A 57,523-nucleotide genomic window follows, 5' to 3' on the forward strand; every position below is an offset into this window, starting at 1 on the left:
CGATGCGCAGCAGCCGGCTTTCGTAGAGCTGGGAGGAGCGGGTGGTCCAGCCGAACTTGTCGTAGCGGTAGCGCCAGACGTGGCCGAGGACGAACACCGCGAGGACGACGTAGGGCAGGACGACCCACAGCAGGATGTCGCCGGTGCCTGCCTCCGCCGCCAGGGGGAGGGGCTGCGCGGGCTCGGTCATCGGGGACCTCCTACGACGGGGTCGGGCAGGAACACGGGGGATGCGTAAGGATCGAGGCCGACCTGTTCCTCGGGCGGCCCCTCGGCGGCCAGGCGCAGGACGGCTTCGCGGTCGTCGCCGGCGAGGGCGGGCAGGGTGGCGGAGACGGAGTCCAGCACCTGGGCCCAGGGCGATCCGTCGTCGTTCAGGGCAAGGCGCAGCAGTCCCAGGCCGGCGCGGTGTTCGGTGAGCAGGCGTGCTCCGGCGGCGGGGTCGGTGGCGGCGAATTCGAGGACGACGGCGAGGTGATCGGGCAGTTCGTCGTCGCCCAGGCGCCATCCGGCCGCGGTGTAGGTCTGCTTCAGCCGCAGCAGGCCGATGCCGCGCTTCCTGGTGTCGCCGTGCGCGTAGTACGTCAGGTAGAGGCAACAACGCTTGCGGTGGTCGAAGGTGGCCACATAGGCGGCGGCCAGGTCCGCAGGGGCGGTCTGCTCGGCGTGGGCGGTGAAGCGCAGCAGGGGGCGGGCGACCGGGTCCGGCAGGGTGGCGGCGACCCGGGCGGCCAGGGCCAGGCGCTGCTCGAACTCCTCGTCCGGGTAGGCGAGCAACAGGGACTGGGCCTGCCAGGCGTCGGAGAGCCAGGGCTCCGGCCGGGCCGTGCGTGAGTTCTTCCACTTCATGGCTTCGGCTCGACCTCCCCGCCGCTGTCCGTGTCGGCGCCGCCGCCGGACGGTTTGTCCGGGAACAGGCCTGGTGGAGAGCTCTTTCCGTCCCAGTTGAGGAGGTTGACCCGGGTGGCCTTGTCACCGGGCGCGGCCGACGTGTCGGCGGTCTGCCGGTCACGCAGGGCGTGGAAGTTCTCCACCGCGATCGGGGCGGCACCGCCGGACGTCTCGCCGAAGGGGCCCGAGCCTCCCATGCCGGGGCCGCCCTCGTAGTCGAGGCTGCACTCGGTGGCCAGCTCTTCGAGTTTGTGCGCCTGTTCGGCGTGGGCGGGCGGGATGACGTAGCGCTCGTCGTACTTGGCCAGGGCCAGGAGCCGGTACATGTCGTACACCTGCTCCCCCGTCATCCCGACCTCCTCGGGGATGGCATCGTTCGGCTCACGGCCGAGGTTGATGTCGCGCATGTACGAGCGCATGGCAGCCAGGCGGCGCAGGACCGCGTCCACCGGCTGCGGATCGCCCGCGGTGAACAGCTGCGCGAGGTAGCCGACGGGGATGCGCAGGGACTCGACGGCCGCGAAGAGGTTCTGATGATCCTCGCCGTCGCGGCCGGCGTCACGGACGGCGTCGACCACCGGCGACAGCGGCGGGATGTACCAGACCATCGGCATCGTCCGGTACTCCGGGTGCAGCGGCAGGGCCACCTTGTAGGTGTTGATCAGTGCATGGATCGGGGAGCGCCGGGCGGCCTCGATCCAGTCGCGGGGGATGCCTGCCCTTTCGGCTTCGGCGATGACCTGCGGGTCGTCGGGGTCGAGGAAGACCTGCCGCTGGGCCTCGTACAGGCCGGTGTCGTCGGGGGTGGAGGCGGCCTCGAGGACCTTGTCGGCGTCGTAGAGGATCAGCCCGATATAGCGCAGTCGGCCGACGCAGGTCTCGGAGCAGACGGTGGGCAGGCCGACCTCGACGCGGGGGAAGCAGAAGGTGCACTTCTCGGCCTTGCCGGTGCGGTGGTTGAAGTACACCTTCTTGTACGGGCAGCCCGTGACGCACATCCGCCAGCCGCGGCACCTGTCCTGATCGACCAGGACGATGCCGTCCTCCTCCCGCTTGTAGATCGCGCCGGAGGGACAGGAGGCCGCGCAGGACGGGTTGAGGCAGTGCTCGCAGATCCGCGGCAGGTAGAACATGAAGGTCTGCTCGAACTCGAACCGGATCTTCTCGGAGACCTCGTTCAGCAGCACGTCCCGTTCACTGGTCGCCGCCGATCCGCCGAGGTCGTCGTCCCAGTTCGCCGACCAGGAGACCTTCATGTCCTTGCCGCTGATCAGCGACTTGGGACGGGCGACGGGTGTGTGCTCCTGCAGCGGAGCGTTGGTCAGGGTCTCGTAGTCATAGGTCCAGGGCTCGTAGTAGTCGTCGAGGGACGGCAGCACGGGGTTGGAGAAGATCTGGATCAGCTTCTTGAACCGGCCGCCCGCCTTCAGCGCGAGGCGGCCCTTCTTGTTGAGTTCCCAGCCGCCCTTCCAGGTGTCCTGGTCCTCGTAACGGCGGGGGTAGCCCTGGCCGGGGCGGGTCTCGACGTTGTTGAACCACACGTACTCCACGCCGCTGCGGTTGGTCCACGCCTGCTTGCAGGTGACCGAGCAGGTGTGGCAGCCGATGCACTTGTCGAGGTTCATCACCATCGCCATCTGGGCCATCACGCGTCCGATGGCGGCTTCGCCGCGGGGCATCAGTACGTCACCTCCTGGTTCGTGCGGCGCCGGATGACCGTGACCTCGTCGCGCTGGTTGCCGGTGGGGCCGAGGTAGTTGAAGGCGTAGGAGAGTTGGGCGTAGCCGCCGATGAGGTGGCTGGGTTTGATCAGCAGACGGGTGAGGGAGTTGTGGATGCCGCCGCGTCGTCCGGTCGTCTCGGTGCGGGGCACGTCGATCAGGCGGTCCTGGGCGTGGTGCATGTAGACGGTGCCCTCGGGCATGCGGTGCGAGACGACGGCGCGGGCGGCGACCACGCCGTTGCGGTTGACCGCCTCGATCCAGTCGTTGTCCTGCACTCCGACCTTCGCCGCGTCCTGCGTGCTCATCCAGATCGTCGGACCGCCCCGGGACAGCGAGAGCATGAACAGGTTGTCCTGGTACTCGGAGTGGATGGACCACTTGTTGTGCGGGGTCAGATAGCGCACGGTGACGCCGAGTTCTCCCGTCTCGCCGATCCGGGGCTCGTCGAACAGGGCGTTCATGTTCAACGGAGGCCGGTAGACAGGCAGTTGCTCACCGAGCGCGGTCATCCAGTCGTGGTCGAGATAGAAGTGCTGGCGTCCGGTGAGCGTGTGCCAGGGCTTGAGGCGCTCGACATTGACGGTGAACGGCGAGTAGCGGCGGCCGCCGGTCTCCGAACCGGACCACTCCGGAGAGGTGATGACCGGGACGGGGGCGGCCTGGGTGTCGGCGAAGGTGATCTGCTTGCCCTCGTGTTCGGCGGCCAGGTCCGCGAGCCGGGTGCCGGTGCGGGCTTCGAGAGTGCGGAACCCCTGGGTGGCGAGGTGGCCGTTGGTGGTGCCGGACAGGGCGAGGATCGCCTCGCAGGCGTGTGTGTCGCGGGCGATCGAGGGCCGTCCGTCGGCCGCGCCACCGCGTACGCTGCCGTTCTTCTGCCGCAGGTACTCCAGCTCGCGGTCGACCTTGAAGGTGACGCCCTTGGTGGTGGCGCCCAGGGTGTCGAGCAGTGGGCCGAGGCCGGCCATCTTGTCGGCGACGGCCGCGTAGTCGCGCTCCACCGTCACCAGCTTCGGCATCGTGCGCCCGGGGACGGGCTCGCACTCTCCCGCCTTCCAGTCGAGCACCCTGCCGTGCGGGTTGGCCATCTCGTCCGGAGTGTCGTGCTGCAGCGCGGCGGCGACCACGTCCTTGCGGACGCCCAGGTGACCGGCGGCCTGGCGACTGAATTCCCTGGCGAGGGAGTGGAAGGCGTCCCAGTCGGTGCGCGTCTGCCAGGGTGGGGCGATCGCCGGGTTGAAGGCGTGCACGAAGGGGTGCATGTCGGTGCTGGACAGGTCGTGCTTCTCGTACCAGGTGGCGGCGGGCAGGACGACGTCGGAGAAGACGGTCGTGCTGGTCATGCGGAAGTCCAGGGTCAGCAGCAGGTCGAGCTTGCCCTCGGGGGCCTCTTCCCGCCACACCACGTCCCGCGGACGGGCGGCCGGCGGCGCCTCGGTCGCCCGCACCGAGTGGTCGGTGCCGAGCAGGTGCTTGAGGAAGTATTCGTTGCCTTTGGCCGAGGAGCCCAACAGGTTGGCTCGCCAGATGGTCAGCACCCGGGGGAAGTTCTCGGGCGCGTCCGGGTCCTCGCCCGCGAACCGCAGCCGCCCCGCCTTCAGCTCTTCCACGACGTGGTCGGCGACCGGTCGGCCCGCGCTGTCGGCCTCGTCGGCGAGATCCAGCGGGTTGCGGTCGAAGGTCGGATACGACGGCATCCAGCCCATCCGGGCGGACTGCGCGATGACGTCCGCAGTGGACTTCCCCGCGAACGGGCCGCCCGCGCCGGCCGCCGCGAGGGTGTCGGCGGAGAACGGGTCGTAGCGGAACTGGTCGCTGTGCAGGTACCAGTAGGCGGTCTGGATCATCTGCCGGGCCGGCCGGTTCCAGTCGGCAGCCGTCGCGATCGCCGAGTAGCCGGTGATCGGACGGACCTTCTCCTGACCGACGTAGTGCGCCCAGCCGCCACCGTTCACGCCCTGGCAGCCGGTCAACGTGGTCAGCGTCAGAAAAGCCCGGTAGATGGTGTCGGAGTGGAACCAGTGGTTGGTCCCCGCCCCCATGATGATCATCGAACGGCCGCCGGACTCCTCGGCGTTGGCCGCGAACTCCCGCGCGATCCGCGCCGCCTTCCCCGCGTCCACCCCGGTGATCGCCGCCTGCCAGGCCGGCGTGTAGGGCTCCTCCGCGTCGTCGTAGCCGGTGGGCCACTGGCCGGGGAGGCCGTCGCGAGCAACCCCGTACTGGGCGAGCAGAAGATCGTACACCGTGGTCACCAGACGCCCGGCCACCCGCCGCGCCGGCACACCGCGCCGCAGCCGCGCCGCGCTGCCGTCGGGGGCGTCGAAGCGCGGCAGATCGACCGCGACCGGGGCCTCGTCGCCGCCCTCCGTGGACAGCAGAGGCCGGGTGTCGCCGAGGTCGAGGTTCCACTTGCCGGCGCCGGACTGGCCGTAGCGGTCGCCGAGCGTGCCGTTCGGCACCACCGGCTTCCCGGTCGCCGCGTCCAGCAGCACCGTCCGGAACTCGGCGTGCTCGGCCCCGGCGGCTTCGCCACCGAGGTCGGTGGCGGTCAGGAACTTCCCGGGCGTGTACGTGCCCGGCTCGCCCTCGACCTCGTCGAGGGCGACCAGGAACGGCAGGTCGGTGTAGCGCTTGACGTAGTCGGTGAAGCGCTGCGTGGTCCGGTCGACGAAGAACTCCTTGAGGATCACGTGCCCCATCGCCATGGCGAGGGCGCCGTCGGTGCCGGGCTGGGCCGCGAGCCACTCGTCGGCGAACTTCACGTTGTCCGCGTAGTCCGGGGAGACCGCCACCACCTTCTGGCCGCGATAGCGCGCCTCGGCCATCCAGTGCGCGTCGGGCGTGCGGGTCACCGGCAGATTGGAGCCCCACATGATCAGATAGCCGGCGTCCCACCAGTCCCCCGACTCCGGCACGTCCGTCTGGTCGCCGAACACCTGCGGGGAGGCCACCGGCAGGTCGGCGTACCAGTCGTAGAACGACAGCATCACCCCGCCGAGCAGCGAATAGAAGCGGGCCCCGGCCGCGTGGGAGACCATCGACATCGCCGGAATCGGGGAGAACCCGGCCAGCCGGTCCGGCCCGTACTCCTTGATGGTGTGCACGTGCGCGGCGGCGACCATCTCGAGCGCCTCGTCCCAGCTCGCCCGCACCAGACCGCCCCTGCCGCGAGCCCGCTTGTAGCGGCGGGCGCGTTCCGGGTCGGAGACGACGTCCGCCCAGGCGGCCACCGGGTCGCCGAGGCCGGCCTTGGCCTCGCGGTACATCTGCAGCAGCACACCGCGCACGTACGGGTAGCGCACCCGGGTGGGCGAGTAGGTGTACCAGGAGAACGCCGCCCCGCGCGGGCAGCCGCGCGGCTCGTACTCGGGGCGGTCCGGGCCGACCGAAGGGTAGTCGGTCTGTTGAGCCTCCCAGGTGATGATGCCGTCCTTGACATACACCTTCCACGAGCACGAGCCGGTGCAGTTCACCCCGTGCGTGGAGCGCACCACCTTGTCGTGCGACCAGCGGTCGCGGTAGAACTCGTCCGCCTGGCGCCCGCCGGCCTTGTGCAGGGTGCGCAGATCCTTCGAGACCTCCGCCCGGGTGAAGAAGCGGCGGCTGCGCACCAGGGCCTGTGCCAGTTCGCCGTCCATGCCCGGCTGTGCCCGTTCCGGGCTGGTCTCCGTGCTCACCGTGAACTCCGCCCCGGGCGCGCCGGCCCGTTCGAGTCGTGATCAAGTCCGGCCGCACACGACTCTATGGCCGCCGTCCCCCGAAAGGTCGACAGTGACACCGCGATCCGGCACGGCGCGGCCGGTGGAGGCCGTCCGCGCGCGGACGCGGCTACCCGGATTCCCGCAGGACCCTGCCGAGTGCCCGACCGGGCCATCCCGGCCGGGCACTCGGCATGGTGAACGGGCGAGGCGGCGACCTGGTCCGCCGTCATTCGGCGGTCAGGCGGCAGGCCGGGACAGCGCGCTGCCCGCTTCGGCGCGCACCGCCTCGCCCGCTTCCCACTGCTCGGTCGACAGGGTCGCCGGCGAGGCGGGAAAGACGCCGTCCTGCTCCTTGAGGATGTGATCACGCAGCAGGGCGAGCACCTCCAGCAGCCGGTCGGGCCAGGCGGGATCGGCCGGTACGCCGCGAGCGGCCTCGGCCGGCACCGCCTCGACGCGACGGTGCTCGGCCTCCAGGGCGGCGATGTGGTCGGGGAACTCCAGGGCCATCGCCGGGAACAGCCCGTGCTCCTCCACCCGGGTGTGCGGGACCAGGACCGCGGTGATGCGGCGGGCGAGTTCGGCCATGGCGGCGATGTCGCCGTCGCGTCGGGCGCCGCGCACGTGGCTGACGAGTGTGACGACCTCGTCGTGTTCGCGGGTCAGTTCGTCGATCGTCGCCACGGTCTGACAGCCGCAGTATGCGCACATCGAAGGACCCCGGTTCTGCTCTGCGTCGGTTCAGTGGGAGTGGACGGTGAGGGTGCGGCGGTCGAGCGCGTGCCGCACCCCGGTCCCGGTGAAGGTCAGCGCCGCCGCCGCGACCGCGGCCAGCAGGACGAGGCCGATCGCGTAGGAGCCGTAGGCGCCGTACAGGGAGCCCATCAGCAGCGGCGGGACGAAGCCGCCCAGGCCGCCCGCGGCGCCGACGATGCCGGTGACCGAGCCGACCTTGTTGGCTGGGGCCATCAGGGCCACCAGCGCGAACACCGCGCCGCTGGCCGCGCCCAACGCGGCGGCCATGGCCAGGAAGGCGATCGTGCCCACCGGCGCCAGGGCCGGTGTGAAGGACTGCGCGAGTGCCCCCGCCAGCACCACCGCGAGCGTGCCGGCCAGCACCCGCACCGGGCCGACGCGGTCGGACAGCCAGCCGCCCATCGGCCGCATGGCCACCGCGAGCAGCACGAAGCCGGCCATGCGGTTGGCCGCGTCGGCCTGGGTGAGGTCGTATCCGGTCTTGAGGTAGGTGGGCAGGTAGACGGAGAAGGCGACGTAACCGCCGAAGGCCACCGCGTACAGCGCGGAGGCCTGCCAGGTGACGCCCAGGCGCAGGGTGTCGGCCATACGCCGGCCCAGCGGTTCGGTCGGCACGGTGCGGCCGGGGGCGTCCCGCAGCACCAGCGCGGCCACGACCGCGTACGCCGCGAGGACCCCTGCGGTGATCAGGAAGGGCGTCGACATGCTGCTCGCGTCGACCAGGTTCACGGTGGTCAGGGCGCTGATCGCGGTGCCGCCCATGCCCATGCCGAAGACACCGATGGCCAGACCCCGCCGCGCGGGCGGGAACCAGGAGTTCACGAAGGGCACGCCCACGGCGAAGGCGGTGCCGCCGATGCCGAGGAAGAACCCGCCGGCCAGCAGGGCGGCGAGCGAGGAGTGGCCGGCCAGGCCCAGGTAGAGCACCGGGACGATGGTGGCCGCCGACACGATCGGGAACATCACGCGCCCGCCGAACCGGTCGGTCAGCGCGCCGACCGGGATGCGGCCCAGGGATCCGACGACGACCGGCACGGCCACCAGCAGCGACTGCTCGAAAGAGGTGAGGTCCAGGGTGTCCTTGAAGCGGGGGCCGAGCGGGCTGAGCAGCGCCCAGGCCCAGAAGTTGACGGCGAACCCGACGGTGGCCAGGGTCAGCATCAGCCACGCCCGTCCGGGCACCGGCGTCCCCGAGCCCGCCCTGATGCTTTCCGTCGTCGAAGACTGGACCATGCTGTCCGTCCCTTCCCTCTTGTTCACAATGGTTCTGCGACAGGCCCGCGGATCGGCGACCCCTCGGCCACTGTGGGCTTCGCGGCGCCTGAGCGGCATGGGCCATGGGGCCCTCCCCCGGGGCTGACGGTCCTCACGCCGGGCCCGGCAGGCCCTCCTCATCGGACACGCGTCCCGGACGTCGCGCACGATTCCTTCGGACCCGTGCTCCGGACGTCGCGCACGACTCCTTCGTAACGGTGGCCGCGGGCCGTCTGCCGCCGGGACCCGGAAAGCAGGGCCGACCGGCCCTACCCGGCGCCGGGCCGCAGCGCCGAAGATGGTCAGATGCTCGAGAACGACGCCTTTCGCATTCTTGACCGGCGGGAGTGCCTTCGCCTGCTGGCCAAGGTGCCGGTCGGCCGGGTGGTGTACACCCGGCACGCGCTGCCCGCGGTCCTCCCGGTCAACTTCTTCCTGGACGAGGACGCCTCGGTCCTGCTGCACACCTCGGCCGGCTCCGACCTCGTACGCGCCATCGACGGCGTCGTGGTGGCCTTCGAGGCGGACGAGTTCACCGCGGAGACGCGGTCCGGCTGGAGCGTGGTGGTCACCGGCCGCGCCGGCGTGGTCGACTCGCCCGCCGAGCACGCACGGCTCTCGCGGACCGGCCCGCCGTCCTGGATGCCCGTACGGGACGGGGTCTTCGTACGCATCGAGTCCGAGCTGGTCACCGGCCGCGAGATCCTGGGCACCTCCACCGGCGGATGAGCCGGCCGGTGCGGGCCTTTCTGATTCCTGTCCGGTCGGCAGGGCGCTTGTCGACCGGACACGGTCATACGGGCGGAGCGGTCCCGTCGGAGGCTGCCGTTCCGGGTCCGGCCGCGGGACGCGGGGCGGCGTGCGCGGCCGCGCGCGGCGTGCGACCGCCCTCGGGGCCGTAGCCGAAGCGGATCAGCATCTGCGGGCTGCACCGCTGCCGTGATCCGCCCATCGCCGCCCGCAGATCCGTCCATTCCAACGCCTGGTGCAGCATCGAGGTGCGCACCCCGTACGCGGTCGCCGTGAGCAGCACATGCTGCAGCGCCTGGCCCGCCCGCAGCCAGTCCTCCCGCCGGTCCCACGCCGTCCACAGCAGCGCCACCTGCGCGTGGCGTTCGAAGTGCAGGGCGGGAAGACGTGGCACGGGCAGCCGGCCGGTGAAGTCCCGCATCGGTATCCGCCCGGACGCGTCCAAGGCCCCTACGGCGGTCACCGGGATGCCGTAACCGGTGTCGCGTCCCGGGGCGGTGAGCCAGCCGTGCGCCTCGGCCGTGCGGCCCGGGTGGGACGCGTTGCGGGCCTCACCGGCCTGGGTCAACCGCAGCATGCGCCGGGTTCCCGCGATGTCGGGCGCCTCCAGGTGTGCGCCTTCCGCACGTGCCGCGCTGATCATCTCCGCGACGATCGGTTCCGGCACCGGGCGGCCGGTGAACGGCATCCGGCTGGTATGACGCCGCTCGACGGCCTCGTACAGGTGCCGCAACGCCGGTCCGTCCTCGGTGGGTTCTGCCAGTCGGACGGTGGCCAGCAGGTCGGGATCGTCCGCGGAGGGCAGCAGTCGGACGACCGGTTCCCAGCCCAGATGCGCCGCGGCCACCCGGAGATTGAAGACGGCCGCGCCCACGGACAGGTGCTGGGCACGCAGGTCGGGATCGCTGATCGGCAGCTGCCGTCCGTGGTCGGCGCGAACCTCGACCGACCGGTTGTCCGGGTCCAGGCCGAACCGCCAGGGCTGCGTGTTGTGGATCGACGGCGCGGCCACCGCCGCGGCCAGCAGGGACTGGACGGCTGTGGCGTCGACTGGCCGGGTCTGCATGGTGACTCTCCTCTGCGAAACTCATCCCGTGTCACCCATCCTGTGCCACCGCCCCCGCCAGGGAGAGGGTTGACCGGCCCCTCCCCGGCCGCCGAACGGCCTCAAGTCGGGTGCCGCCGACGGCGAGGCGGGCGTGGACGAACGGTCAGGGTGACGGGTCAACCCGTCGGCAGGCAAAGGGCCGCGGGCAAGGCAGCAGCGGCTCGCGCGTGCGGCCGCACTGCCAGCTCTTGCCCGCTTCGGACTCGCTCGCGAAGAGGCTTCTCGCGCGTGCGGCCGCGCTCCCGGCCGTGGGACCGTCGGCCTTCCCCGCCGGGCCCAACGTCACCGGCCGCCGGAGCGGCGCCGCTGTTGTGACGGGTACGGAAGGCGGCGGGTGTGAGCCGGCGCACCGCGCGTGGACCGCCCGGGCGGTCCGACCACGACCGTGAGCACGACGTCCGGCGGCGCAGTCCCGACCTGGACGAGGGCACGCCGCCGAGGTCCGGGACGGTGCCGTCGCCCCTTCGGGGTCACGTCCCGGCCGTGCCGGCCCGGACACACCGGCGACCCGGCCCGCGGCTCGGGCGGCGGGCCGGGTCGAAGGTGCTCATGCCCAAGCTCCCCGCGACGCCCTGGTTCAGCCTTCCGCGTGGGCCAGCCACAGGTCGGGGCCGAAGACCTCGTAACGGATGTGGCGGGCCGGGACGCCCGCCTGGAGCAGTTGGGCCCGGACGGCCCGCATGAAGGGCAGCGAGCCGCACAGGTAGACGTCGGCGCCGGCGGGCAGGTCCAGGCCCTCGAGGTCCATCAGACCGGTGCGGGCGCCGGGTTCCGCGGCGGCGTCCTGTTCGTACCAGAACTCCGTCCGGGCGCCGGGCAGTCGGCCGACGAGGCGGCGGGTGTCCGCGCGCAGGGCATGGTCGGCCGGGGAGCGGTCGGCGTGCAGCACCGTGACCGGGCGGGCGGCTCCGGTCGCTGCGAGGTGTTCGAGCATGCCGACCATCGGGGTGCAGCCGATACCGGCCGAGACCAGCAGCAGCGGGCTGTCGGCCTCGTCGAGGACCACATCGCCGAACGGAGCGGACAGGGTGAGTTCGTCACCGGCCCGGACGGTGCGGTGCAGTTGGCTGGACACCTCGCCCTCGGGCGTGTCGGCCACGCTCGCGACCCGCTTGACGGTGATACGGCGCACGCGGTCGCCGGGGGCGCCTGACAGGCTGTACTGGCGCACCTGGTGTATGCCGTCGGGCATTGTCACCCTGACGCTGACGTACTGGCCGGCGCGGGCGGCCGGAACGGGGTCCTCGTCCGCCGGGCACAGCAGGAAGGTGACCACGTCGGGGGTCTCCTCACGCCGCTCCGTCACCTTCCACTGCCGCCAGGGGTGGCGGGGATCGACCTGCGCCTCCTGGTAGAGACGGGCCTCCTGGGCGATCAGGGCGCCGGCCATCAGCCAGTACACCTCGTCCCAGGCAGTGGCCACCTCGGGCGTCACCGCGTCGCCCAGCACTTCGGCGATGGCACGGAAGAGGTACTTGTGGACGATCGTGTACTGATCCTCGGTGACACCGAGTGCGGCATGCTTGTGGGCGATCCGGGACAGCAGCGCGTCCGGCCGGGCGTCGGGGTCGGCGAGCAGCGCCTGCGCGAAGGCGGCGATGGACCCGGCAAGAGCCCGGCGCTGACCGCCGCTGGCCTGGTTGCCGCGGTTGAACAGTCCGTCCAGCAGTTCGGGCTGCTCGGCGAACATGGTGCCGTAGAACCGCGCCGTGATCTCGTCCAGAGCTCCGCCGACGGCGGGCAGGGTGGCGCGGACGACGGTGGCCGACTCGGGCGAAAGCATGGGTCTCCTCAGCAAGGGGTGTGCAGGGGGGAGTGACGGTCACCATCGTGGCGGGTCCGTGCACTGAACGAATGGGCCGTTCGGCCCCCTCTGTGGGGCCACTTGGCTCACGTGCGGCGGGCCCTCGGGAACGGACCCCAGAGCCGCCGGTGCAGACGGGCTCCCAAGAGCACGGCTGTGCCGAGGGCGGTCACGGTGGCGAAGGCGCCCAGCCCGATCAGCATGTTGGGGAAGCCGAGCAGCTGCCCTACGGGCTCGACATGACGCTGCCGCAACTCACGACGGGGCTGATGTCGCAGGGTGGTTGGTACGAGGGGTCGCGCAGGAGCCGCCAGTCGTCCAGCGTGAGCTGGAAGGAGGCGAGCCAGCCGACGATCCCGGTGAGGAGCATCACCAGGCCCGTTCGGCGGCTCGCGCCCACCCCGCTCCCGCGGCGGACGGCCGAGGCGTCCGCCGCGGGAGCGGGCTCGTGGGTCATGCGGCTCACCGGGAGCCGGAGGCCGACCGCGGTCGTCCCGGGGCCGCGGGGGCCGCTGCCGGTGTGGTCCGCCTGCGGTAGACCAGGTAGGGCCGGGCGAGGTATCCGATCGGAGCGCTCCATACGTGCACCAGCCGGGTGAACGGCCAGGCGGCGAAGAGCAGGAAGGCGGTCAGGGCGTGCAGTTGGAACAGCAGCGGGGCGCCGACGATCGCCTCGGGCTGCGGTTGGAGGACGAACAGGCCGCGGAACCAGACGGATACGGTGGAGCGGTAGTCGTAGCCGGCGCCGAACACGTTGTGGGCGGCGGTGGCGGTGATGCCGAGCAGGACGGTGGCCGACAGCAGGGGGAAGAGGAGCTTGTCGCTGCGGTCGGTGCCGAGGCGGATCGTGCGGGTCAGCAGCCGGCGGGCGCACAGCATGCCCAGCCCGGCGACCATCGCCACGCCCGCCACCGACCCCGCCCAGACGGCGGTGGTGTGGTACGCGTGGTCGGAGATGCCGACGGCCTCGGTCCACGAGTCGGGGACGGCGAGTCCCACGACGTGACCGGCGATCACCATGAAGGCGCCGAGGTGGAACAGGGGGCTGCCCCAGCGCAGCCAGCGGTGTTCGAGGAGCTGACTGGTGTGGGTGGTCCAGCCGAACTGGTCCTGGCGGTAACGCCAGACGTGCCCGACGACGAACACCGCGAGGCAGACGTAGGGGACGGCGACCCACAGCAGGAGGTCGGTGCCGCTCACCGACGCTGCGGCCGGCGGGGCGAGGGATGCGGCGTTCATCGGGCGCCTTTCATACGGCTGTCGGTCGGGTCGGCGGGCGGCACGCGGGTCGGCGGAGCGGCCATCGGCGGCACGAACGTGCCCGGAGGGGCGAACTCCCCTTCCCCGTAAGTCCCGTAGGGGTCGAGGCCGACCTCCTCGTTCGGTGGGCCCTCCGCGACGAGCTGGGCCACCGCCGCGCGGTCCGCGTCGGTGGGCGGCGGCAGCAGGGTGAGCAGTGCGGCCAGTACGTGCCGGTACGGCGAGCCGGCGTCGGTCAGCGCCCGGTGGATCAGCTCAAGACCGCGCCGGTGCTGGCGCAGCGGTGCCTCGCCGCCACGGGGGCCCGTCAGCGCCGCGAACTCCAGCACGACGGGCAGGTGGTCGGGCAGTTCACCCCCGTCGATGTCCCAGCCCGCGGCCTTGTACCGCTGGTTCAGGGTGAGCAGGGCCATGCCCCGGCGGCGGGTGTCGCCGTGCAGGTAGTAGGTGAGGTAGAGGCTGCTCTTGCGGCGCAGGTCGAACATCTCGACGTAGTGCCGCTCGAGGGCGTCCGTCTCCTGGCCCGTGAGCCAGGCGGTGAAGGCGGCCAGGTGCTCAGCGGCGGGGGAGGACGGCAGAGCCTCGACGGAGGCATTCAACACCGGTCGGGCGGAGGTGAGTTCGGCGTCCGGGTACTGCAACAGCAGCGAGCACAGGCGCAGCAGCAGGGTTCGCGCCTCGGACTCCTCGGGCGTGAGCCGGGCCGGGCGGCGGACGGCCGCCCGGATGCGGGTGCGGACGAGGGCGGGAATACTCGCGGGCTGGGGATGCTTCCGGACGGAGTGCGGGGCAGCGCTCACGAGTGGCCTCCGGCGGTCTTGCGGCGCAGGGTGGGGATGCCGAGCATCACGCGTCGGCCACCGGCCTGTTCCGGTTCGCCGGACGACTCGACCGGGCAGCGGTTCTCCATCGCGGTCAGCGCGGCCGCGTCCTCCTTGTGAGCGGCGGGGACGACGTACCGGTCCTGGTACTTGGCGACGGCGAGCAGTCGGTGCAGGTCCCCGGCCTCACGGGCGGTGAGGCCGACGGCCTCGAGTGCGGCTTCGTCGCCGTCCTCGCCGAGGGTGCGCTCGCGCATGTACGAGCGCAGGGCCGTGAGTTTCATCAGCACCCCGGCGACCACGTCGGCGTCCCCGGCGGCGAACAGCTCCGCCAGGTATTCCAGTGGGATGCGCAGCCGGGTGACGGCGGCGAAGACGTGGTCGGGGTCGTCCTGGTTGCCGCCCGCCGCGTCCACGGCGTCCAGGACGGGGGACAGCGGCGGCACATACCAGACCATGGGCAGGGTGCGGTACTCCGGGTGGAGCGGCAGCGCGACCTTGTACCGCATGACCAGGTCGTACACCGGGGAGCGGCGGGCGGCGTCCAGCCAGTCCTCGGGAATGCCGGCCTCCCGGGCCGCCGCGATCACGTCGGGATCGCGCGGGTCGAGGAAGACACCGCGCTGCGCGTCGAGGAGGTCCTTCTCGTCGGGGGTGGCGGCGGCCTCGCCGACGCGGTCGGCGTCGTAGAGCAGCAGGCCGAGGTAGCGCAGGCGGCCGACGCAGGTCTCGGAGCAGACGGTGGGCTGGCCGGCCTCGATGCGCGGGAAGCAGAAGGTGCACTTCTCGGCCTTGCCGGTGGCGTGGTTGACGTACACCTTCTTGTACGGGCAGGCCGTCACGCACATCCGCCAGCCGCGGCAGCGGTCCTGGTCGACCAGGACGATGCCGTCCTCGACCCGCTTGTACATCGCCCCGGACGGGCAGGCGGAGACGCAGGCGGGGTTGAGGCAGTGCTCACACAGTCGCGGCAGGTGGAAGAGGAAGGTCTGCTCGAACTCGAACTTGACCTTCTGAGCCCACTCGCCGGTCAGGTTCGGGTCGCCGCCGGCGTTCTCGGGCGCGCCGCCGAGGCCGTCCTCCCAGTTGGCGCCCCAGGTGATGGCGGTGGGCTTGCCGGTGAGGACGGAACGGGGGCGGGCGACGGGCATGTCCTTCCCGGCCGGGGCGTTGACCAGGTTGTCGTAGTCGTAGGTGACCGGCTCGTAGTAGTCCTCGATGCTCGGCAGGTCGGGATTGGAGAACAGGGACAGGAGCCGCTTGATCCGCCCGCCGGAGCGCAGGACGAGCCGTCCGCGCTTGTCGAGCATCCAGCCGCCCTTCCACTGCTCCTGGTCCTCGTAGCGGCGCGGGTAGCCGACGCCCGGCTTGGTCTCGACGTTGTTGAACCAGGCGTACTCGACGCCGGTGCGGTTGGTCCACGTCTGCTTGCAGGTGACCGAGCAGGTGTGGCACCCGATGCACTTGTCGAGGTTCATGACCATCGCGATCTGGGCCATCACTCGCATGTCAGTACTCCACTTGCTGGCTGCGGCGGCGGATGACGGTGACCTCGTCGCGCTGGTTGCCGGTCGGGCCGTAGTAGTTGAATGCGTAGGTGAACTGGGCGTAGCCGCCCGCGAGATGGGTGGGCTTGAGCAGGAGACGGGTCAGGGAGTTGTGGATGCCGCCCCGTTTCCCGCTGACCTCGGTCTTCGGGACGTTCACGTTGCGGTCCTGGGCGTGGTACATGTACACGGTGCCCTCGGGCATGCGGTGGGTGACCACGGCCCGGGCGGCGACGACGCCGTTGCGGTTGTACGCCTCGATCCACTCGTTGTCCTTGACGCCGATCTTCTCGGCGTCGGTGGTGGACATCCAGATGACCGGACCGCCGCGGGACAGGTCGAGCATGTACTTGTTGTCCTGGTAGTTGGAGTGGATCGACCACTTGGAGTGCGGGGTCAGGTATCGGACCGTGACCTCCGCCCGGTCGGTCTCGTGCAGGTGCTCGTCGCCGTAGTGCCGGGGGGTGTTCAACGGCGGCCGGTAGACGGGGAGCTGCTCGCCGAGTTCGGCGATCCAGTCGTGCTGGACGAAGAAGTGCTGGCGGCCGGTGAGGGTGTGCCAGGGCTTCTTGTGCTCGGTGTTGATGACGAACGGGGAGTAGCGGCGCCCGCCGGTCTCCGAGCCCGACCACTCGTAGGACGTGATCACCGAACGGGGCTGGGTCCGGGTGTCGGCGAAGGTGATCCGCTCCGCCTCGCGTTCGGACGCGAGTTCCACCAGGCCCTCGCTGCCGGTCCGCCGCTCCAGTGCACGGAAGCCCTCGGTGGCCAGGCGGCCGTTGGTGGTGCCGGACAGGGCGAGGATCGCCTCGCACATGTCGCTCGCGGTGGCGAGCGACGGCCGTCCGGCGGCGATGCCGTCCCTGACGGTGCCGTTGCGGCGCCGCAGCTCGTCGATCTCCTGGTTCGGGTGGACGGTGACGCCCTTGGTGGTGGTGCCCAGGGTGTCCAGCAGCGGGCCGACGGCGCGCATCTTCTGCGCGATCGCGCCGTAGTCCCGTTCGATGACGGCCAGCTTCGGCATGGTCCTGCCGGGGACCGGTTCGCACTCGCCGGTCTTCCAGTCCCGTACGACCCCGCCCGGCTGGGCCAGTTCGTCGGGGGTGTCGTGCAGCAGGGGCACGGCGAGCACGTCGGTGCGGGTGCCGAGGTGCTCGGCGGCCAGTTCGCTGAACCTGTCGGCGAGGGTCAGAAAGGTGTCGTAGTCGGTGCGGGCCTGCCAGGGCGGGGCGATGGCCGGCGTGAAGGCATGCACGAAGGGGTGCATGTCGGTCGACGACAGGTCGTCCTTCTCGTACCAGGTGGCGGCCGGCAGGACGACATCGGAGAGCAGGCCGGTGGACGTCATCCGGAAGTCCATGGTGACCAGCAGGTCGAGCTTGCCCTCGGGGGCCTCCTCCCGCCACACCACCTCCGTCGGGCGCCCCTCCGGCGGTGTCTCCTCGGAGCGCACGGCCGCGTCGGCGCCCAGCAGGTGCCGCAGGAAGTACTCGTTGCCCTTGCCGGAGGAGCCGAGCAGGTTGGCCCGCCACACGGTGAGCACGCGCGGGAAGTTGGCCGGGTCGTCGGGGTCTTCGACGGCGAACCGCAGCCTGCCGGACTTGAGTTCGTCGACGACGTGATCGGCGACCGGCCGGCCCGCGGCGGCCGCCTCGTCCGTCAGATCGAGGGGGTTGCGGTTGAAGCCGGGGTGGCCGGGCGTCCAGCCCAGCCGCACGGCCTTGGCGAGTGTGTCCGCGAACCCCTTGCCCTTGAACTGCCCGGTGCCGAGCGGCGAGGCCAGCTCGTCCGGCCCGAACGCCTCGTAGCGCCACTGGTCGGAGTTCAGGTACCAGTACGAGGTGCCCGCCATGTGCCGAGTGGGACGCTGCCAGTCGAAGGCGAACGACAGGTGCTGCTGCCCGGTGACCGGACGGACCTTCTCCTGCCCGACGTAGTGCGCCCAGCCACCGCCGTTGACGCCCTGGCAGCCGGTCATCGTGATCAGGGCCAGGAAGGCCCGGTAGATCGTGTCGGAGTGGAACCAGTGGTTGGTGCCGGCACCCAGCGCGATCATGGACCGGCCGTTGGTGCGCTCCGCGTTGCGGGCGAACTCCCGGCCGATGCGGGCCGCCTGCTCCGCCGGGACCGAGGTGATCGTCTCCTGCCAGGCCGGGGTGTACGGCTCGCTCGCGTCGTCGTACGAGGCGGGCCAGCTGCCCGGCAGCCCGGGGCGTGCGACGCCGTACTGCGCCAGCATCAGGTCGAAGACCGTGGTGACCAGCCGGCCGCCGATCCGGCGCACGGGCACCCCGCGCACCATGACCGAGCCGCCCTCGGTGCTGCCCTCGTCGAAGCGGGGCAGTGCGACCTCGGCCGTCTCCTCGGCGCCTTCGATCAGGGTCAGTTCAGGTACGACGTCGCCCAGGTCGAGGTTCCAGCGGCCCTGCCCGGCCTCCCCCCACCGGAAACCGAGCGAGCCGTTGGGCACCACCGGCTCGCCGGTGGCCGAGTCGAGGAGAACGGTCTTGGAATCGGCGTTCTCGTCCTCGTGGCCGAGGTCGGCCGCGGTGAGGAACCCGTCCGGGACGAGACCGCGGTCGTGCTCGCGCAGGGCCACCAGGAACGGGGCATCGGTGAACTTGCGCAGGTAGTCCTGGAAGTACGGCACCTCCCGGTCGACGAGGAACTCGCGCAGGATCACGTGCCCCATGGCCATCGCCAGCGCCCCGTCCGTGCCGGGATGCGGGGCGACCCACTCGTCGGCGTGCTTGACGTTGTCGGCGTAGTCGGGGCTGACGGCGACGACCTTCGTGCCGTTGTAGCGGGTCTCAGTGAGAAAGTGCGCGTCGGGCGTGCGGGTGACGGGGATGTTGGAGCCCCACATGATCAGATAGCCGGCGTTCCACCAGTCCGCGGCCTCCGGCACGTCCGTCTGGTCGCCGAAGACCTGCGGCGAGGCGATCGGCAGATCGGCGTACCAGTCGTAGAACGACAGCAGGGTGCCGCCGATCAGCGAGTGGTACCGCGCCCCGGCCGCGAACGACGCCATCGACATCGCCGGGATGGGCGAGAAGCCCGCGACGCGGTCGGGGCCGTACGCCTTGACGGTGTGCACCTGGGCGGCGGCGATCAGCTCACTGACCTCGTCCCAGTCGGCGCGCACCAGACCGCCCTTGCCGCGGGCCCGCTTGTAGGCGCGGGCCTTCGCCGGGTCGCCGGTGATCTCGGCCCAGGCCGCCACCGGGTCACCGAGCCGCTTGCGGGCCTCCCGCCACAGCTTCAGCAGCGCGCCGCGCACGTACGGGTAGCGGACCCGGCTGGGCGAGTACGTGTACCAGGAGAACGACGCCCCGCGCGGGCAGCCGCGCGGCTCGTACTCGGGGCAGTCCGCGCCGATCGACGGATAGTCGGTGGCCTGGTGCTCCCAGGTGATGATGCCGTCCTTGACGTACACCATCCACGAACAGGACCCGGTGCAGTTCACCCCGTGCGTCGAGCGCACCACCTTGTCGTGGGCCCACCGGTCACGGTAGAAACCCTCCCACTTCGGGTCGCCTTCGCCGAACACGGCGCGGCCGTCGGCCGACACCTCACGGCGGTTCAGCAGTCTTCGGGCTGCCAGCGGCCAGCCTTCCCCGGTGGGCGACGCCTTGCGCCGTGTGCTCTTGTCGTTCTCCATGGGAGGGAACGCTAGAAGCCGCAGGCCGTGGTGTACCTGGGGCAGGCGGTCCCTGCCGGATGACCTTCCGGCCCCATCCGGCCGGCCGTAACAGGGACCAATGGCCCCCGTGCCGGGCCCGGTCGGCGAGGGCTCCGACCACACCCGACGTGCATGCTGGCACTGATCGAACCGCGGAAGTCCCTCTGTACGACCGCATTCCGTGCCTGCCGGGCGGCCGAATCCCCCGTCCCCGGCCGCCGCGGGCACAGCGCGTACGGCGCGTGGCACCCGGTCCGGTCGAGCGTCCGGCCGCTCACCGCGGCCGGACGCCGTATCCGCCCCGAGAGCCGGCACCCGGAGTGCCGGCCCGCCCGCATCGGCCGGCCGCGCCGGCCCGACCCGCTGGAGACACGACCATGAGCGTGCTCACCCTCGTCTCGGACCCCGAGGACGCCACGGCCCTCGAAAGCGGGGAGGCGCATCACGCCCGCTTGGCGGGGGAACTGGCCGGACGCGTGAAGATGCTGCTGATCGCCGTGGACCGCGACCCCGGCGCCGCCAAGAAGATCCACGCCGGTCTCGTCCGGTTCTGCGACCGCTCGCTGCTGCCGCACGCCGCGGCCGAGGAGGCCGTCCTCTACCCCGTCGCGCACGGCATGCCCGAGGCCCGCCTGCTGATCGAGAGCCTGATCGGCGAACACCGCTGTCTGACCGCGCTCGTCGACACCCTGCGCGCCGCACCCGGGCCGGCGGGCGCGGCGGCCGACGCGCGGGCCCTTCAGGTGCTCTTCGAGGAGCACGTGGCCAAGGACAACGGCCTCGTGCTGCCCCTGCTCGCCATGGCGCCCGAAGTCTCCCTCGCCACAGTGCTGGGGGACATGCACCACCGGCTCGCGAGAGACGTGCCAGCCACGGGCGCCGAAGAAGACCGGAACACCGAAGAAGACCAGAACACCGAGGAAGGACAGGACACCGAGGAAGGACAGGACATGCGGGAACAGACCGAGGAAACGGGCGGCTGCGGGGGAGTCTGCGGCTGCGGTGGCACGGAGGAGACGGCCACACCCGAACTGGACGTGCGGGAGGTGCCGCACGCCCTGCGCCACGCGACGGTCTTCGGCGCGCTCGACGCCGTCCCGGCGGGCACCGCCATGGTGCTGGTCGCCCCGCACGACCCGCTGCCGCTGCTCGCGCAGATCGAGCAGCGCAGCCCCGGCATGTTCTCGGTGGAGTACCTGGAGCGCGGCCCCGAAGCCTGGCGGCTGAGGCTCAGCCACCGCTGACCGTTCCCATTCCCGGAGGCCGCTCCGGCCTCCGGGTGGCGCACGGTGTTGCCCCACCGACGGGCAGCACCCCGTATCCCCAGCACACGAGGAAAGAAGGAACCCACGTCATGGACGGATCCCGCCGTCGGGCCGGCACCCTGCTCGGGACGGTCGGCGCGACCCTGGCGGTCGCCGGGCCGGTCATGGTGCTGCGCGGACGCAGCGGCAGCAAGGAGATCCGGGCCGAGCTGGCCGACCAGAGGATCACCTTCCCCGAACGCGGGCTCCCCGCCGAACTCGCCGCCCACGCCGGCCGGCGCGTGGAGACCGGCCCGGAGGCGCACGCCTACGCCGAGTTCATCAAGGGCAATCTCGCCCACGCCACCGGCGGTCGCACCTACGCCGAGATCACCACGGAGCTGCACTTGGCCGGTGGCGACGACGAGAAGCTCTCCGACCTGCGCCAGACCGCGTTCATGGGCCAGTCCCTGCGCGCCTCGCTGATGTCCGCCTACCAGGCATGGCACCTCACGACCCTGGTCACGGGCCTGGGCGTCGCGCTGACCGGCCTGGGGGCCGTGCTGGTGGCCACCGCCACGGCGTCGGCCGAGCGCTCACCGGACCGTCCCTGACCATGCCGGCACGCGTCTCCGCCGCTCTGACCACCCGCCCGGCCCTGCCGCACGGCGGTCAGGAGGAGCTGTCGGCCCTGTCGGCGAAGACCATCGGCCGCCGCGCCGAACACCGCCGCCGGTGGATGCTGACGGCGACCGATCTGGAGGTATCACGTGCACGACCACGCCGACCGCCCCCGAGGCCGGTGCCACCGCCGCCGCCCGCGGCGGCTGCCGCGCACGGGCCGGACCGGTCACCGTCCGGCCGCCCGCCTCGTCTGCCCTGACTCCAGAATGGCCGGACACAGCCCCGGGGCGCGGGGAAGGGCCGGACGATGAACGCCCCCGCCCATGCCATCCGCCGCCAGCGGCACGACGCGGGAGAACGGCCCTTCATCGTCATCTGGGAATCGACCAGGGCCTGCCCGCTGGCCTGCCTGCACTGCCGAGCCGAGGCCGGGCCCGACCGTGACCCGCGCGAGCTGGACACCGCCGCCGCCAAGGACCTGCTGGACCAGGTGGCCGCCTTCGGGCTTCGCCCCGCTGTTCGTCATCACCGGCGGCGACCCGTTCCAGCGCCCCGACCTCACCGAGCTCATCGCATACGGTCGGGAGGCCGGCGTCCGGACGGCGGTGTCCCCGTCCGGGACCCCGACGCTCACCGCGGAGCGGCTGTGCGAGCTGCACGCGGCGGGGGCGGCCGGCCTCTCGCTCAGCCTGTCCTGCCGCTGGGCGCCGGAAGTGTGCGCGAGACACCGCTGACGGAGATCTGTCGCACCTCGGAGCTGTTCACCGGGCTGCGGGACGCCGACCGCCTGGGTGGCCGGTGCGGAGCGTGCGAGTTCCGCCGGGTCTGCGGCGGCTCGCGGTCGAGGGCGTACGGCGTCACCGGCGACCCGTATGCCGAGGAACCCTGGTGCGGCTACGTCCCCGGCTCCTTCCCGTACCAGCGGGAACCGGCCGCGCTGCTGCCCGGCGGTCCCGGCACGGACAGCCGGCCGGTCCGTGGACACACGGCCGGGAGCACATCGGACCAGAACAGCGGCGAGGGTTCGCCCCGGCGTCAAGGAGTGGCATGACCAGCATCGCGACCGGACCCACAGGGACCGGAAACGGGAGTGGGCCCGGCAGGTACCCGAACAGGTTCGGGGCGTCCGGTGTGAGGACTCGGCATCTGCGCGCCCACGTCCTGGTCGTGGCGTGGCTGGCATCGGCCCTGTTCGCGGTCGCGGCGCAGGAGTCGCTGCCGGTGGCCCACTGGCTGGCCGTGCACATGTTCCTGCTCGGCGCTGTCACCACGGCCATCCTGATCTGGAGCGAGCACTTCGCCGTCGCCCTGCTGCACGCCAGGACCACCGACGCACGGTCAAGTGCCGCCCGGCTCGGGGCCGCCAACCTCGCCGTGGCCGGGCTGCTCATCGGGGTGTGGACCGCGTCGCCGGCACTGACCGCTGTCTCCGCCACGCTGCTGGTCGGCGCGGCCGTCGCACACCTGGTGATGCTGGTCCGCCTCGGGAGGGGCGCGCTCAATGGGCGGCTCAAGCCGATCGTCTCCTACTACCAGGTGGCCACGGCGGCCCTGATCGCCGGTGCCGTCCTCGGCGGGCTGCTGGCCACCGGCGCTGCCGCCGGCCCCGAACGGTACGCCGGGCTGCGCCTGGCGCACATCCACGTCACGCTGCTCGGTTGGATCGGTCTGCCCGTCCTGGGCACGCTGTTCATGCTGTGGCCGACCGTGCTGGGCGTACGGATGAAGGACCGCACCACGAAGGTGTCGCGGTGGGTGCTGTGGCTCACCGGCAGCGGACTGCTGGTGGCGGTCGCCGCGCTGGCACTCGGCCGGCGCTGGCCGGCCGCGGCGGGCCTCGCCCTCTACGTCGTGGGAGCGGCCCTCGCCGTCAGCCTCCTGGCCCGTACCGTACGCGGCAACCGGCCCGTGTCCGCGGCGGCGGCCTGGATGCTCGCCGCGGCCACCTGCTGGCTGCTGATCGCGGTGGCGGCGGATCTGGCGTGGCTGGTCGCCCGGCCGCTCGCGGCCGCACAGACCGGGATCGACGCCCTGCTCCCGGTGCTGCTGACCGGCTTCGTCGTGCAGATCCTGATCGGCGCGCTCACCTATCTGCTGCCGGTCGTCCTCAGCAGCGGCCCCAAGAACCGGGCGGCCCTACGAGCGCTGCTGGAGCGGGGCTGGCCGACGCGGCTGGTGACGCTCAACACCGGTGTCGTGCTGATGGCGCTCCCGCTGCCCGGCCCGACCGCGACGGCCGGCATGCTGCTGGCCGCTCTGTCCGGCGTCGCGTTCGTGGTCCTGGCGGTGACCGTCCTCGTCCGCAGCGGCCGGGCGCTGCCACGGGACGCGGACTCGGACAGCGCGTCACGGCGTCCCGCCATGTGGGGCACGGCCGCAGGCGTCGTCCTGACCGTCCTTGCGGTGCTCGTGGCCAACAGCGGCGGGGACAGCGGCGACCCGGCGGTCGCCTCCGCGACGGGAGGGGCTGCCGCCACGGCGACCCGCACCGTCGACGTCACCCTTGCCGACATGCGTGTCCGACCCGCCCGGATCGAGGTCGCGGCGGGCACCGCCCTGCGGCTGAAGATCACCAACGAGGACGCCCAGCGTCACGACCTCAAGGTGGCGAACGGTCCTGCCACCCCGATGCTCGCCAAGGGCGACACCCATGTGCTGGATGTCGGACAGGTCACCGGCAACCGTGAGGCGTGGTGCACCCTGCCGGGCCACAAGGCGGCCGGGATGACCATGGACATCGTCGTCAAGGGACGCGACACGGCGCAGGACGACGGGGAACACGACGACGGGGAACACGAGGGACACGCATCGGCCGCCGACAACACCGGCCTCGACCTCTCCGGCGACTTCTCCGCCGGCTGGCGGGCACGCGACGCCGACCTGGCGCCTGCGCCCGGCGGTACGGTCCACCAGGTCGAACTGCGCGCCGGGCACACCACGGTCGAAGTGGCTCCGGGCGTGAGGCAGCAGATGTGGACCTTCGGCGGCACCGCACCGGGTCCCACCCTGCGTGGCAGGGTCGGCGACGTCTTCGAGGTCATTCTCGTCAACGACGACCACGGCATGGGGCACGGCATCGACTTCCACGCGGGCTCCCTCGCCCCCGACAGGCCCATGCGCACGATCCAGTCCGGTGAGAGCCTGGTCTACCGCTTCCGCGCCGAGAAGGCGGGAGCATGGATGTACCACTGCAGCACCGCGCCGATGCTCCAGCACATCGGCAACGGCATGTACGGCGCCGTCGTCATCGACCCACCCGGCCTCCCGAAGGTGGACCACGAGTACATGCTGGTGTCCTCCGCGCTCTTCCTCGGCACGCCAGGCAGCACCCCCCAGGTGACGAAGATGCGTCAGAACACGCCGGACGCCTGGGCGTTCAACGGGGTCGCCAACCAGTACGCCCAGCAGCCCCTGAAGGTGAAGGCCGGTGAGCGGGCCCGCTTCTGGGTGGTCGTCGCGGGCCCCAGCGACGGGGTCGCCCTTCACATCGTCGGCACCGTGTTCGACACCGTGTACAAGGAAGGCGTCCATCTCCTGAAACCCGGCCGGCCGGGCGGCGCGCAGGTCCTGGACCTGGCCCCGGCGCAGGGCGGTTTCGTCGAGACGACGTTCCCCGAGGCCGGTCACTACGCCTTCGTCGACCACGACATGCGCCACGCCGAAGCCGGCGCGCACGGCATGGTCGAGGTGAGCAAGTGATGGACACCGTCGGCTGGTGGTCTCTCGTACGGTTCGCGCACGTGGGCGGCGCCGCACTGTGGGTCGGCGGCCAACTGGCCCTCTCCCTGGTGGTCCTGCCGCTGGCCCGCCATCTGCTCGCCCCGGAGGCCAAGGACGGTTTCACCGCCGCGGCCGGCCGCCGGTTCGGGATGCTGACGGGGGCGGTGTTCCTGCCCGTGCAGCTGGCCACAGGCTGGGCCATGGCCTGGCACAGGGGAGTCACCTGGGCCTCACTCGCCGAACCCGGCTACGGCCGCACGCTGGCCACCAAACTCGCCCTCTTCGTCCTGGTGATGCTCGCCGCGGCCGGACACGGCATCGCCCACGCCAAGGGCCGCGCCGACCCGGCCCGCGCCCTGGCGGTCGTCTCCCTCGTCGGCTCACTCGGCGTCGTCCTGCTCGCCACCGCCCTGCCCGCCACCTGAGCAGCGGCCGCGACAAGCCGGCAGGGCCGGCGACGCGTGGTGAGACCGGTGGCCGGACCGCATGAACATCGGCGGCCGGCCACCGTACGTCTGAGCGGCACGGTTGCTGCTGGGCCGAGGCCTGCACGAGACCTTCCCACGGTGGTACCGGAGGACGTTCTCCGTCCGCCCGCCGGCCGTCCTGTGCAGGGCCGAGTCCCGGAAGTGGCAAGGCCGTCGCCCCTGTTCGCCCGGCGAGGCGCGGACAGGCGCAGGTGTGGCCCATCCGGCCCTTCTTGTCGTCACGCCGCCTGTGTCACGGTGCCGTAGGGGGGCACGCCCACGACCATGGAACGCGTGCGTCAAAGGGCTCGAGCGACGGCGCGCCCGGGCTGCGGAGAGGCGCGGCAACCGGTACGAAGGCGCCGGGCACACACTCAGCGATGTCACAAGGGCCGGCCCGTCGGGCTCCGCCCACTCACAAGACGGAGGAAGCATGCGCAAGGACGAGTGCCCGGACGGCGGACACGTGACCTGTGAAGAACTCGACGCGCTCGACGCCCACTGGCGGGCGGCCAACTACCTGGCCGTCGGACAGATCTATCTGATGGACAACCCGCTGCTGCGCAAGCCCCTGGAACCGGCCCACATCAAGCCGCGGCTGCTCGGGCACTGGGGCACGTCCCCGGGCCTCAACCTCGTGCACACGCACCTCAACCGCGTGATCCGGCGTCATGGCCTCGACGCGCTGTGCATCTGGGGCCCCGGGCACGGCGGACCGGCCGTGCTGGCCAACTCCTGGCTCGAGGGCAGCTACAGCGAGACGTATCCGGACGTGGGACGGGACGAGGAAGGCATGGCCCGGCTGTTCCGGCAGTTCTCCTTCCCCGGCGGGGTGCCGAGCCATGTGGCGCCCGAGACCCCCGGGTCGATCCACGAGGGCGGCGAGCTGGGCTACTCCCTGTCGCACGCGTACGGTGCCGCGCTGGACAACCCGGGCCTGCTGGTGGCCTGCGTCATCGGGGACGGCGAGGCCGAGACGGGGCCGCTCGCCGCGTCCTGGCACTCCAACAAGTTCCTCGACCCCGTACACGACGGAGCCGTCCTGCCCATCCTCCACCTCAACGGCTACAAGATCGCGAACCCGACCGTACTGGCACGGCTCCCGGAAGCGGAACTCGACGAGCTGCTGCGGGGCTACGGCCACGACCCCCTGCACGTCACCGGCGACGACCCGCTCCAGGTCCACCAGGTGATGGCGGCCGCCATGGACACGGCCGTCGACCGCATCCGGCGCATCCAGGAGCAGGCCCGCACCGGCGGACAGGACGGGCGGCCGCGGTGGCCCGTCATCGTTCTGCGCACGCCGAAGGGCTGGACCGGCCCGGCCGAGGTGGACGGCCTGCCGGTCGAGGGGACCTGGCGTTCCCACCAGGTCCCCCTGTCCGGTGTGCGGGACAACACCGCCCATCGCGAACAACTGGAGGCATGGCTGCGCTCCTACCGTCCCGAGGAGCTGTTCGACGAGTGCGGCAGGCCGCGGGCGCAGGTGCTCGCCTGCGTACCTGACGGCGAGCGCAGGCTGGGCGCCACCCGGCACGCCGACGGCGGCCTGCTGGTACGGGAGCTGCCCATCCCGCCCCTCGAACGCTTCGCCGTGCCGGTGAGTGAACCGGGCGGGACCCGGCACGAGCCGACCCGAGTGCTGGGCGGACTGCTGAGGGCCGTCATGGAAGCCACCGCCGACCGCCGCGACTTCCGTCTCGTCGGGCCCGACGAGACCGCCTCCAACCGCCTCGAGGCGGTGTACGCGGCCAGCGGCAAGGCGTGGCAGGAACCGGTTCTGGGCACCGACGAAAACCTCGACCGGCACGGCCGGGTGATGGAGATCCTCTCCGAACACACCTGTCAGGGCTGGTTGGAGGGCTACCTGCTCACCGGCCGCCACGGGCTCTTCTCGTGCTACGAGGCGTTCGTCCACATCGTCGATTCCATGGTCAACCAGCACATCAAGTGGTTGAAGACCGCTCGCGCACTGCCGTGGCGGGCCCCCGTCGCCTCCCTCAACTACCTGCTGACGTCCCATGTGTGGCGCCAGGACCACAACGGCTTCTCGCACCAGGACCCGGGCTTCGTGGACCATGTGCTCAACAAGAGCCCCGAAGTCGTCCGCGTCTACCTGCCGCCGGACGCCAACACCCTGCTGTCCGTCGCCGACCGCGCGCTGCGCAGCCGCGACCACGTCAACGTGATCGTCGCCGGGAAACAGCCCTGCTTCGACTGGCTGTCCCTCGACGACGCCCGCGCCCACTGCGCCCGAGGCGCCGGTGTGTGGGAGTGGGCGGGCACCGAGGACGGCATGCGCGAGCCCGACGTGGTCCTCGCCTGCGCCGGCGACGTACCCACGCAGGAAGTGCTGGCGGCGGCCGGACTGCTGCGGCGCCATCTGCCCCGGCTCTCGGTCCGGGTGGTGAACGTGGTCGACATGACCAGTCTCATGCCCCACGAGGAACACCCGCACGGCATGACCGACAAGGAGTACGACGCGCTGTTCACCCCCGACAAGCCGGTGATCTTCGCGTATCACGGATATCCGTGGCTGGTGCACCGGCTGGCCTACCGCCGCGTCGGGCATCCGCACCTGCACGTGCGGGGCTACAAGGAGATGGGCACCACCACGACCCCCTTCGACATGGTCGTACGCAACGACCTCGACCGCTACCGGCTCGTGATGGACGTGATCGACCGCGTGCCCCGCCTCGGCGTACGCGCCGTGGCGGTACGGCAGGCCATGGCGGACGCCCGCACCCGTCACCACGCCTGGATCCGGGAACACGGCACCGACATGCCCGAGGTCGCCGACTGGACATGGACGGGGTGAGCCGTGCCGGTGCACCCGGACGGCCCGGCCTTTCGGGGCTGTTGGCTGTTCGGCCCCGACGGCGAGGGACCTGCCCTCCGGTGGACCGGGCGCGGGGCCACCGGTGCGCCCCGCCAACCCGCGCATGCCGATGCTGGACGACATGGAGGACTCAGGGTCACCGCCTACTGCGCCGGACCCCGGCCACCGGCTCTCGTCCGGCCGCCGACCGCCCCGCACGGCCGGCAGGCTGTCCGTGCGGGGCGGTGATCGGCATCGAGCGACCCGACGAGAGCGGCAGCCGACTCGCGTGGCCAACGCCGGCGCCGCTCCGGGCGACCGCAGACAGTGCCGCCGCGTCCGATCCACCGGCGAAGTGCCCGACCGCGTCCGTGTGCGCCGTGATCCCCCCGCCGTGGACGCATGGATGCCGGGGGAATCAGTCGAGGTACAGGCGCCGGTGATCGTGGAGCCCGGCCGCCCGGATGCCGTCCCGTGGACCTACGTGGTGAGCTGCAGGCCGGTGACCAGGTCGGGCCGGATGCGCAGCGCGGCGTTCATGGCGGGGTGTTGCACCCATGGCCGCATGCGGGCGGCGTAGCGTGCGAGTTCGCCGTCGTCGGTGACCCGTCGGGCGTACCCGGTGACCACGACGCTCCAGCCGATGTGCGTCTCGGGGTCGATGACGTCCGCCTCGTAGGCCACGACGACGCCGGTGGCATCGGTGGGTGCCACGATGGAGGCGAGTGTCGCGCCGTCATGCAGTTGGACGATGACGTCGTCGCCGTCCATGAGGTGGTTGACGGGGCGGACGGCCGGCAGGGCGTGCTGGGTGAAGACGATGCGTCCCAGGGAGACGCTGGCGAGCAGCCGCAGCGCCTCGGCGCGGTCGAGCTGTGCCATACGCCGGGGCGCCACCGCTCCACGGCGGTCATCCACCGCGTGACGCGTCGCTTCGTCCTTCATCGCGCCCACCTCTTCCTCCGGCTCGGTCCTCCGGCACCTGGGTGCCCGCAGCCAGCGTCCCTCGGCACGGGCCGGGGCAACAGGGCCGAACGGACCTCTGCGCCATGGCCGGATTCCCGGCCGTGGCGGCGGACCCCGGCTCGGCCGAGTGGTCAGACGAAGGTGCAGGGCACGGCGCGGTCCACGCCCAGGGCGCGGATGACGCGAGCGGGAAGCCGCGGGATACGGCAGAGCCTCAGACGCACACCCGCCGCCACGCAGCGCCGGTGCAGACGGAGGAAGAGCGCGGCGCCGGAGCTGTCACAGAAGGTCACCTCCACGAGGTCGAGCAGCACTTCACGCGCCGCGTCGCCCGTGAGGCGGTTCAACGTCGGCTCGATGCGTGCGACGGTGTCGAGGTCGAGCTCCCCGGCCAGGGTGATGGCCACCGTGCTCGGGTCCGCTGGGGTCCGGGTCAGGCTGATCGGGGTCGGCGTCATGGCGGCCTCTCTCCGTACAGGCGATGGCCGGGGGTCTGGTCGCCCCGGCACTGCCGTGGGCCCACTCCACCAGCGGGCGCGCGGAGGACGGCAGGTCCGCCGGTCCCTGCCGGCGGGGCCGAAGGTCCTTGACCACGAGGTGGTGCGCCGCGGTGTGCATGACCTGCTGGACGCCGAACCCGACCCGACCGGGGTGGGGAGGCCGTCATCGCCACCCAGGCCCTGGCCGGCCGGGACGATCAGGGCGGCTCGTCGGCGGGGCGCGAAGGCCGACCACGGGGGCTGAGCACCGGGCGGCGCGAACACGGACGAGAACGCGGACCCGACCGGTGCAGCGCCCCCTGCCGGCGAACCCGCAAGGGCGTCGGCAGGGGCCGCTGTCTGTCCACATGCTGTACGAGAACACCAGCCGGCCAGGGGGTGCCGTGCCCCGCGAAGGTTCCCCGCCCGCGTCCACCGCGTCTCCGCGACCACCGCGTACGAGGCCGTCGCCCGCGCGCCGGGGAAGGCCGCACGGCCGTCGCCCGGCGCGGGCCGCGGCCATCAGACGTGCGGCACGACAGCGACGGGGCAAGGGGCATGGTGCAGCGCCGCATGGGCGACCGACCCGATGCGGGTGCCCACGGGGCCGCGGCGCACCCTGCGGCCCACCACGAGCAACTGCGCGTCCGACGCGGCCGACAGAAGCACCTGTCCGGCGCTGCCGATCTCGATGTGCTCGGTCACCGGGACGTGCGGGAACCGCTCGCGCCACGGTGCCAGCGCCTCTGACAGCGCCTTCCTTTCGAACGGCTCGAGCCCTCCCGCCTCGTCCGCGAGGCGCATCGAGCCGGGGCCGTAGGCGTAGATCGGCGGCAGACTCCAGGCCCTTACCGCGCGCACCGCTGCGCCGCGCGCGGCCGCCGCCTCGAAGGCGAAACCGAGCACCGCGTCGCTGTCCTGCGGCGTGCCCTGCTGGCCCACGACCACTTCACCGCCCGTCTTTCGAAGCGCCTGCGCGTCACGGGACCGCACGGACACCACGGGCCGCGTCGCGGCGGCGATCACCTGCTGCCCGTACGAGCCGAGGAGGAATCCGACGAGCGCCCCGTGTCCTCGTGAACCGAGCACGAGCATGCCGGACTCCTCGGCCTCCGCCAGCAGAGCGGCGACCGCAGTGTCCTGCACCACTTCTGAGGTGAGGGCGAGGCCCGGGTACTTGGCGGCGACGCGCGTCCGGGCCTCCCGCAGCACGGCATCGGCGGCCTCGGCCTGCGTCTGCCTGTCCTGGACCACCGGTACGTCCAGCGGCTGCCAGAGCCAGGCGTGCACGATGCGCAGCGGCACTTCGCGCAGCGCCGCTTCGCGCGCTGCCCAGTCGGCGGCGGCCAGGCTCTCCTCGGATCCGTCCACTCCTACGGCGATGGCGCGGGACATGGGATGTTCTCCCTACGGTTCGACGGGCACGGCCGCTTCGGCCGGCTCACTGTTCCCTCAGCATCGGCGGGCGGGGGCCGCCGGGCCGAGAGCCGGTCGGCCCTGTGTCCCCGCCGTTCGGGCCAGACGCGAGGCCGCCTCCCATTTCCGTGCACGCGTGAGGACCACCGTCCCCCGGCAGGGACCTGTGGCCCCCTGTGCGGGCGGCCCCGGCCGACCACGGTGAGAGGCGTAGCCGTCCCCGTCTCCCGAGGAGCCCTCCATGTCCCCCACCGTCACCGTCGGCCTCGACGGATCCCGGGAAAGCCTCGCCGCCGTGGACTGGGCCGCCGAGGAGGCGCTGCGTCGCGCCGTGCCGCTGCGCCTGCTCCGGGCCTGGAGCGGCGAAGGCGACCCGCGCACGCTTCTCGTCGACCCGGTCGTGGCACGCGGCTGGGGCGAGCGGACACTCGGCACGGCGCAGCGGCGGCTGCGCCGGCGCCACCCGGCCCTGGACGTCGAGACGGAATGGACCTCCACCGGGCCCGTCGAGGCGCTGTGCGCCGCCGGCGACGAGGCGGAACCGCTGGTGCTGGGCTCCCGAGGGCTGGGCGGCCTGGCAGGTTTCCTGGCCGGGTCCGTCTCGCTGGCCGTACTCGCCCGCACGCGGGGCCCTCTCGTCCTCGTACGCCCCCATAACCACCGGGCGCCTGGAAAGAGCGGTCCTGCTGGGGAGGTCGTGGTCGGCCTGGACGTGTCCGCCCCCGCCGACGAGGTGCTCGCGTTCGGCTTCGCTGCGGCCGACCGGTACGGGTGTGGACTGCGGGTGCTGCACAGCTGGGCCGTTCCGGCGGTCCACGGGCCGGACATGGGGGGCGCCTTGCCGCTGCTGATGACGGAGATCGCCCAGGACGCGCGCCGCGCGCTCGACGGGGCGCTGGCTCCGTGGACGGACAAGTACCCCGGTGTCCCCGTGGTCCGGGCATGCCACCAGGGCCGGCCAGCGCAGGACCTCCCGGAGGCCTCGCGGGACGCCCGGCTGGTCGTGGTCGGCCGCAGGAACCGTCGGGGGCGGATCGGCACCCGCATCGGCGCCGTCACCCACGCCGTCATTCACCACTCCCTGGCCCCCGTCGCGGTCGTGCCGCACGACTGACCGTCGGCCCGGCCCGACGGGCCGGCCGGCGGGTCGAGGGGGCCGGCGACATCCCGCGCGCCATCGGGACCACTGGCCCTCACAACCCGGCCGCGCGCGTATCGTCCGGCCGCTGCACCTGCCGGCTTGACTCCGCCCGGCTTGGCTCCGCCCCGGCCGCTTCGCGGGCGACGACCAGCGCAGTCGAGGCCGGGCGGTCCCCACCCGGTCCCGCCGGACTCGACGCGCCGACGCCGTTTCCTCGCCCGGCGCCGGAGAACTCACCGGTGGTCGGGCGCCGATCCTGCTCTGGCATCGGCCGGGACGTCTGCGGGACCGGTCAGGTACGGACCCGGTCGCCGCACACGTCAGGTGATGGCCAGGATGTCGGACACGGGCCTGCGCGGGGTCGCGGGAGCCTCGGGGCCGTAGCCGAGGCGGATCACCATCTGCGGGAAGCCCGTGGCGGACACCGGATCGCGCAGCGCCCAGCGCAACTCCGGCCATTCCAGAGCCTGCGAGTTGAGCGAAGTGGCGAGGTTGTCCTGCGTAGCCTGCAGCAGCACGCGCTCCAGGGCCTGACCGGCGCGGAGCCAGTCCTCCCTCGTGTCCTCCCGCGTGCTGAGGACGGCCAGACAGGGCGACTGCTCGAACACAGCGGATCCGCGTCCCTCGACGTGTCGGCCACCGGCGAAATCCCGTACCGGGGCCCGGCCGTCGTAGGAACGGGGCCCCAGGGCGTGGACCGGGATCCCTTCATGCCTGGCGCTGTCCGTGACGGCCGTCCAGCGGGCGATCTCCTCCCGCACCGCAGGGGAAAGCTCCTCCTCGTGTTCGGCGTCCCGGACCAGGTCGAGCACGGCCTGGAGCTGCCAGTCATCCGGCAGGTCGAGCCGTGCCCCTTCGGACAGCGCGGCACCGCGCAGTCCGTCGAGCAGAGCCTCCGGGACGGCCTCGTCACTGAACGGTTCCCTGCTGGTGCGCCGTCTGCCGATCGCCGGATACAGGCCGGCGATGTCGTCCCACTCACGCCTCTCGACGAAGGTGGTCACGGCGAGGGACTCCGGGGCCGTGGCGTCCGGAAGCAGCCGGACCCGCGGTTCCCAGCCCGCATGCGCCGCGGCGACCCGGAGGTTGAACAGCGCGGCCCCGCACCCGATGTGCAGGCCGCGTGCCGAGGGGTCCGCGTGCGGCATCCGGCGATCAGGGTCGATACGCAGCGACAGCAGACCGTCGGCCTTCGCGTAGTCGAACCGCCAGGGCTGTGCGTTGTGCATGGACGGTGCCCTCGTGGCGTCGGCGACCCACGAGGTCAACGATGTCGTGTCAGGCGTACGGACGGGCATCGAAGCCACCTCCGAGAATGCGGTCACCTTCAGGGTCGCCGCTGAGGGATGGGACGGAGAGGGCCGAAGGGGGTATCACCCGGGCCGAACGGCCCTGGCACCCGGCTCGAGCCTGCTGCCGGGGCACCTGGAGCGGCCACTACTGCACTCGGCCCGAAGTTCACGCCGTTCTCCGAGGCCGGGCCTGGCGTGCCACGCGGTGGCGGAGGTAGACGACGCTCGAGCTGAAGGTCCGGGTCTCGACGAGTTCGAGATCCACCCGGCGTTCGTGGTGGGGGAAGAACGGGATGCCGCCGCCGACCAGCACCGGGTAGACCATGGCCCGGTACTCGTCGATCAGGTCCAGTGCGGCCGCCTCGGCGGCGAGCGTCGCGCCGCCGATCGCGATGTCGCCCTCGCCCGACTCGGCCCGCAACCGCTCGATCTCCTCCGCCAGGCCGCCGGAGGCCAGGCGGGCGTTGCCCTGCACCGCCGGCAGCGTGGTGGAGAACACCACCTTCGGGAGCGGCTTCCAGAGCGCCGCCCACTCGAGCATCGGCGCGTCGAGCGACGGATCCTGGTCGGCGGTCTCCCAGTACAGCATCGTCTCGTACAGCCGTCGTCCCATCAGATGGACGCCGACCTCCCGGATCTCGTCGATCCAGAAGCGGAAGACCTTCTCGTCGGGCGCCGTCCAGTTGAAGTCGCCGTTCGGCCCGACGATGTAGCCGTCGAGGGACATGCTCATGGAGTAGGTCACGCTGCGCATCAGAGGTCCTCCTCGGGAACGGGACTCGACACTACGGCCGCCGCCCGCCCCAGGACTCGTCACGGCACGCGGGCCCCGGCGTTCGCGTCGCCGCACATCGCCTGCCGGCGGTCGCGCGGCGGGTCGATCAAGCCGTACAGCGCCTCGTACATCCGCGGGTACGGCCCCCTGCTACGCGACCCGGACGGGTACGGTCCGGCCCGCACCACCATGGCCGACCCCGCCCTCGTCGAACTGGCGATCAGTACCGACGGCGACGAGGCGGCCAGGGCACGGGCGTTGCGGCGGCTGGGGTTCGCCGGCGACCGGCCGCGCCCCACGCCAGCCGGCGAAGACCCTGGAGATCGAACTCACCGAAGCCGCCGGACCGACCAGGGCCAAGGTCGCCCTCACCGCCTGGCGGCTGCTCGACGACTGAGCAGGCACCGCCCCGCCACCGGCGACCATTTCCCCGCCGGGCCGGGCGGGCTGCTCAGCGCCGGGCGAGGTCGGCGGCGACCTCGCCTACGGCCTCTGCGACAGCGGCGAAGCCCCGTAGGACACGGTCCCCGCTCACGCCGAGCGCGTCAGGTCCTCCGGGTGGACCGGGTCCGTGTACGGCAGTCCGCTCGCGTAGCGCTCCAGCTGGTCCAGCGCGGCGTTCGTCATCCGGCCGAGTTCGTTGCCGAGGGAGCCCGCGATGTGCGGGGTGAGCAGGACGTTCGGGAGGTCGTACAGGGGCGAGTCGGGTGGGAGGATCTCCGGGTCGGTCACGTCCAGGACCGCGTTCAGCCGGCCGGAGCGCAGCTCCTCCGTCAGGGCCGCGGTGTCGACCAGGGAGCCGCGTGCGGTGTTGATCAGGGTCGCGCCGTCCTGGAGGAGGGCGAGGCGGCGGCGGTCGAAGAGGTGGTACGTCTCCTTGAGTTCGGGCGCGTGGACGGTCACGGTGTCGCTGTGCTCGGCGAGTTCGTCCAGAGGGACCGGGTGTGCGCCGAGGGCCCGTACCTCGGCATCGTCGACGTACGGGTCGTGGAGCAGGACCCGCATGTCGTACGGGCGCAGCAGTTCGACGACCCGGCGGCCGATGCGGGACGCACCGACGACGCCGACGGTGTGCCGGTGGTTGCCGCCGGCGCCGATGACGTCGAGGGCGTTCACCCACGTGCGCTTCTCGCGGTACACGCGCGCCGCGTGCAGGACCTTCTTGCCGGCGAACAGGACGGCGGCGACCGTGTACTCCGCCACGGGCACGGCGTTGGCGGCGGCCGCCGAGGCCACGGTGATGCCGCGGTCCCAGCAGGCGTCCGTCACATGGTGCTTGACCGAGCCCGCCGCGTGGATCACCGTACGCAGCCGCGGCATGCGCTCCAGGGCCTCCGCGGTGAGCGGAGGGCAGCCCCAGCCGGTCAGCAGCACCTCCGCCTCGGCGAGGGCGGCGGCCACCGCCGGGGCGGTGAAGTCGCCGACGACGAGTGCGGGATCGGTGTCGGCGAGTGCCGTCAGCCGGTCGAGCGCCGCCCGGTCGAAGAGCGCCGCGTGGACGTGCGGTGCCATCGCCAGCACGGTGCGGGGGCGACGGACGGGCGTGGGGGTCACTTGACGGCTCCCGCGGTCAGGCCGGAACGCCAGTGGCGCTGCAGCATAAGGAAGGCGACGGCGAGCGGAACGACGGACAGCAGGGAGCCCGTCACGACCAGCGCGTACAGCTGGGGTTCCTGCGGTAGAACGGCGTTCCAGCTGAACAGGCCGAGGCCCACCGGGTAGAGGGACGAGTCGTTCAGCATCACCAGGGGCAGGAAGAAGTTGTTCCAGCTGGCGGTGAACGTGAACAGGAAAATGGTCACGAAGGCCGGGGCCAGCATCGGCAGCGCCACGGAGCGGAACGCGCGCAGTTCACCGGCGCCGTCCATGCGCGCGGCCTCGATCGTCTCGTTCGGTACGTACGACTCGGCGAACACCCTGGCAAGGTACACGCCGAAGGGGTTGACCAGGCTCGGGATCAGCACCGACCAGTAGGTGTTGACGAGGCCGGCCTCGGAGGCGAGCAGGTACATCGGCAGGGAGACGACCGTGGGCGGCACGAGGATGCCGAGCAGGACCAGCCCGTACACCTTCTCGCGGCCGCGGAACGAGTACGTCGCGAAGGCGTAGCCGGCCAGCAGGGAGATCAGCGTGGCGGCGAGCGCGCCGACCACCGAGTACAGCAGGCTGTTGACCATCCAGCGGCCGAACACGCCGTCGTGGTAGGCGAAGAGGTCGGCGATGTTGCCGAACAGGTTGAAGTCGCCGAGCCGGAAGCCGGGGCTGCCGAACAGGTCGCCGTTGTCCTTGGTGGCGTTGACCAGCAGCCAGCTGAGCGGCATCAGGGTGTACACGGCGACGATCGCCAGGACAGTGTTGACGACGGCCCGGGACGACCAGGACGACCTGAGTACGGGCTGCGGGCGCGGTGCCGCATCCGGGGCGGCCGACGCGGTGGGCCGCTTCGGGGGGAGCGTGTCGACGGCCATGGTCACGCCTCCTTCCAGCGGTTGCCGAGCTTGGTGATGACGAAGGACAGCACGGCGCCGAGCACGGCGAGCAGCAGGGAGGCCGCGGCGGCGAGGCCGTAGTCGTGCTCCGTGAAGGCGGCCTGGTAGATGAACATGACCGGGCTCCAGTCGGGCGAGATCGCGGACGACCGGCTGCGCAGCACTTCGGGCTCGTTGAACAGCTGGATCGCGCCGACGGCGGTGAACAGTGTGGTCAGCACGACCGAGGAGCGGATCATCGGCATCTTCACGGACCAGGCGGTGCGCAGCTCGCCGGCCCCGTCGACCACGGCCGCCTCGAGCGTCTCGCGCGGTACGGCCTGGAGCGCGGCGTAGAAGATCACCATGTTGTAGCCGAGCCACTGCCAGGTGGCGGCGTTGGCCATGGAGAACACCACCGCGTCGGGACCGAGCAGGTCCCAGTCCGCGCCGAAGACGGACAGGAAGTCGATGACGGGGCTGAGCCCCGGGGTGTAGAGGAAGCCCCAGACGATCGCGGCGATCAGTCCCGGCACGGCGTGCGGCAGGAAGTAGGCCAGCTGGAAGAACCGCTTGGCGCGGGCCAGTGTCGAGTCGACCATCAGGGCCAGGGCCAGCGCGCCGCCCACCATCACCGGGATGTAGATGAGGCAGTACAGGGCGATGTGCGTGAAGCTGCGGCGGAAGCCGTCGTCGCCCAGGGCACGCAGATAGTTGTCGATGCCCACGAAGAGCGTCTTCGTGCCGCCGAAACCGAGTCCGGAGGCCGCCTGCTCCCGGAACAGGCTCATCCAGACGGCGTAGCCGATCGGGGCGAGGAGGGTGGCGGCGAAGAGCAGCAGGAACGGGGCGAGGAAGAAGGCGGGTGCGGCGTGCCGTCCGCGGCTGAGCCGGGTCGATGCCATGGGTGGAGCTCCTTGGTGCCGGGCCCGGCTCCGCGCGGGGGAGCCGGGCTCTCGGGACGTGACGTCACTTGGCGAGCTTGAGCCCGCGGTCGGTGATCGACTTCTCGGCCGCGCGCTGTCCCGCCAGGAACGCCTGCCAGAACTCGCCGGTCTTCCGGGCCTTGCCGAGTTCGGTCTGCAGGGTCATCGAGGTCGAGTTGTGCACCGGGCTCCACATCCAGCCCTCGGCGATCAGGGGGACCTGGGAGCCGGCGGTCTCGTAGATGTCCTGGCCGCCGAAGAAGGAGGCGTCGAAGGACTCCTTGGCGGTGGCGCGCAGGTCCTCGGCGACGGGCAGGCCGCTGGAGGTGCCGGCCGTGAGACGGGACTTCACGGCCCCCTTGTCCGTGGTCGCCCAGATGGCGAACTCGGCGGCGGCCTCGGCCTTCTTCGTGTCCTTGGAGAGGGCGAACGACGAGCCGCCGACGGCGCCGGTGGCGGGGGTGCCCCAGTGCGGCAGCGGCGCCTCGGCCCACTTGCCGGCCTGCTCGGGGTAGGTGGTTCTGATGCCGCCGGCGCTCCAGGACGCGCCGAGCAGGGCGATGGCCCGGGAGTCGGTGACGGCCTTGGTGGCCTCGGGGCTCCACGCCTTGTGGTTGAGCACCAGGTCCTTGCTGACCAGGTTCTTCCAGTAGCCGGCGACCTTCTTGGTCGAGTCGTCGGTCATGTCGACCTGCCAGGCGTCCCCGGAGGAGCCGTACCAGCGGGCGCCGGCCTGCTGGGAGAGTCCGGCCCAGGTGGCGACGTCGTCGCCCCAGAAGTCCAGGAGGCGGGCCTTGCCCTTGGAGGCGGTCTTCACCTTCTTTGCGGCGGCCTCGAACTCTTCCCAGGTCTTGGGCACCTCCACGCCGTACTTGGCGAACAGGTCCTCGCGGTAGTAGAAAGTCTGCGGGCCGACGTCGTAGGGCGCGGCCCAGGTCTTGCCGCCGAGGGTGACCATGCCGCGCACGGACTCGGGGGCGTAGCCCTCGACGGCCTCGCCGAGTTCCGCCGTGGAGTCACGGAGCAGGCCCTGGGTGACCAGGTCGGGCAGCGACTGGTACTCGACGTTGATGACGTCGGGGGCGTTGCCGGCCTTGACGGCCTTGGCGAGCTTGTCGTGGCCGCCGTTGAGACCGGCCGGTATCTCGGAGAACGTGACCTTGATGTCCTTGTGGGTCCGGTTGAACTCGGCGGCCAGTTCCTTGGTCCCCGGCATCCAGGACCAGTAGGTGATCTCGACGGCCTTGTCGGCGGTGCCGGCGCCCGCCTCGCTCCGGTCCTGACCGCCGCAGGCGGTGGCGAGGAGGGCGAGGCATGCCGCCGTGGCGGCGAGAGCGGGGGAGGACGGCTTCATTGCTGACTCCTGGGGAGTTCGTTGCGAATTGACGCACATCTTTCGGCCAAGTTTGATCAGAGTCAATAGAAAGTGAACAATCAATCAGCAATGTGCGTGAAAGGATCAGATATTGTTCGTTCGAGCTGGAGTGGCGCGTGAAACGAACAAGCGTCAGCCGAGGTCGGGGGCGTCCCGCAGCTCCACGGCCGCCGGGACGGCGCCGAGGTCCGCGTCCAGCTCCAGCACCACGATCTCGTTGGCCCCCGCGCGCAGCAGCGGCCACGGCAGGTAGAGCGTCCGCTGAGGGCCGCGCGAGGCCCAGTAGCGGCCCAGGCAGAAGCCGTTGACCCACACGTACCCCTTGCCGCCGCCGGGCAGCGCCAGATACGCGTCGCCGGGCTCGGCCACCTCGAGGTGACCGCGCAGGAACAGCGGGCCCCGCTCGGCCGACGCGCCGGCGTCCCAGGGCAGCTTCCCCGGCGTCCCGTGCCCCAGCTCCACCGCGCGGGCCCGCCAGCCGTGCAGGATCTGCTGCGTGTGCAGCACCCGCCGCACGCCCTTGCTCTCACCGAGGCCGGCCCCGTAGTTGATCCGCCCCATGGACTCCACGAGGAGCTCCAGACGGGCCCCGTCGGACGGCACGGGCACGTCCGGCACCTTCTCTTCCGCGTCCCGCTCCAGGACGGCGGCGAAGGTCCCGTCGACGTAGACGTGCGCCCGGTCGGCCAGGCCCTGCACCGACAGCGGATACGGCTGCCGGGGTCCCGGGACCCGCCCGCTGTACAGCACCAGTCCGTGGCCGATGTCCAGGTCCTCGAAGGACGGCGGCAGCGGCCCATCGGTCTCCGGGCCCGCCAGCGCGTCCAGCGCGTCGAACAGCCGCAGCGACTCCGTCAGGCCCGCCCGCCCGGCCGGCAGCAGCGGCGCCGGCGGCTCCGGCTCCGGCAGCGGGCCGTCCGCGTACGGCTCCAGCACCTTGCGGAAGGCGTGGAACTTCTCGGTGACGCCGCCCCGTTCGTCGATCGGCGCGTCGTAGTCGTAGGAGGTGACCGTCGGCAGATAGCGCTCACCGGTCGCCGGATCGGCGGTGTTGGCGCCCGCCCACGTCGAGAAGTTGGTGCCGCCGTGCGCCATGTAGATGTTGACGGACGCCCCGGAGCCCAGGATCTCCGCCAGCGTGTCCGCGGCGTCGCCGGGTTCGCGGACGACGTGGTCGGCGCCCCAGTGGTCGAACCAGCCGCACCAGAACTCCATGCACATCGCGGGATCGTCCGGCCGCAGCCGGGCGAGCGAGTCGAACGCCTCACCGGCGCGGCTGCCGAAGTTCACGGTCGCCAGGCTCCCGGGCAGTGTCCCGCCGGTCAGGAAGAAGTCGTCCGGACCGTCCGAGGTGAACAGCGGTACGTCGATCCCGCGCGAACGCAGCCCGTCGGCCAGGTGCTCCAGGTGGCCGGTGTCGGTGCCGAACGAGCCGTACTCGTTCTCCACCTGCACCATCAGGACGTTGCCGCCCCTGGTGACCTGGTGCGGGGCGATCACGGGCACGAGCCGGTCGAACCAGCGGTCCACGTGCGCCAGATAGCCCGCGTCCCGGCAGCGCAGCGCCCGCACCGCGGGGTCGGCGGCCAGCCACCACGGCAGCCCGCCGTTGTCCCACTCGGCGCAGATGTACGGCGACGGACGCACGATCGCGTGCAGGCCCGCCTCCCGCGTGGCGTGCAGAAAGCGGTCCAGGTCGGCGATGCCGGCGAAGTCGTACGCGCCGGGGCGCGGCTCGTGCAGGTTCCACGGCACGTACGTCTCGACCGTGTTCAGGCCCATGGCGCGCAGCATCCGCAGCCGGTGCGGCCACTGCTCCGGCAGCACGCGGAAGTAGTGCAGCGCGCCCGAGAGCAGACGCAGCGGACGGCCGTCGAGGGAGAAACCCCCGGGTGCGATCTCGAACATGAGGGTTCTCCAGTCGTGCGGGGTCGGGCTAGGCGCTCGAGGAGCGCACGTGCAGTTCCGGCAGGATCGCGATCCGGTGCCGGGGACGGGACGGATCGGCGATCCGCCGGGCGAGCAGGTCGACGGCGGCGACGCCCACCGCGTGCTTCGGCGGGGCGATCGCGGTCAGCGGGATGTCGGCGAGAGCGGCGACCTCGTCGTCGTAGGCGACGACGGCGACGTCACCGGGGACGTCGACGCCGCGGGCCCGCAGCCGCTGGAGGACGACGATCGCGTCGTGGTCGTTGTGCACGACCGCCGCGTCGAGCCGGCCCTCGGCGACCGCCTCGGTGAACGCGGCGAGCACCCGCTCCCGCTCCGCGGCGTCACCCCCCGGCGGCGGCAGCCGGAACAACGCCTCGTCGGCGGCGGGGAGTCCGGCGGCGGTCAGGCCGCCGCGATAGCCCTCCAGGACGAGCGCACCGTGCGGGCTGTCCTCGCGCAGCAGCAGCCCGATCCGCTGCCGGTCCGCCTCGACGAGGTGCCGTACGGCGATCCGGGCGCCGTGGACGTGATCGGTCACCACGCGCTCGGCGCCCGTGGCGTCGTCCTCGGGACGCCGTTCCACCAGCACATACGGCACGTCGAGCTCGGCCGGCCAGCTCCGCTCCTGCGCCGGGCCGCACGGAGTGATCAGCAGGCCGTCGATGCCGTCGGCGAGCATCTGCAGTGCCTGCGCCCGTTCCTCGTCGGGGTTGTACTGCGAGATGCCCAGCACGAGACGGATGCCGCGTTCGGCGGCCGCCTCCCGGGCTCCCTTGATCACCTCGGGGTAGTAGTAGTCGGCGGCCGGCACGATCAGGCCGAACACCCGCTCGCCGCCGTTCCGGGAGGGAGAGTCCGGCACGTCCGGCGTCCCCGCCCCGGCGGCCTGTGGCAGCACGGCCCCGCCGTGCACGCGCTCCACGAGCCCGCGTTCGGCCAGCGCCTCCACGTCGCGGCGCACGGTGATGGGGGAGACGTTCAGCTCCGCGGCCACCTCCGTGACCCGGATCGAGCCGCGCTCACGCAGCCGCCGCAGTATCTCCTGGTGCCTTTCCTCGGCGTGCACGTGACCGGGCCCCCTCGTCGTCCAATGGTCCACTGAGCGGCAGTCTAGCGTCCGATCGATCGCTTGTGAACGTTCTTGCTCGAACGAACATATGGAGGGCGCAGGGGGCCGGTCGGTCCGGGGTCGCGAGGGTCCGGCGGGTCCGGGTGCCTCAGTCGACGCCCCCGCGTGTGTCACCCAGCGTCGGGTCGTCGATCCAGTTGGTCGAGGAGACACCGGAGACGGTCGAGCCGTACGTGCCCCAGCGGGGCTTGTTGCCCAGGTCGTCCCAGGTCCGTATCCCGGTCCTGCGGGCGATGCGGCTGCCGTCCAGCCAGACCTCGGCCGCGCCGGCGTCGGCGGAGCTGGTGGTGATGCCGAGCTGGACGGAGTGCCAGGACTCGGGGGCCCACGGAGCGCTCCCGATGGAGACCCACCGCTCACCCGGCGCGACGTACCAGACCTTCAGCCGGCTGTCCTCGACCTTCATGATCACGGGGTAGTTCTGCTGGTTCCGGTCGTTGGTGCCGTTGGACTTCCACTGGAAGACCGTCTGGGCGTTGCCGGTCTTCGTCATGGAGCCCCAGCCGAACCAGAGCGTCGCGTCGTTCCGCAGCAGTTCGGGCCGGTTGACGCTGTGGGCTTCGCAGCGTTCGGAACCGGCGGGCTTCAGGAACTCGAAGAAGTCGCCGTGCGCGTCGCCCCAGTTCTTGACGCTCACGCCGCCCGGCGAGGGGCACAGCACGGTCTCGAACACTCCGGGACCCTTGGCGGCGTCACCGTCCCAGAGGACGGCGGCACAGGCGTCCGTCGCCATGACGAGCGTCATCGCGGCGGTCCCGGCGGCCAGGCCGAGGACGGTGCGGGACATACGGAACGTACGCATCCGTGTGGGAGGCATCGTGATCTTTCCGGGCAGGTGAGACGGACTTCGCGTCAGGTGAGGCGGACCCGGATCTGCTGCGGGGCGCCGGCCTGGCCGGTGAGGTCGCCGAAGGCGAGTCGCAGCGCCTCGCCGGTGCGGGCCGACGTCACCGTGGCCGGCTTGGACAGCACGGCGGAGACGGCGCGGTCCCAGACGATCTCCAGGGCGGCGGCCCGGCGTGCCGGATCCGAGACGACGACGGTGGCCGTGCCGTCCCGGTTCTCCCGGATCAGCACGGACGCGGGCGCACTGGCCGTGATCCCGCCGACCGTCCCCGGAGCCCAGAAGTTGACCGCGGTGAACCCGGCCCGCGGGGCCCGGACGCCCTGCCGCTCACGGCTGTTGGCGAGGATCTTCAGCCATCCCCTGTCGGCCGCCCGCCGAGCGGTCGCGGCGGCGCCGGCGCCCGGGAGCAGGACGTAGGCGTAGGAGGCGTCGGCGGGGTCGGCGCCGTGGTCGGTGAGCAGCGTCAGCCAGCGGCGGGTGACCGGGGTGGTGGGGCCGTTGGCGTTGATGTCCCGCCACGCCCCGGTGCGCTCCTCACGGACGGCGCGCAGATCGACCCCCTCGGGGAAGACGTACCCCGCCTGCCCGGCGATGTGCGCCCACCGCGCGCCGTCGAAGGCGGCCGACCAGCCCTGGGCGGACGGCTGGACGGTGCCGTCGACGGTCAGGGCCGGGGCGCCCTTCGCACCCAGGTTCCGGTTGTCGACCGTCGTCTCGACGGCGAACCCGTCGCGGGACGTGATGCCGGCCCCGAGGCACACGACGCAGTCGTCCAGCCAGAACCAGGACTTGTGGGCGCTCATCGTGCTGAGGAGCCCCTTGAGGTGCTGGCCGGTGGCGCCGAACCGTCCGTCGGTGGTGCCCCCGACCCAGGTGGCGTCCGGGCAGGGCTGGCCCCAGTTGCCGCCCGCGCCGTCCGGGAGCGGCTTGCGGGAGGCGGTGATGCCGGGAAGCCGGTACGGATCGACGGTGGGCCAGAACTCGTCGGCGTACTGTTCGAGTCCGAAGTCGTCCCCCCACCAGGAGAGCCAGCCGGCGCCGGTGTGGTAGCCGCGGGCGTGCTCCCCGTTGCCGAACTCGTAGTGGGCGATGTGCTTGGCCGCCATGGAGAGGGAGGCGGCCCAGCCCGGGCGGCGGTGGGTGACCCTGGCCATGTTGGGGAAGAGCCGGTGCTCGACCGGCTCGGGGGCAGCCTTGACCGAGTCGTCGTCCTGGAGGGCCTGCAGCAGGGACGTCCGGGTCAGGCCCAGGCCGGGATTGCCCAGCGCGGGGTAGTGGTAGTCCCGCCGCAGCCATCCCTTGACCATGGCACGCCACCGGGCGTTCTCCTCCGCCGTCGCACCCTGGCCGATCAGCAGAATCGTGGCCATCAGCGGGTGCGCGCGGCTGTGGTCGGAGGTGCCGGCCCGGCTGATGCCGCGGGAGGAGACGTTGTCCATCATCAGGCCGTTGTAGATGAACGGGGCGATGGCGCGGTCGATCGTGTCGAGGAACAACCGGGCGCCCTGGCCGTCCACTTCCCAGGACGACCCGCGCAGCAGCGCCATGAGACGTCCCACGCCGTCGTGGAGCACGGCCCCGTAGCCGCCGATGTAGGGGACGTTGCGGTGCTGGATGAACGAGCCGTCGGCGTAGAAGCCGTCACCCGAGGTGACGTACGGGAACACCGGGCCGAGCGCACGCGAGGCCAGGGCGACCTTGTCCGGGTTCGCGCCGACGATGCCGCGCAGGACGACGCTGCGGCACAGGTCGACGCGGTTGGCGCCGGTACTGGTGCCGCTGTAGCTGTCGAAGACGGAGTCGGGTACGAAGTGGTCGACCGCCCGGCAGAAGTTGTCGGTCTGGACCGGCGTCAGATGCTCGTGGAGCAGCACGCAGGTGTCCATGAGCGCCTGCGGAGCGCCGATCTGCCAGCTCCACCAGTTGCCGTACCGCGTGGTGCGGTCGTTGTACACCTCGGAGTTGACGTGGTCGAGGCCGGCGAGGACGGCGTCCCGCAGTCCGGTGCTGCCGGTCACGCCCGTGCCGGGCTGGCAGTACGCCTGGGCCATGGTGTTCAGCCGGTTGTAGCTGGTCACGATCCGCGCCGAGTGGGCGTAGGACTCGGAGTCGGTGTCGGGGTCCGGATCGGCCCAGTCCAGGTCGGGCCAGAGCGAACCGGCCGCGGGAGCCATGCTGTCGAGGTACGCCCGCGCCTTGCCGCCGAGGTCGGCGAGCAGCCCCCGGAAGGGCTCCGCGGCCGGGTTGAACGCCGTCCCCAGCATCAGGTCGCGCCACTTGGCGCGCAGGGCCGCGAACTCCGCACTGCGGGTGGCGGCTTCGGCCGCGAAGGCGGGACGGGCGGTGGCGCCGCCTACGGCCGCGGCGACGGATGCCGCCGCGGCGGCCTGTACGACGGCGCGGCGGGACCAGTTCGATGGCACGGGAAACCTCCGGAAGTGGGAGCACGACGGTGTCCGGCAGCGTGGGGAGTGGTGCGGTGCGCGGTTTGTAGCACGCGCTTTCCTCGACAAGCAACGCTTTCGACGCTCATTCGCTCAATTCTTCGTTTTTCGAAAGTGAGCGTGCGGAAAAGACAGTCGCGCCCGTAGAGTGCGCGGCCTGTGATGAGCGACGACGAGGGGGAGTTCACGTGCACGCCGAGGACAGGCTTCAGGCGATCCTGCTCAAGGTGCGCCGGCACGGCTCGGTGCGGGTCACCGAGGCCGCGGCGGAGCTGCGGGTCTCACCCGTCACCGTCCGCAAGGACGTCGAAGCGCTCGCGGAACGCGGGCTGGTGGTACGGGTCCACGGCGGCGCCAGGCTCCCCGAGGACCGGGGGCCGTCCGCCGCCGGCACCGGCGCCGCACCTCGACAGGCCTCGCGAGAGCTCACGTTCGGCATGGTCGTGCCGTCCGCCACGTACTACTACCCGGAGGTGATCAGGGCCGTGCGGGAGGCCGCGACGGCACGGGGCGCCCGCCTTGTGCTGCGCATCTCCGAGTACGACGTCGACGGAGAGCGCGCGCAGGCGCACGCGATGGTCGACGCGGGCGTGGACGGCCTGCTGCTGGCGCCCACCACCACGGCCGCGGCCCCGACCGACTGCGCGTGGTACGAGGAGCTCGGCATCCCCCTCGTCCTCGTGGAGCGGCGCCCCCGGGCGGTCGGCCCGGCCGTCGAGCACGTCGTCACCGACCACGCCTACGGCGCCCGACTCGCCGTCCACCATCTCGTCACGCGCGGCCGCCGCCGCATCGCGCTGCTGACCCGCGGGGGGACCCCCACCGCCCCGCTGCTCGAGGAGGGCTTCCGCGCGGGGCTCGACCTGGCGGGACTCGACGCGCCCGAGAACGTCGGCCACGTCGACCTCGGGACGCACCGCCCCGGCAACCCGGAGTACGACCGTTCCATGGCCCGGTTCCTGGACGCGGTGACGGCCGGCCGCATCGACGCGGCCGTGGTCCACCCGGACGGCGACGCGCTCGTACTGCTGCAGCGGCTGAGTGCCCGCTCGCTCACCGTCCCCGGCGACTTGGCCGTCGTGTCGTACGACGACGAGGTCGCCGGCCTCGGCGACCTCCCCCTCAGCGCCGTAGCCCCCTCGAAACACGAGGTGGGAGTCTCCGCCGTCGAACTCCTCGCCGCCCGGGTCGCCGAACCGGACCGCCCCCGGCGCCAGGTGTCCATCCTCCCCGAACTCCGCGTCCGCGCGTCCAGCGGAGGAGTGTGACGGACCGGCTTTCGCCCGCTCATCGCGACGGGTCGACGCCGTGGCGAGGCGGTGCGCCGTCGGCGCGGTCGACGGCGGCGGCCGCGTTGATCAGCCCGATGTGGCTGAACGCCTGCGGGAAGTTGCCGAGCAGTTCACCGGTGCGCGGGTCGACCTCCTCGGCGAGGAGCCCGAGGTCGTTGGCGAAGCCGGCGACGCGGTCGAAGAGGGCCTGTGCCCGGTCGGGGCGGCCGGCCTGGGCGAGGGCGGAGGCGAGCCAGAACGAGCAGAGCACGAACGTGCCCTCGCTTCCGGCGAGTCCGTCGATGTTGCGGTCATCGGTCAGCCGGTAGCGCAGCACCAGCCCGTCGTCGGTGAGCTCGCGGGCGATCGCCTCGATCGTCGCGTTCATGCGTGCGTCGGTGGCGGGCAGGAAGCCGTAGAGCGGCATGAGCAGGGCGGCGGCGTCGAGTTCGTCGGAGCCGAACGCCTGGGCGTAGGCGCCTCGCCGTTCGCTCCAGCCGTGTTCGAGAACGGCCGCGCGGACGCGGTCCCGCTCGGCCGCCCATGCTTCGGGGCGCGCGTGTTCGCCCAGGCGCGGGGCGAGTTTCACCGCCCGGTCGAGCGCGACCCAGCACAGCACCTTCGACGACAGGTGATGGCCTGGTTCGCCGCGCATCTCCCACATGCCGGCGTCGGGCTCCGTCCAGCGGCGCGCCGCCGTGTCCGCCAGTCCGGCGGCGAACCGCTGGATCTCCGGATGCAGTTCCCCGAGCCGCTCCCGGTACAGGTGCAGCGCGTTCAGCAGCTCTCCGTAGACGTCGAGCTGGGTCTGCGCCCATGCCGCGTTGCCGGCCCGCACCGGGCGGGAGTCCCGCCATCCGCGCAGATGCGGCAGCAGGCGCTCGGTGAGGTCGTGCTCGCCGCCGACCCCGTACATGATCTGCAGCGACGAGTCCGCACCGGAGGTTCCGCCGGCGGAGCTGGTCATGAAGGAGACGAAGTCGACCGCCTCTTCGGGGCACGCGCCCTGGTAGAGGGCTTCCAGGGTCAGACTGGCGTCGCGGATCCAGGCGTAGCGGTAGTCCCAGTTGCGCGTCCCTCCCACGGTCTCGGGCAGGGAGGTCGTCGGTGCGGCGACGATGGCGCCGGTCGGGCGGTAGGTGAGCCCCTTGAGCACCCGCGACGACAGCAGGATCAGCTCGCGGTGCGGACCCCGGTAGTTGTCGTGCTCCGCCTCCCACGACCGCCACGCCTCGACGGTGTCGTCGATCCGCCCCGTCACCCGCTCGGGAGCGGTCGGCTCCGGCGGGGCCACTTCCGGGGGCGCCCACACGAGCGAGAAACCGAACCGCTGCCCGGCCGCCACGTTCAGCCTCGCCCGTACGCGCGACTCACCCCCGTCCAGCGGAACCGGGGAACGCACGGCGATCTGATTCGGGCCGCCAAAGGTGCGCATCCCACCGTCCGTGAGCCGCAACAGCGGCCGCACCAGCCCGTATTCGGGACGGGGCACCAGCTCCACGTCGAACGCGGCCTCGCCGCTCACCCCCTCGACCTCGCGCAGCAGCTCGTGCGGCGGCGACATGCCCAGCTCGTGGCCGCGCTGCCCCTCGGCAACCGCGAGCGCGTCCCGCAGCCGCGCCACGCCGGACGTGGTGGCGAACGTCGTCTCGACGACCAGCGTGCCCGGCAGATAACGCCGCGTCACCTCGAACCGGCCGGCCGGTGTGATCGACCAGTGCCCGGCCTCGGGATCGAGCAGCCGTGCGAACAACGCCGGGCTGTCGAACCGCGGCACACACATCCAGTCGATCGACCCGCGCCGGTCGAGGAGGGCGGCGGAACTGCCATCGGCGAGCATCCCGTAATCGGCGATCCGAGTGGACATGTCATTTCCCCTGTCGGAGCCCCTCTGTGCCCTGTCCTGAGCGTACGCACGGGGGGCGGCCCCGGCACGCCCGGCCGCCTGGGAGCGCGCGCGGAAGTTCTTCGAGGCCAAGGACTACGCCCGGGCCGCCCGCGTCCTGGACAAGCTGGTCGACGAGGTGCCGGAGCAGTCCGGACCGCGGCTGCTGCTGGCGCGTGCGTACTACCACTCGGCCCAGCTGCGGCGCGCCGAGGCCGAATGCCGCGCCCTCGTGGAGCGCGACCCCGTGGGGGAGTACGCCCGGCTGCTGCTCGGACGGACGCTGGAACGGCAGGGCCGTGACGAGGAGGCGAAGTCCCATCTGCGGATCGCCTCGGCGCTCGCGGGCGACTTCGACCGGCTGTGACCGCGAAACGTGTCCGGCCGCCCCGTCGCCTCACGAAGCGTTCTTCACGACTGCTTTCGGTGTCCTGCTGCGGTGAGCCCCGGGGCCGCCTGATGGGTCGTCACTACCATCGGTGCCTTCGACCGCGTGCCGATCGTCAGCCGTCACTCCGTCTGGAGCCCGGGCGGTCGCCGGTCCGGCCGTGTTCCGCCCGGAGAGTTCGCAGGAGGATGCCCGTATGAGCACCACCGTCCATGACAACACCGAGCAGCGCCGCTACGAGATCCACGACGGCGGGGCCCTGGCGGGCTTCTCCGACTACGAGCTCACCGGCCGGAGCATCGCCTTCACCCACACCGAGACCCTTCCGGAGTTCTCCGGCCGCGGCATGGCCCGGGAACTGGTCACCGGCGAGCTGGACGACGCGCGCCGCCGGGGACTGGCCGTGCTGCCGTTCTGCCCCTACGTCCGAAAGATCATCGCGCAGGACCTTGCTGCCTATCTGGACCTCGTACCCGAAGAGGACCGGGAGCGCTTCGACCTGCCCCGCACCGCGACGGCATGACCGCCGCCGCGAGCTGAGCTGACGTGGCCCGGACGCGGGCCGGGCGCCGGCCGGTCCCCGGCGAGCAGGCGTGGGCCGGCCGCCGGGGACCAAAGCGGTGCGCCGCGGCTCAGGACCGCGGCTGCTCCTCGGTGCGGAGCGCGCTCACCTCCTCGGCGGTGAGCGCCCTGTCGCAGGCGCGGACCTGGTCGATCGCGCCGTGCCAGAAGTCGACGTTCTGGCCGCTCCACCGGGCCCGGCCCACGCAGAGCGCGCCGGTGCCGTCTTCCGCAGCCGCACCGGGTTCCGGTTCCCGCATCTGGCTTCCGCGACCGCCGGCGCGTGAGCGACGCCCCCGGCGCGGGCCCGCGCGGCGCACGTGGCAGCATCGGGGGAATGGTGGAACGGATCATTGCCGCGTGCGACGGGGCGTCGAAGGGGAATCCCGGGCCCGCGGCCTGGGCGTGGGTCGTCGGAGACGCGGACGGGAGCGTCCTCTCCTGGGAGGCGGGGCCGCTCGGCCGGGCCACGAACAACGTGGCGGAGCTGACCGCCCTGCTGGAACTCCTGCGGTCGACCGACCCGATGACCCCGCTCGAAGTGCGGATGGACTCGCAGTACGCCATGAAGGCGGTGACCACCTGGCTGCCGGGCTGGCGCCGCAAGGGCTGGCGGACGGCCTCCGGCGGCCCGGTGGCCAACCAGGAGCTTGTGATGGCCATCGACACCCTGCTGACCGGCCGGGACGTCACATTCGTCCACACCCCCGCGCACCAGGTCGACGGCGATCCGCTGAACGCCGCCGCCGACGGGGCGGCCAGCCGCACCGCCGTCACGCAGGAGGCCGCCGGCTCGGCCGCCGGGTCCGCCCTGCCGCCGCCCGAGGCGCCGGCCCGGACCGGCGCCGGGGCGCGGTCCCGCCGGCCCGCCGCTGCGGCGCACCGCGCACCGGCGGGCGCCGGGCGCGGTTCGGTGAAGGCCAGGTTCCCCGGCCGGTGCCGCTGCGGCCGGCCCTACGCCAAGGGCGAGACCATCACGAAGAACGACGACGGCTGGGGCCACCCCGCCTGCGCCACGGCCGGCGCCTGAACGCGGGGGCCGTCCGTCGAAGACAGTGGCCGGCCCCGGCGTGACCCCCGGTCCCGGCCCCGCCGAGAACGGCGCGGCCGGTCTCAGTCCGTCACCAGCACCACCTCCAGGGTGCGCGGACCGTGCACCCCCTCGACCCGGTCGAGTTCGATGTCGCTGGTGGCCGACGGGCCGGAGATCCACGTCAGTGGGCGTACCGGGTCGAGCCGTTCCAGCGCCAGCGGCACGGACGACACGACCTGGCCGGGGACGCGTACGACGCAGATGTGGTGGTCGGGGACGAGGGTGACGCGGCGCCGGCCCTGGTCGGGCGAGGCGTCGAGCACGATCGTCCCCGTCTCGGCGATCGCGACGGCGCAGCCGGTGACCACGCTGTCCACCCGGTCCAGTTCCTCCGGCGTGCTCTCCGGCCGGTCGGCCACCCGCACGGCGGAGGTGGCCGCCAGCCAGCGCTCGTCCAGCCCGGGCGGTACGAGCACGGATGACGCGCCGCGGGCGTCGAGCAGCCCGGCGATCGTCTCCGCCAGCCCGGCGGCGTCGCAGTGGTGCACGACCGCCCGGTAGTCCGCGAGGTTCTCGGCGAGCAGCGTCACCGTCCGGTCGGTGTCCCCGGACACGTGCTCGCGCAGATAGGCGCGCTCGACCGCCTGCTCGTACGGCGTGTCGTCGGCGGGCACGTCGGCGAGCGCGCGCCGGACCCGGCCCAGGACACGTTGCCTGCTGCTCACTTCGTGTCCTTCCCGCCGCCGGTCCGCTGCCACCAGTCCCGGAACGGTTCCGCCGGCACCGCCGGAAGGTCCCGGGTGCCGCTCCACGCCCGGCCGGGCCCGGGCAGCGTCCGCGGATGGAGGCGCCGGGTGCGCGAGGCGAGCCGCTGCCCGGCGCGCAGCGCGCCGGGCCGGCTGAGGGCCCACCGGGCGGCCCGCATGGCCGCCCGCTCGGCAGCGTGCCCCTTCGCGGGCTTCAGCACCACCTTCTCGCCGCGCCGGGTCACCGGGCCGCCCTCAACGACCCGTTCGCGCAGATGCACCAGCACCTCGGGGATGTCGATCGCTACCGGGCACACCTCGTAGCAGGCCCCGCACAGACTCGAGGCGTACGGCAGCGAGGCGTCGATCTCGCTTCCCGTACCCCGCAGTTGGGGGCTGAGGATGGCGCCGATCGGCCCCGGGTAGACCGAGCCGTACGCGTGACCGCCGGCCCGCTCGTACACCGGGCAGACGTTGAGGCACGCCGAGCAGCGGATGCAGCGCAGCGCCTGCCGGCCGACCTCGTCGGCGAGGGTGTCGCTGCGGCCGTTGTCCAGCAGCACCAGATGGAACGCCGCCGGACCGTCCCCGTCGGAGGTGCCCGTCCACATCGAGGTGTACGGGTTCATCCGCTCCGCCGTCGAGGAGCGGGGGAGCGTCTGCAGGAACACCTCCAGGTCCCGCCAGGTCGGCACGATCTTCTCGATGCCGACGACCGAGATCAGCGTCTCGGGGAGGGTGAGGCACATCCGCCCGTTGCCCTCGGACTCGACCACCACCAGGGTGCCCGTCTCGGCGACCATGAAGTTGGCGCCGGAGACGCCCACCTTGGCGCGCAGGAACTTCTCCCGCAGATGCAGCCGCGCGGCCTCCGCGAGCTCCGCGGGCGTGTCGGTCAGCCCCTCGGGCGCCGGACGGCCCCACTCGCCCATCTCGGAGCGGAAGATGTCCCGGATCTCACCGCGGTTGCGGTGGATCGCCGGGACCAGGATGTGCGAGGGCCGGTCCTCGCCCAACTGCACGATCAGCTCGGCGAGGTCGGTCTCGTAGGCGTGGATGCCCGCGGCCTCCAGCGCCTCGTTGAGGCCGATCTCCTGCGTGGCCATCGACTTGACCTTGACGACCTCGCTCTCGCCGGTCGCCCGGACCAGCCCGGTCACGATCCGGTTGGCCTCCTCCGCGTCGGCGGCCCAGTGGACGGTGCCGCCGGCGGCCGTGACGGACTCCTCCAACTGCACGAGATAGCGGTCGAGACGGCGCAGCGTGTGGTCCTTGATCCGCCGGCCCGCCTCCCGCAGCTCGACCCAGTCCGACAGCTCCGCCACGGCCTTCTCCCGCTTGGCGCGGATCGTGTGGGTGGCGTGCCGCAGATTGCCGCGCAGCGTGCGGTCGTGGACGGCCTGTCGCGCGGCCTCGGGGAAGGCCGGCATGCCGACGAAGGTTCCACTCATGCCCCGGTCTCCTCTTCTGTGTCCGCTTCCGTGCTCGCCAGGATCTCCGCGAGGTGGACGGGCCGCACGGCCGTCCTCAGCCGGGCCATCGTCCCGCCGATGTGCATCAGACAGGAATTGTCGGCCGCGCACAGCACGTCGGCGCCGGTCGACTCGGCGCTGCGCACCTTGTCGGCTCCCATCGCCGCCGAGACGTCGGGGTTCTTCACTGCGAACGTGCCCCCGAAGCCGCAGCACTCCTCCGCGCCCGGGAGCTCCACCAGCTCCAGCCCCTTGACGGCCTCCAGCAGCCGCCGGGGACGGTCGCCGAGTCCGAGGCCGCGCAGACCGTGACAGGTCGGGTGGTACGTCACCCGGTGCGGATAGTGCGCCCCGACGTCGGTCACGCCCAGCACGTCCACCAGGAACTCGGTGAGTTCGTACGTCTTCGGCACCACCGGCGCCAGGGCGGCGGCGAGCGAGTCGCCGCGCCCTTCGGCCCGGGCCCGCTCGCCCATGCGCGGGTACAGCTCCCGCACCATCGCCCCGCACGACCCGGAGGGCGTGACGATCGCGTCGTAGTCGCGGAACACGTCCGCGAAGCGGCGGGCGAGCGGCTCGGCCTCGTGCCGGTAGCCGGTGTTGTAGTGGGCCTGACCGCAACAGGTCTGGCCCATCGGGAAGTCGACCTCCACACCCAGCCTGGTCAGCAGTTTCACCACGGCCCGCCCGGTGTCCGGGTAGAGCGTGTCATTGACGCAGGTCAGGAACAGGGCGACACGCATCGCGGACTCCTTGTCGTCGATCGTCGGACGGGCGCGGCGCGCCGGTGCGCCGCACGGCCGCCGGGGCGGCCACTCAGCGCCCGGTGAGCCGGGCCTGCGCCGCGCGCCACGGGGCCGTGCCGCCCTGCGGCTCGTACCGCGTCAATGGCTGCGTACGGGCGAGCAGTTCCCGCATGTGCCACCGGTCGCCGACGACCCCCTGGGCCCGTGCCTGCACCAGGACGTTACCGAACGCGGCCGCTTCCGCCGGCCCCGCCACCACCGGCAGCCCGCAGGCGTCGGCGGTCAGCCGGCACAGCAGCGCGTTGCGGGCGCCGCCGCCGACGACGTGCACGACGTCGACCGGACGGTCCGCCAGCCGCTGGGCGTCCTCGACGGCCCGCCGGTGGGCGAGGGCCAGTGAGTCGAGGACGCAGCGGGTGGTCTCGGCGGGGGAGCCGGGCACCGGCTGCCCCGACGCCCGGCACGCCTCCGCGATCCGCTCCGGCATCCGTCCCGGCGCGAGGAACGCCGGGTCTCCCGCGTCCACCACCGAGCGCAGCGCCGGCACGCTCTCCGCGGCGAGCAGCAACTCGCCCAGACCGGGGTCGCCCCAGGACCGCAGGCACTCCTGGAGGAGCCACAGGCCCATGATGTTCCGCAGGTAGCGGACCGTGCCGTCCAGCCCCAGCTCGTTGGTGAAGTTGGCGGCGCGGCTCGCCTCGGTGAGCACGGGAGCGTCCAGCTCCAGGCCCGCGAGCGACCAGGTGCCGGTGCAGATGTACGCGAACCGTTCGCCCGTGGCGGGCACGGCGGCCACCGCGGACGCCGTGTCGTGCGAGGCGACGGCCGTCACCGGCACCGGACCGGTCGACCCGATCTGCTCCAGCACCTCCGGGAGCAGCACACCGGCCGGGTCGCCGGGCTGCCGCAGCGGCGCGAACAGGCCCAGGTCGACGTCCAGCCGGCGGGCGATCCCGTGCGCCCAGTCGCGGGTCACCGGGTCGACGAGCTGGGTGGTCGAGGCGTTGGTCAGCTCGGTGCCCGGCTCACCGGTGAGCCAGTAGGCGATCAGGTCGGGGACGAGCAGCAGGCGCTTCGCGAGCGCCATGTGGCCGGAGGAACGGGCGGCCACGAGCCGGTACAGCGTGTTGAAGGGGGCGTCCTGGAGCCCGGTCGCCGCGTACAGTTCGCCGGCGGGCACCGCCGCCCGCACCGTCTCCGCGATCCTCTCGGTTCCCGGGTCGCGGTAGTGGACGGGGTTGCCGAGCAGGGCGCCGTCCGCGTCGAGCAGGCCGTAGTCGACGGCCCAGCCGTCGATGCCGGCCGAGTCGACCCGCCCGGCCGCCCGCAGCCCGTCGAGGACGCCGGCGTAGAGCCCGAGGATGTCCCAGCGCAGCCCTTCCGGCAGCCGGACCGGCCGGTTGGGGAAGCGGTGCGCCTCGGTCAGCTCCAGGGTGCCGGGGCCGACGCGGCCGGTCATGACCCGCCCGTTGGACGCGCCGAGATCGACCGCGGCGTACGACCGCACGGCCCCGCTCATCGCAGGAAGGCCGCGGCGACACCGGCGTCGACCGGGATGTGCAGTCCGGTGGTGTGGGTGAGGTCGCCGCCGGTGAGCGCGAAGACGGCGTTCGCCACGTGCTCGGGCAGCACCTCCCGCTTGAGGAGCGTCCGGCCGGCGTAGAACTCGCCGAGCTTGTCCTCCGGCACCCCGTACACGGCGGCGCGCTGGGCGCCCCAGCCGCCGGCGAAGATGCCGGAGCCGCGGACGACGCCGTCCGGGTTGACGCCGTTGACGCGGATGCCGTGCCCGCCGAGTTCGGCGGCGAGCAGCCGTACCTGGTGGGCCTGGTCGGCCTTGGTGGCCGAGTAGGCGATGTTGTTCGGGCCGGCGAAGACGGCGTTCTTCGAGGCGATGTAGACGATGTCGCCGCCCAGCCGCTGCGCGGTCATGACCCGGGCCGCCTCGCGGGAGACGAGGAACGAACCGCGGGCCATGATGGCGTGCTGGAGGTCCCAGTCCTTCGCCGTCGTCTCGAGCAGCGGCCTGGAGATCGAGATGCCGGCGTTGTTGACCACCAGGTCCACGCCGCCGAAGGCGAGGACCGCCGCCTTGAACGCGTCGGTGATCTGCTCCTCGGACGTCACGTCGACGGTCACGGCGACCGCCTTGTCCGGCCCGCCGAGTTCCTCGGCGACGGCGGCCGCGTTCGCGGCGTCCAGGTCCGCGACCACGACGCACGCGCCCTCGGCGACCAGCCGGTGCGCGATCGCCCGGCCGATGCCGGAACCGGCACCGGTGACCAGGGCGACTCGCGTGGCCAGCGGCTTGGGCGCCGGCATCCGCCGCAGCTTCGCCTCCTCCAGCTCCCAGTACTCGATGCGGAACTTCTCCGCCTCGTCGATGGGCCGGTAGGCGGAGACCGCCTCGGCTCCGCGCATCACATTGACCGCGTTGCGGTAGAACTCGCCCGCGACCCGGGCGGTCTGCTTGTCCTTGCCGAAGCTGAACATGCCCACGCCCGGCACCAGGACGATCGCCGGGTCGGCGCCGCGCATCGCGGGGGAGTCGGGCAGTGCGTGCCGCCGGTAGTAGGCGGCGTACTCCTCGCGGTACGCGGCGTGCAGCTCACCGAGCCGGGCGACCGCCTCGTCCGCCGGGGCCGTCGGCGGCAGGTCCAGGACCAGCGGCCTGACCTTGGTCCGCAGGAAGTGGTCCGGGCAGGACGTGCCCAGGGCCGCCAGCCTGGGGTGCTCGGCCCGCGCCAGGAAGTCGAGGACGGCGGGGGAGTCGTCGAAGTGGCCCACCTGCGGCCGGTCCCCGGACGCGACGGCACGGATGTGCGGCGCCAGGGCCGCGGCCCGCTCCCGCCGCTCGGCCTCGGGCAGCGGCTCGTACCCCTCGATCACCGGGCCGAAGGGATCCGGCTTCCCGCGCTCCGCGAGGAACGCCTCCGCGGTGCGGATGATGTGCAGCGAATTGCGCTCGCACTCCTCGGAGGTGTCGCCCCAGGCGGTGATGCCGTGGCCGCCGAGGACGCAGCCGACGGCCTGCGGGTTGGCCTCCTTGACCGCCGCGATGTCCAGGCCGAGCTGGAATCCGGGCCGCCGCCACGGCACCCATACCACCGTGTCGCCGAAGCACTCGGCGGTCAGCTTCTCGCCGTCCGCCGCGCAGGCCAGCGCGATGCCGGAGTCGGGATGCAGATGGTCGACATGTGCGGCGTCCACCAGGCCGTGCATGGCCGTGTCGATGGAGGGCGCGGCGCCCCCCTTGCCGTGCAGGCAGTAGTCGAACGCGGCGACCATCTCGTCCTCGCGCTCCACGCCCGGATAGACGCCGGTGAGGGCGCGCAGCCGGTCCAGCCGCAGGGCGGCGAGCCCGCCCTCGGTGAGCGTGCCCAGGTCGCCCCCCGAGCCCTTGACCCACATCAGCTCGACGTCGCCGCCGGTGACGGGGTCGGTCGCGGCGCCCTTGGCGGAGGTGTTGCCGCCGGCGTAGTTGGTGTTACGGGGATCGGCGCCGAGCCGGTGCGAACGGGCGAGCAGCGCGGCGGCTTCGGGATGAACGGCCATGTTGAGATCAGTCCTTCGGGAAGATGACGTACGTGAGCTCCGGCAGGCGCGGCGGGGTCAGGCTCCCCAGCCCGCCTGCTGCCCACCGACCCGCTCGGCGGCGATCCGCTCCTGCCAGCCGGAGGCCCGGTACGCGGCCACCGGGTCCGGGTCGAGCCCCTGCTCCTCACGGACCTGCGCCAGCAGCGGCCGCACATCCGTGTTGTACGCGTCCATGAACACGGCGTTGGCCGCCAGCACGTCCCCCGCCGCCTGCGCCGCGGCGAGCGCGTCGTGGTCCACGAGCAGTGCCTTCGCGGTGGCCTCCTGCACGTTCATCACCGAGCGGATGATCGCCGGGATCTTGGCCTCGATGTTGTGGCACTGGTCGAGCATGAAGGCGACGTCGGGTGTGAAACCACCGCCGCGCACCACCTCGTACATGATCCGGAACAGCTGGAACGGGTCGGCGGCCCCGACCATCAGGTCGTCGTCCGCGTAGAAGCGCGAGTTGAAGTCGAAACCG

General features: G+C 72.3%; 46 protein-coding genes and 1 pseudogene (2 of these 47 cut by a window edge). 13 read left to right on the plus strand and 34 right to left on the minus strand.

What is annotated here, in order from left to right:
* The 6 genes from narI (ACFYOP_RS12210) to ACFYOP_RS12235 form a co-directional block, all read right to left on the minus strand.
* Positions 1-190: the 5' portion of a respiratory nitrate reductase subunit gamma gene (gene narI / locus ACFYOP_RS12210; protein WP_356897452.1), read on the minus strand. 581 nt of this gene lie to the left of the window's left edge; only the first 190 of its 771 coding nucleotides appear in the window; its start codon is at positions 188-190; the stop codon falls past the left edge of the window.
* Complete coding sequence (gene narJ / locus ACFYOP_RS12215; RefSeq protein ID WP_356897453.1) at positions 187-849, minus strand: nitrate reductase molybdenum cofactor assembly chaperone; 663 nt, start codon at positions 847-849, stop codon at positions 187-189. The genes narI (ACFYOP_RS12210) and narJ (ACFYOP_RS12215) overlap by 4 nt, the downstream gene beginning before the upstream one ends.
* On the minus strand, positions 846-2,570 hold the full coding sequence (narH, locus tag ACFYOP_RS12220) for a nitrate reductase subunit beta (RefSeq protein ID WP_356897454.1): 1,725 nt from the start codon (positions 2,568-2,570) through the stop codon (positions 846-848). The genes narJ (ACFYOP_RS12215) and narH (ACFYOP_RS12220) overlap by 4 nt, the downstream gene beginning before the upstream one ends.
* Entirely contained in the window at positions 2,570-6,253 is a 3,684-nt protein-coding gene (locus ACFYOP_RS12225) for a nitrate reductase subunit alpha (protein WP_356897470.1), read from the minus strand. Before ACFYOP_RS12225 ends, narH (ACFYOP_RS12220) begins: the two co-directional genes overlap by 1 nt.
* Before the next feature lie 300 nt (positions 6,254-6,553).
* Positions 6,554-7,000, minus strand: coding sequence for a hemerythrin domain-containing protein (locus tag ACFYOP_RS12230; protein WP_388451390.1), 447 nt, complete (start codon positions 6,998-7,000; stop codon positions 6,554-6,556).
* Between the two features lie 57 nt (positions 7,001-7,057).
* Positions 7,058-8,305, minus strand: a complete 1,248-nt coding sequence (locus ACFYOP_RS12235) for a nitrate/nitrite transporter (protein ID WP_388451392.1) — start codon at positions 8,303-8,305, stop codon at positions 7,058-7,060.
* A 327-nt stretch (positions 8,306-8,632) separates the two neighbouring features.
* Between ACFYOP_RS12235 and ACFYOP_RS12240 the strand changes: the two genes are divergently transcribed.
* Positions 8,633-9,055 carry a pyridoxamine 5'-phosphate oxidase family protein gene (locus tag ACFYOP_RS12240; RefSeq protein WP_356897456.1) on the plus strand — a complete coding sequence of 141 codons (423 nt, stop codon included), beginning with the start codon at positions 8,633-8,635 and terminating at the stop codon, positions 9,053-9,055.
* A 64-nt stretch (positions 9,056-9,119) separates the two neighbouring features.
* Here the strand turns inward: ACFYOP_RS12240 and ACFYOP_RS12245 are convergent, their stop codons facing one another.
* The 7 genes from ACFYOP_RS12245 to ACFYOP_RS12275 all read right to left on the minus strand — a co-directional run bounded on the left by ACFYOP_RS12245 (position 9,120) and on the right by ACFYOP_RS12275 (position 19,277).
* A complete protein-coding gene (locus tag ACFYOP_RS12245; protein ID WP_356897457.1) occupies positions 9,120-10,142 on the minus strand; it encodes an Acg family FMN-binding oxidoreductase in 1,023 nt (340 codons plus the stop codon).
* A 619-nt stretch (positions 10,143-10,761) separates the two neighbouring features.
* Positions 10,762-11,967: a globin domain-containing protein gene (locus ACFYOP_RS12250; protein ID WP_356897458.1), complete on the minus strand. Its 1,206-nt coding sequence runs from the start codon at positions 11,965-11,967 to the stop codon at positions 10,762-10,764.
* 247 nt (positions 11,968-12,214) lie between these two features.
* Positions 12,215-12,445 (minus strand): vitamin K epoxide reductase family protein, encoded by a 231-nt coding sequence (locus ACFYOP_RS12255; protein WP_356897459.1) that lies wholly within the window; start codon positions 12,443-12,445, stop codon positions 12,215-12,217.
* Positions 12,446-12,450: 5 nt separating this feature from the next.
* On the minus strand, positions 12,451-13,227 hold the full coding sequence (gene narI / locus ACFYOP_RS12260; protein WP_356897460.1) for a respiratory nitrate reductase subunit gamma: 777 nt from the start codon (positions 13,225-13,227) through the stop codon (positions 12,451-12,453).
* Entirely contained in the window at positions 13,224-14,048 is an 825-nt protein-coding gene (gene narJ, locus ACFYOP_RS12265) for a nitrate reductase molybdenum cofactor assembly chaperone (protein ID WP_356897461.1), read from the minus strand. Before narJ (ACFYOP_RS12265) ends, narI (ACFYOP_RS12260) begins: the two co-directional genes overlap by 4 nt.
* The gene (gene narH, locus ACFYOP_RS12270) at positions 14,045-15,577 is read right to left on the minus strand and encodes a nitrate reductase subunit beta (RefSeq protein WP_356897462.1); all 1,533 of its coding nucleotides are present in this window, start codon (positions 15,575-15,577) and stop codon (positions 14,045-14,047) included. The genes narJ (ACFYOP_RS12265) and narH (ACFYOP_RS12270) overlap by 4 nt, the downstream gene beginning before the upstream one ends.
* 1 nt (position 15,578) lies before the next feature.
* Positions 15,579-19,277 carry a nitrate reductase subunit alpha gene (locus ACFYOP_RS12275; protein WP_356897463.1) on the minus strand — a complete coding sequence of 1,233 codons (3,699 nt, stop codon included), beginning with the start codon at positions 19,275-19,277 and terminating at the stop codon, positions 15,579-15,581.
* Positions 19,278-19,675: 398 nt separating this feature from the next.
* On the opposite strand from ACFYOP_RS12275, the gene ACFYOP_RS12280 reads away from it, so the two are divergent.
* The 7 genes from ACFYOP_RS12280 to ACFYOP_RS12310 all read left to right on the plus strand — a co-directional run bounded on the left by ACFYOP_RS12280 (position 19,676) and on the right by ACFYOP_RS12310 (position 28,171).
* Entirely contained in the window at positions 19,676-20,542 is an 867-nt protein-coding gene (locus ACFYOP_RS12280; RefSeq protein WP_356899662.1) for a DUF2249 domain-containing protein, read from the plus strand.
* A 110-nt stretch (positions 20,543-20,652) separates the two neighbouring features.
* Positions 20,653-21,156, plus strand: a complete 504-nt coding sequence (locus ACFYOP_RS12285; protein ID WP_356899661.1) for a hypothetical protein — start codon at positions 20,653-20,655, stop codon at positions 21,154-21,156.
* A 450-nt stretch (positions 21,157-21,606) separates the two neighbouring features.
* On the plus strand, positions 21,607-21,900 hold the full coding sequence (locus ACFYOP_RS12290; protein WP_356899660.1) for a hypothetical protein: 294 nt from the start codon (positions 21,607-21,609) through the stop codon (positions 21,898-21,900).
* Entirely contained in the window at positions 21,882-22,217 is a 336-nt protein-coding gene (locus tag ACFYOP_RS12295) for a hypothetical protein (RefSeq protein ID WP_356899659.1), read from the plus strand. The genes ACFYOP_RS12290 and ACFYOP_RS12295 overlap by 19 nt, the downstream gene beginning before the upstream one ends.
* 80 nt (positions 22,218-22,297) lie before the next feature.
* Positions 22,298-24,865, plus strand: a complete 2,568-nt coding sequence (locus ACFYOP_RS12300) for a multicopper oxidase domain-containing protein (RefSeq protein WP_356899658.1) — start codon at positions 22,298-22,300, stop codon at positions 24,863-24,865.
* Positions 24,865-25,311, plus strand: coding sequence for a hypothetical protein (locus tag ACFYOP_RS12305; RefSeq protein WP_356899657.1), 447 nt, complete (start codon positions 24,865-24,867; stop codon positions 25,309-25,311). Before ACFYOP_RS12300 ends, ACFYOP_RS12305 begins: the two co-directional genes overlap by 1 nt.
* Positions 25,312-25,786: 475 nt before the next feature.
* Positions 25,787-28,171, plus strand: coding sequence for a phosphoketolase family protein (locus ACFYOP_RS12310; protein ID WP_356899656.1), 2,385 nt, complete (start codon positions 25,787-25,789; stop codon positions 28,169-28,171).
* Between the two features lie 480 nt (positions 28,172-28,651).
* On the opposite strand, the gene ACFYOP_RS12315 is transcribed toward ACFYOP_RS12310, so the two are convergent.
* The 3 genes from ACFYOP_RS12315 to ACFYOP_RS12325 form a co-directional block, all read right to left on the minus strand.
* Positions 28,652-29,116, minus strand: coding sequence for a pyridoxamine 5'-phosphate oxidase family protein (locus ACFYOP_RS12315; protein ID WP_388451399.1), 465 nt, complete (start codon positions 29,114-29,116; stop codon positions 28,652-28,654).
* A gap of 152 nt (positions 29,117-29,268) precedes the next feature.
* A complete protein-coding gene (locus ACFYOP_RS12320; RefSeq protein WP_356896020.1) occupies positions 29,269-29,595 on the minus strand; it encodes an STAS domain-containing protein in 327 nt (108 codons plus the stop codon).
* A gap of 543 nt (positions 29,596-30,138) precedes the next feature.
* The gene (locus ACFYOP_RS12325; RefSeq protein WP_356896022.1) at positions 30,139-31,011 is read right to left on the minus strand and encodes a universal stress protein; all 873 of its coding nucleotides are present in this window, start codon (positions 31,009-31,011) and stop codon (positions 30,139-30,141) included.
* 262 nt (positions 31,012-31,273) lie between these two features.
* On the opposite strand from ACFYOP_RS12325, the gene ACFYOP_RS12330 reads away from it, so the two are divergent.
* The gene (locus ACFYOP_RS12330; RefSeq protein WP_356896024.1) at positions 31,274-32,146 is read left to right on the plus strand and encodes a universal stress protein; all 873 of its coding nucleotides are present in this window, start codon (positions 31,274-31,276) and stop codon (positions 32,144-32,146) included.
* A 347-nt stretch (positions 32,147-32,493) separates the two neighbouring features.
* Here the strand turns inward: ACFYOP_RS12330 and ACFYOP_RS12335 are convergent, their stop codons facing one another.
* From ACFYOP_RS12335 to ACFYOP_RS12380, 10 genes are all read right to left on the minus strand, one after another.
* Complete coding sequence (locus ACFYOP_RS12335) at positions 32,494-33,471, minus strand: Acg family FMN-binding oxidoreductase (protein ID WP_388451402.1); 978 nt, start codon at positions 33,469-33,471, stop codon at positions 32,494-32,496.
* A 160-nt stretch (positions 33,472-33,631) separates the two neighbouring features.
* Positions 33,632-34,219: a dihydrofolate reductase family protein gene (locus ACFYOP_RS12340; RefSeq protein ID WP_356896028.1), complete on the minus strand. Its 588-nt coding sequence runs from the start codon at positions 34,217-34,219 to the stop codon at positions 33,632-33,634.
* A 552-nt stretch (positions 34,220-34,771) separates the two neighbouring features.
* Positions 34,772-35,752, minus strand: a complete 981-nt coding sequence (locus ACFYOP_RS12345; protein WP_356896030.1) for a hydroxyacid dehydrogenase — start codon at positions 35,750-35,752, stop codon at positions 34,772-34,774.
* Between the two features lie 38 nt (positions 35,753-35,790).
* Complete coding sequence (locus ACFYOP_RS12350) at positions 35,791-36,708, minus strand: carbohydrate ABC transporter permease (RefSeq protein ID WP_356896032.1); 918 nt, start codon at positions 36,706-36,708, stop codon at positions 35,791-35,793.
* Between the two features lie 2 nt (positions 36,709-36,710).
* A complete protein-coding gene (locus ACFYOP_RS12355; RefSeq protein ID WP_356896034.1) occupies positions 36,711-37,613 on the minus strand; it encodes a sugar ABC transporter permease in 903 nt (300 codons plus the stop codon).
* Positions 37,614-37,677: 64 nt separating this feature from the next.
* Positions 37,678-38,988, minus strand: coding sequence for an extracellular solute-binding protein (locus tag ACFYOP_RS12360; protein ID WP_356896036.1), 1,311 nt, complete (start codon positions 38,986-38,988; stop codon positions 37,678-37,680).
* A gap of 153 nt (positions 38,989-39,141) precedes the next feature.
* On the minus strand, positions 39,142-40,917 hold the full coding sequence (locus tag ACFYOP_RS12365) for a beta-galactosidase (protein WP_356896038.1): 1,776 nt from the start codon (positions 40,915-40,917) through the stop codon (positions 39,142-39,144).
* A 28-nt stretch (positions 40,918-40,945) separates the two neighbouring features.
* On the minus strand, positions 40,946-42,007 hold the full coding sequence (locus ACFYOP_RS12370; protein WP_356896040.1) for a substrate-binding domain-containing protein: 1,062 nt from the start codon (positions 42,005-42,007) through the stop codon (positions 40,946-40,948).
* A gap of 151 nt (positions 42,008-42,158) precedes the next feature.
* Positions 42,159-42,857: a heparin lyase I family protein gene (locus ACFYOP_RS12375; RefSeq protein ID WP_388451406.1), complete on the minus strand. Its 699-nt coding sequence runs from the start codon at positions 42,855-42,857 to the stop codon at positions 42,159-42,161.
* A gap of 65 nt (positions 42,858-42,922) precedes the next feature.
* Positions 42,923-45,340 carry a polysaccharide lyase 8 family protein gene (locus tag ACFYOP_RS12380; protein WP_356896044.1) on the minus strand — a complete coding sequence of 806 codons (2,418 nt, stop codon included), beginning with the start codon at positions 45,338-45,340 and terminating at the stop codon, positions 42,923-42,925.
* Positions 45,341-45,549: 209 nt separating this feature from the next.
* Here ACFYOP_RS12380 and ACFYOP_RS12385 point away from each other — a divergent pair, with 209 nt between their 5' ends.
* Entirely contained in the window at positions 45,550-46,629 is a 1,080-nt protein-coding gene (locus ACFYOP_RS12385; RefSeq protein WP_356896046.1) for a substrate-binding domain-containing protein, read from the plus strand.
* A 19-nt stretch (positions 46,630-46,648) separates the two neighbouring features.
* Here ACFYOP_RS12385 and ACFYOP_RS12390 read toward each other — a convergent pair whose 3' ends face one another.
* Positions 46,649-48,499 carry a glycoside hydrolase family 15 protein gene (locus ACFYOP_RS12390; protein ID WP_356896048.1) on the minus strand — a complete coding sequence of 617 codons (1,851 nt, stop codon included), beginning with the start codon at positions 48,497-48,499 and terminating at the stop codon, positions 46,649-46,651.
* A gap of 79 nt (positions 48,500-48,578) precedes the next feature.
* Between ACFYOP_RS12390 and ACFYOP_RS12395 the strand changes: the two are divergent.
* Together ACFYOP_RS12395 and ACFYOP_RS12400 are read left to right on the plus strand one after the other, a co-directional pair.
* Positions 48,579-48,884: pseudogene (locus ACFYOP_RS12395) on the plus strand (tetratricopeptide repeat protein); the annotation flags it as partial.
* 217 nt (positions 48,885-49,101) lie between these two features.
* Entirely contained in the window at positions 49,102-49,428 is a 327-nt protein-coding gene (locus ACFYOP_RS12400) for a GNAT family N-acetyltransferase (RefSeq protein ID WP_356896050.1), read from the plus strand.
* 109 nt (positions 49,429-49,537) lie between these two features.
* Here ACFYOP_RS12400 and ACFYOP_RS12405 read toward each other — a convergent pair whose 3' ends face one another.
* The gene (locus ACFYOP_RS12405) at positions 49,538-49,726 is read right to left on the minus strand and encodes a LamG-like jellyroll fold domain-containing protein (RefSeq protein ID WP_356896052.1); all 189 of its coding nucleotides are present in this window, start codon (positions 49,724-49,726) and stop codon (positions 49,538-49,540) included.
* 77 nt (positions 49,727-49,803) lie between these two features.
* Between ACFYOP_RS12405 and ACFYOP_RS12410 the strand changes: the two genes are divergently transcribed.
* A complete protein-coding gene (locus ACFYOP_RS12410) occupies positions 49,804-50,496 on the plus strand; it encodes a ribonuclease H (protein ID WP_356896054.1) in 693 nt (230 codons plus the stop codon).
* Between the two features lie 83 nt (positions 50,497-50,579).
* Here ACFYOP_RS12410 and ACFYOP_RS12415 read toward each other — a convergent pair whose 3' ends face one another.
* The 6 genes from ACFYOP_RS12415 to rhaI form a co-directional block, all read right to left on the minus strand.
* Positions 50,580-51,224: an LUD domain-containing protein gene (locus tag ACFYOP_RS12415; protein WP_356896056.1), complete on the minus strand. Its 645-nt coding sequence runs from the start codon at positions 51,222-51,224 to the stop codon at positions 50,580-50,582.
* Complete coding sequence (locus ACFYOP_RS12420) at positions 51,221-52,696, minus strand: LutB/LldF family L-lactate oxidation iron-sulfur protein (RefSeq protein WP_356896059.1); 1,476 nt, start codon at positions 52,694-52,696, stop codon at positions 51,221-51,223. The genes ACFYOP_RS12415 and ACFYOP_RS12420 overlap by 4 nt, the downstream gene beginning before the upstream one ends.
* Positions 52,693-53,460: a (Fe-S)-binding protein gene (locus ACFYOP_RS12425; RefSeq protein ID WP_356896061.1), complete on the minus strand. Its 768-nt coding sequence runs from the start codon at positions 53,458-53,460 to the stop codon at positions 52,693-52,695. Before ACFYOP_RS12425 ends, ACFYOP_RS12420 begins: the two co-directional genes overlap by 4 nt.
* 73 nt (positions 53,461-53,533) lie before the next feature.
* Positions 53,534-54,982 carry a rhamnulokinase family protein gene (locus ACFYOP_RS12430; RefSeq protein WP_356896063.1) on the minus strand — a complete coding sequence of 483 codons (1,449 nt, stop codon included), beginning with the start codon at positions 54,980-54,982 and terminating at the stop codon, positions 53,534-53,536.
* On the minus strand, positions 54,979-57,018 hold the full coding sequence (locus tag ACFYOP_RS12435; RefSeq protein WP_356896065.1) for a bifunctional aldolase/short-chain dehydrogenase: 2,040 nt from the start codon (positions 57,016-57,018) through the stop codon (positions 54,979-54,981). Before ACFYOP_RS12435 ends, ACFYOP_RS12430 begins: the two co-directional genes overlap by 4 nt.
* A gap of 57 nt (positions 57,019-57,075) precedes the next feature.
* A protein-coding gene (gene rhaI / locus ACFYOP_RS12440; RefSeq protein WP_356896067.1) for an L-rhamnose isomerase crosses the window boundary here: on the minus strand, positions 57,076-57,523 show its final stretch. 713 nt of this gene lie beyond the right edge of the window; only the last 448 of its 1,161 coding nucleotides appear in the window; its start codon lies off the right edge, out of view; the stop codon is at positions 57,076-57,078.

The sequence above is a fragment of the Streptomyces sp. NPDC006294 genome (assembly GCF_042870895.1).
GTDB lineage: Bacteria > Actinomycetota > Actinomycetes > Streptomycetales > Streptomycetaceae > Streptomyces.

Excerpts from the sequence above, each read along its gene's own strand:
- ACFYOP_RS12365 (WP_356896038.1), bottom strand. The coding sequence starts at position 40,917 with ATGTTCGAGATCGCACCCGGGGGTTTCTCCCTCGACGGCCGTCCGCTG.
- narJ (WP_356897453.1), bottom strand. The coding sequence starts at position 849 with ATGAAGTGGAAGAACTCACGCACGGCCCGGCCGGAGCCCTGGCTCTCC.
- ACFYOP_RS12250 (WP_356897458.1), bottom strand. The coding sequence starts at position 11,967 with ATGCTTTCGCCCGAGTCGGCCACCGTCGTCCGCGCCACCCTGCCCGCC.
- ACFYOP_RS12410 (WP_356896054.1), top strand. The coding sequence starts at position 49,804 with ATGGTGGAACGGATCATTGCCGCGTGCGACGGGGCGTCGAAGGGGAAT.
- ACFYOP_RS12225 (WP_356897470.1), bottom strand. The coding sequence starts at position 6,253 with ATGGACGGCGAACTGGCACAGGCCCTGGTGCGCAGCCGCCGCTTCTTC.
- ACFYOP_RS12345 (WP_356896030.1), bottom strand. The coding sequence starts at position 35,752 with ATGGCACCGCACGTCCACGCGGCGCTCTTCGACCGGGCGGCGCTCGAC.
- ACFYOP_RS12350 (WP_356896032.1), bottom strand. The coding sequence starts at position 36,708 with ATGGCCGTCGACACGCTCCCCCCGAAGCGGCCCACCGCGTCGGCCGCC.
- ACFYOP_RS12435 (WP_356896065.1), bottom strand. The coding sequence starts at position 57,018 with ATGGCCGTTCATCCCGAAGCCGCCGCGCTGCTCGCCCGTTCGCACCGG.
- ACFYOP_RS12315 (WP_388451399.1), bottom strand. The coding sequence starts at position 29,116 with ATGAAGGACGAAGCGACGCGTCACGCGGTGGATGACCGCCGTGGAGCG.
- ACFYOP_RS12320 (WP_356896020.1), bottom strand. The coding sequence starts at position 29,595 with ATGACGCCGACCCCGATCAGCCTGACCCGGACCCCAGCGGACCCGAGC.
- ACFYOP_RS12360 (WP_356896036.1), bottom strand. The coding sequence starts at position 38,988 with ATGAAGCCGTCCTCCCCCGCTCTCGCCGCCACGGCGGCATGCCTCGCC.
- ACFYOP_RS12420 (WP_356896059.1), bottom strand. The coding sequence starts at position 52,696 with ATGAGTGGAACCTTCGTCGGCATGCCGGCCTTCCCCGAGGCCGCGCGA.
- ACFYOP_RS12355 (WP_356896034.1), bottom strand. The coding sequence starts at position 37,613 with ATGGCATCGACCCGGCTCAGCCGCGGACGGCACGCCGCACCCGCCTTC.
- ACFYOP_RS12430 (WP_356896063.1), bottom strand. The coding sequence starts at position 54,982 with ATGAGCGGGGCCGTGCGGTCGTACGCCGCGGTCGATCTCGGCGCGTCC.
- ACFYOP_RS12255 (WP_356897459.1), bottom strand. The coding sequence starts at position 12,445 with ATGACCCACGAGCCCGCTCCCGCGGCGGACGCCTCGGCCGTCCGCCGC.
- ACFYOP_RS12275 (WP_356897463.1), bottom strand. The coding sequence starts at position 19,277 with ATGGAGAACGACAAGAGCACACGGCGCAAGGCGTCGCCCACCGGGGAA.
- ACFYOP_RS12305 (WP_356899657.1), top strand. The coding sequence starts at position 24,865 with ATGGACACCGTCGGCTGGTGGTCTCTCGTACGGTTCGCGCACGTGGGC.
- ACFYOP_RS12335 (WP_388451402.1), bottom strand. The coding sequence starts at position 33,471 with ATGCCCGTCCGTACGCCTGACACGACATCGTTGACCTCGTGGGTCGCC.
- ACFYOP_RS12235 (WP_388451392.1), bottom strand. The coding sequence starts at position 8,305 with ATGGTCCAGTCTTCGACGACGGAAAGCATCAGGGCGGGCTCGGGGACG.
- ACFYOP_RS12375 (WP_388451406.1), bottom strand. The coding sequence starts at position 42,857 with ATGTCCCGCACCGTCCTCGGCCTGGCCGCCGGGACCGCCGCGATGACG.
- ACFYOP_RS12340 (WP_356896028.1), bottom strand. The coding sequence starts at position 34,219 with ATGCGCAGCGTGACCTACTCCATGAGCATGTCCCTCGACGGCTACATC.
- ACFYOP_RS12280 (WP_356899662.1), top strand. The coding sequence starts at position 19,676 with ATGAGCGTGCTCACCCTCGTCTCGGACCCCGAGGACGCCACGGCCCTC.
- ACFYOP_RS12330 (WP_356896024.1), top strand. The coding sequence starts at position 31,274 with ATGTCCCCCACCGTCACCGTCGGCCTCGACGGATCCCGGGAAAGCCTC.
- narH (WP_356897462.1), bottom strand. The coding sequence starts at position 15,577 with ATGCGAGTGATGGCCCAGATCGCGATGGTCATGAACCTCGACAAGTGC.
- narH (WP_356897454.1), bottom strand. The coding sequence starts at position 2,570 with ATGCCCCGCGGCGAAGCCGCCATCGGACGCGTGATGGCCCAGATGGCG.
- ACFYOP_RS12325 (WP_356896022.1), bottom strand. The coding sequence starts at position 31,011 with ATGTCCCGCGCCATCGCCGTAGGAGTGGACGGATCCGAGGAGAGCCTG.
- ACFYOP_RS12390 (WP_356896048.1), bottom strand. The coding sequence starts at position 48,499 with ATGTCCACTCGGATCGCCGATTACGGGATGCTCGCCGATGGCAGTTCC.
- ACFYOP_RS12405 (WP_356896052.1), bottom strand. The coding sequence starts at position 49,726 with ATGCGGGAACCGGAACCCGGTGCGGCTGCGGAAGACGGCACCGGCGCG.
- ACFYOP_RS12240 (WP_356897456.1), top strand. The coding sequence starts at position 8,633 with ATGCTCGAGAACGACGCCTTTCGCATTCTTGACCGGCGGGAGTGCCTT.
- ACFYOP_RS12425 (WP_356896061.1), bottom strand. The coding sequence starts at position 53,460 with ATGCGTGTCGCCCTGTTCCTGACCTGCGTCAATGACACGCTCTACCCG.
- ACFYOP_RS12400 (WP_356896050.1), top strand. The coding sequence starts at position 49,102 with ATGAGCACCACCGTCCATGACAACACCGAGCAGCGCCGCTACGAGATC.
- ACFYOP_RS12245 (WP_356897457.1), bottom strand. The coding sequence starts at position 10,142 with ATGCAGACCCGGCCAGTCGACGCCACAGCCGTCCAGTCCCTGCTGGCC.
- ACFYOP_RS12310 (WP_356899656.1), top strand. The coding sequence starts at position 25,787 with ATGCGCAAGGACGAGTGCCCGGACGGCGGACACGTGACCTGTGAAGAA.
- narI (WP_356897460.1), bottom strand. The coding sequence starts at position 13,227 with ATGAACGCCGCATCCCTCGCCCCGCCGGCCGCAGCGTCGGTGAGCGGC.
- ACFYOP_RS12285 (WP_356899661.1), top strand. The coding sequence starts at position 20,653 with ATGGACGGATCCCGCCGTCGGGCCGGCACCCTGCTCGGGACGGTCGGC.